This window comes from Xanthomonas sp. XNM01 (genome assembly GCF_014851915.1).
Classification (GTDB): Bacteria; Pseudomonadota; Gammaproteobacteria; order Xanthomonadales; family Xanthomonadaceae; genus Pseudoxanthomonas.
In genome coordinates, this window is the sequence record NZ_JACVAP010000002.1 from 113,604 (window position 1) to 170,523 (window position 56,920).

The 56,920-nt window shown below is 69.9% G+C and carries 48 protein-coding genes, 5 tRNA genes, 2 pseudogenes and 1 riboswitch (2 of these 56 only partly in view); of the genes and pseudogenes, 23 read left to right on the plus strand and 32 right to left on the minus strand.

The genetic code is table 11. The features are described from left to right. From IB242_RS08055 to IB242_RS08070, 4 genes are all read left to right on the plus strand, one after another. Positions 1 to 2,868: the 3' portion of an error-prone DNA polymerase gene (locus IB242_RS08055; protein WP_225540341.1), read on the plus strand. 840 nt of this gene lie to the left of the window's left edge; the window shows 2,868 of its 3,708 coding nt (coding positions 841-3,708); the start codon falls outside the window, past its left edge; it ends in the stop codon at positions 2,866 to 2,868. A 621-nt stretch (positions 2,869 to 3,489) separates the two neighbouring features. After that, entirely contained in the window at positions 3,490 to 4,149 is a 660-nt protein-coding gene (locus tag IB242_RS08060; protein WP_192277985.1) for an alpha-ketoglutarate-dependent dioxygenase AlkB, read from the plus strand. Between the two features lie 408 nt (positions 4,150 to 4,557). After that, positions 4,558 to 5,988: an MFS transporter gene (locus IB242_RS08065; protein WP_225540343.1), complete on the plus strand. Its 1,431-nt coding sequence runs from the start codon at positions 4,558 to 4,560 to the stop codon at positions 5,986 to 5,988. Positions 5,989 to 6,778: 790 nt separating this feature from the next. After that, positions 6,779 to 8,146, plus strand: coding sequence for an amino acid permease (locus IB242_RS08070; protein WP_192277989.1), 1,368 nt, complete (start codon positions 6,779 to 6,781; stop codon positions 8,144 to 8,146). A gap of 906 nt (positions 8,147 to 9,052) precedes the next feature. Here the strand turns inward: IB242_RS08070 and IB242_RS08075 are convergent. Further along, complete coding sequence (locus tag IB242_RS08075) at positions 9,053 to 9,910, minus strand: DUF4261 domain-containing protein (protein ID WP_192277991.1); 858 nt, start codon at positions 9,908 to 9,910, stop codon at positions 9,053 to 9,055. Positions 9,911 to 10,060: 150 nt separating this feature from the next. Then, positions 10,061 to 12,925, minus strand: coding sequence for an aminomethyl-transferring glycine dehydrogenase (gene gcvP, locus IB242_RS08080; RefSeq protein ID WP_192277993.1), 2,865 nt, complete (start codon positions 12,923 to 12,925; stop codon positions 10,061 to 10,063). A gap of 49 nt (positions 12,926 to 12,974) precedes the next feature. Then, positions 12,975 to 13,095: riboswitch (glycine riboswitch) on the minus strand. Positions 13,096 to 13,340: 245 nt separating this feature from the next. On the opposite strand from gcvP, the gene IB242_RS08085 reads away from it, so the two are divergent. Genes IB242_RS08085 through IB242_RS08100 form a run of 4 tightly spaced genes read left to right on the plus strand, consistent with a single transcriptional unit; the run spans position 13,341 to position 16,289 of the window. Then, complete coding sequence (locus IB242_RS08085; RefSeq protein WP_192277995.1) at positions 13,341 to 14,075, plus strand: hypothetical protein; 735 nt, start codon at positions 13,341 to 13,343, stop codon at positions 14,073 to 14,075. Continuing rightward, the gene (locus tag IB242_RS08090) at positions 14,075 to 15,334 is read left to right on the plus strand and encodes a multidrug effflux MFS transporter (protein WP_192277997.1); all 1,260 of its coding nucleotides are present in this window, start codon (positions 14,075 to 14,077) and stop codon (positions 15,332 to 15,334) included. Before IB242_RS08085 ends, IB242_RS08090 begins: the two co-directional genes overlap by 1 nt. 23 nt (positions 15,335 to 15,357) lie before the next feature. Then, a complete protein-coding gene (locus tag IB242_RS08095) occupies positions 15,358 to 15,828 on the plus strand; it encodes a hypothetical protein (RefSeq protein ID WP_192277999.1) in 471 nt (156 codons plus the stop codon). Further along, positions 15,825 to 16,289, plus strand: a complete 465-nt coding sequence (locus IB242_RS08100; RefSeq protein ID WP_192278001.1) for an energy transducer TonB — start codon at positions 15,825 to 15,827, stop codon at positions 16,287 to 16,289. Before IB242_RS08095 ends, IB242_RS08100 begins: the two co-directional genes overlap by 4 nt. 95 nt (positions 16,290 to 16,384) lie before the next feature. Here IB242_RS08100 and IB242_RS08105 read toward each other — a convergent pair whose 3' ends face one another. From IB242_RS08105 to IB242_RS08140, 8 genes are all read right to left on the minus strand, one after another. Next, the gene (locus tag IB242_RS08105) at positions 16,385 to 18,373 is read right to left on the minus strand and encodes a M2 family metallopeptidase (protein ID WP_192278002.1); all 1,989 of its coding nucleotides are present in this window, start codon (positions 18,371 to 18,373) and stop codon (positions 16,385 to 16,387) included. Positions 18,374 to 18,452: 79 nt separating this feature from the next. Next, a complete protein-coding gene (locus IB242_RS08110; RefSeq protein ID WP_192278004.1) occupies positions 18,453 to 20,120 on the minus strand; it encodes a phosphoethanolamine--lipid A transferase in 1,668 nt (555 codons plus the stop codon). After that, complete coding sequence (locus tag IB242_RS08115; RefSeq protein ID WP_192278006.1) at positions 20,117 to 20,881, minus strand: phosphatase PAP2 family protein; 765 nt, start codon at positions 20,879 to 20,881, stop codon at positions 20,117 to 20,119. The genes IB242_RS08110 and IB242_RS08115 overlap by 4 nt, the downstream gene beginning before the upstream one ends. Before the next feature lie 765 nt (positions 20,882 to 21,646). Further along, positions 21,647 to 22,132 carry a hypothetical protein gene (locus IB242_RS08120; RefSeq protein ID WP_192278008.1) on the minus strand — a complete coding sequence of 162 codons (486 nt, stop codon included), beginning with the start codon at positions 22,130 to 22,132 and terminating at the stop codon, positions 21,647 to 21,649. A gap of 39 nt (positions 22,133 to 22,171) precedes the next feature. Next, entirely contained in the window at positions 22,172 to 22,432 is a 261-nt protein-coding gene (gene minE / locus IB242_RS08125; protein ID WP_192278010.1) for a cell division topological specificity factor MinE, read from the minus strand. A gap of 2 nt (positions 22,433 to 22,434) precedes the next feature. Continuing rightward, positions 22,435 to 23,247, minus strand: coding sequence for a septum site-determining protein MinD (minD, locus tag IB242_RS08130; RefSeq protein ID WP_192278012.1), 813 nt, complete (start codon positions 23,245 to 23,247; stop codon positions 22,435 to 22,437). A 62-nt stretch (positions 23,248 to 23,309) separates the two neighbouring features. Beyond that, positions 23,310 to 24,077, minus strand: coding sequence for a septum site-determining protein MinC (minC, locus tag IB242_RS08135; RefSeq protein WP_225540421.1), 768 nt, complete (start codon positions 24,075 to 24,077; stop codon positions 23,310 to 23,312). 7 nt (positions 24,078 to 24,084) lie between these two features. Beyond that, positions 24,085 to 24,681, minus strand: a complete 597-nt coding sequence (locus IB242_RS08140; RefSeq protein ID WP_192278016.1) for a GNAT family N-acetyltransferase — start codon at positions 24,679 to 24,681, stop codon at positions 24,085 to 24,087. Positions 24,682 to 24,849: 168 nt separating this feature from the next. Here IB242_RS08140 and IB242_RS08145 point away from each other — a divergent pair, with 168 nt between their 5' ends. The 7 genes and pseudogenes from IB242_RS08145 to IB242_RS08175 all read left to right on the plus strand — a co-directional run bounded on the left by IB242_RS08145 (position 24,850) and on the right by IB242_RS08175 (position 29,887). Further along, positions 24,850 to 26,049 carry a sensor histidine kinase gene (locus IB242_RS08145; protein ID WP_192278018.1) on the plus strand — a complete coding sequence of 400 codons (1,200 nt, stop codon included), beginning with the start codon at positions 24,850 to 24,852 and terminating at the stop codon, positions 26,047 to 26,049. Beyond that, positions 26,046 to 26,687, plus strand: coding sequence for a response regulator transcription factor (locus IB242_RS08150; RefSeq protein WP_192278020.1), 642 nt, complete (start codon positions 26,046 to 26,048; stop codon positions 26,685 to 26,687). The genes IB242_RS08145 and IB242_RS08150 overlap by 4 nt, the downstream gene beginning before the upstream one ends. Positions 26,688 to 26,840: 153 nt before the next feature. After that, positions 26,841 to 26,909: pseudogene (locus IB242_RS20435) on the plus strand (DNA-binding response regulator); the annotation flags it as partial. Positions 26,910 to 27,062: 153 nt separating this feature from the next. After that, positions 27,063 to 27,131: pseudogene (locus IB242_RS20440) on the plus strand (DNA-binding response regulator); the annotation flags it as partial. Positions 27,132 to 27,552: 421 nt separating this feature from the next. After that, complete coding sequence (locus IB242_RS08165) at positions 27,553 to 28,722, plus strand: polyketide cyclase (protein WP_192278026.1); 1,170 nt, start codon at positions 27,553 to 27,555, stop codon at positions 28,720 to 28,722. A gap of 394 nt (positions 28,723 to 29,116) precedes the next feature. After that, positions 29,117 to 29,485 (plus strand): DUF423 domain-containing protein, encoded by a 369-nt coding sequence (locus IB242_RS08170; protein ID WP_192278028.1) that lies wholly within the window; start codon positions 29,117 to 29,119, stop codon positions 29,483 to 29,485. Between the two features lie 12 nt (positions 29,486 to 29,497). Further along, positions 29,498 to 29,887, plus strand: a complete 390-nt coding sequence (locus IB242_RS08175) for a hypothetical protein (RefSeq protein WP_192278030.1) — start codon at positions 29,498 to 29,500, stop codon at positions 29,885 to 29,887. Here IB242_RS08175 and IB242_RS08180 read toward each other — a convergent pair. The 10 genes from IB242_RS08180 to IB242_RS08225 form a co-directional block, all read right to left on the minus strand. Then, the gene (locus IB242_RS08180) at positions 29,879 to 30,151 is read right to left on the minus strand and encodes a hypothetical protein (protein ID WP_192278032.1); all 273 of its coding nucleotides are present in this window, start codon (positions 30,149 to 30,151) and stop codon (positions 29,879 to 29,881) included. The genes IB242_RS08175 and IB242_RS08180 overlap by 9 nt on opposite strands. Before the next feature lie 55 nt (positions 30,152 to 30,206). Then, positions 30,207 to 30,995: a M15 family metallopeptidase gene (locus IB242_RS08185; RefSeq protein ID WP_225540345.1), complete on the minus strand. Its 789-nt coding sequence runs from the start codon at positions 30,993 to 30,995 to the stop codon at positions 30,207 to 30,209. Positions 30,996 to 31,037: 42 nt separating this feature from the next. Further along, positions 31,038 to 31,631: a hypothetical protein gene (locus IB242_RS08190; RefSeq protein ID WP_192278035.1), complete on the minus strand. Its 594-nt coding sequence runs from the start codon at positions 31,629 to 31,631 to the stop codon at positions 31,038 to 31,040. 48 nt (positions 31,632 to 31,679) lie between these two features. Next, positions 31,680 to 32,249 (minus strand): hypothetical protein, encoded by a 570-nt coding sequence (locus IB242_RS08195; protein ID WP_192278037.1) that lies wholly within the window; start codon positions 32,247 to 32,249, stop codon positions 31,680 to 31,682. Then, complete coding sequence (locus IB242_RS20835; protein WP_192278039.1) at positions 32,246 to 32,983, minus strand: CPBP family glutamic-type intramembrane protease; 738 nt, start codon at positions 32,981 to 32,983, stop codon at positions 32,246 to 32,248. Before IB242_RS20835 ends, IB242_RS08195 begins: the two co-directional genes overlap by 4 nt. Positions 32,984 to 33,179: 196 nt before the next feature. Beyond that, positions 33,180 to 33,359: a DUF4177 domain-containing protein gene (locus tag IB242_RS08205; RefSeq protein ID WP_192278041.1), complete on the minus strand. Its 180-nt coding sequence runs from the start codon at positions 33,357 to 33,359 to the stop codon at positions 33,180 to 33,182. After that, positions 33,356 to 34,153, minus strand: coding sequence for an alpha/beta hydrolase (locus IB242_RS08210; protein WP_192278043.1), 798 nt, complete (start codon positions 34,151 to 34,153; stop codon positions 33,356 to 33,358). Before IB242_RS08210 ends, IB242_RS08205 begins: the two co-directional genes overlap by 4 nt. Next, positions 34,153 to 34,344, minus strand: coding sequence for an Arc family DNA binding domain-containing protein (locus IB242_RS08215; protein ID WP_192278045.1), 192 nt, complete (start codon positions 34,342 to 34,344; stop codon positions 34,153 to 34,155). Before IB242_RS08215 ends, IB242_RS08210 begins: the two co-directional genes overlap by 1 nt. Next, positions 34,341 to 34,625 (minus strand): hypothetical protein, encoded by a 285-nt coding sequence (locus IB242_RS08220; protein ID WP_192278047.1) that lies wholly within the window; start codon positions 34,623 to 34,625, stop codon positions 34,341 to 34,343. Before IB242_RS08220 ends, IB242_RS08215 begins: the two co-directional genes overlap by 4 nt. Positions 34,626 to 34,637: 12 nt before the next feature. Beyond that, entirely contained in the window at positions 34,638 to 35,522 is an 885-nt protein-coding gene (locus tag IB242_RS08225; protein ID WP_192278049.1) for an SPFH domain-containing protein, read from the minus strand. A gap of 337 nt (positions 35,523 to 35,859) precedes the next feature. Here IB242_RS08225 and purT point away from each other — a divergent pair, with 337 nt between their 5' ends. Next, positions 35,860 to 37,047, plus strand: a complete 1,188-nt coding sequence (purT, locus tag IB242_RS08230; RefSeq protein WP_192278051.1) for a formate-dependent phosphoribosylglycinamide formyltransferase — start codon at positions 35,860 to 35,862, stop codon at positions 37,045 to 37,047. A 958-nt stretch (positions 37,048 to 38,005) separates the two neighbouring features. On the opposite strand, the gene IB242_RS08235 is transcribed toward purT, so the two are convergent. The 6 genes from IB242_RS08235 to IB242_RS08260 all read right to left on the minus strand — a co-directional run bounded on the left by IB242_RS08235 (position 38,006) and on the right by IB242_RS08260 (position 48,034). Then, a complete protein-coding gene (locus tag IB242_RS08235; RefSeq protein ID WP_192278053.1) occupies positions 38,006 to 39,718 on the minus strand; it encodes a VWA domain-containing protein in 1,713 nt (570 codons plus the stop codon). A gap of 261 nt (positions 39,719 to 39,979) precedes the next feature. Then, positions 39,980 to 41,506, minus strand: a complete 1,527-nt coding sequence (gene ppx, locus IB242_RS08240; RefSeq protein WP_192278055.1) for an exopolyphosphatase — start codon at positions 41,504 to 41,506, stop codon at positions 39,980 to 39,982. Between the two features lie 54 nt (positions 41,507 to 41,560). Then, positions 41,561 to 43,681, minus strand: coding sequence for a polyphosphate kinase 1 (gene ppk1 / locus IB242_RS08245; protein ID WP_192278057.1), 2,121 nt, complete (start codon positions 43,679 to 43,681; stop codon positions 41,561 to 41,563). A 74-nt stretch (positions 43,682 to 43,755) separates the two neighbouring features. Then, positions 43,756 to 45,087, minus strand: a complete 1,332-nt coding sequence (phoR, locus tag IB242_RS08250) for a phosphate regulon sensor histidine kinase PhoR (RefSeq protein ID WP_192279217.1) — start codon at positions 45,085 to 45,087, stop codon at positions 43,756 to 43,758. Between the two features lie 100 nt (positions 45,088 to 45,187). Beyond that, positions 45,188 to 45,877: a phosphate regulon transcriptional regulator PhoB gene (gene phoB, locus IB242_RS08255; protein ID WP_192278059.1), complete on the minus strand. Its 690-nt coding sequence runs from the start codon at positions 45,875 to 45,877 to the stop codon at positions 45,188 to 45,190. A 510-nt stretch (positions 45,878 to 46,387) separates the two neighbouring features. Beyond that, complete coding sequence (locus tag IB242_RS08260; RefSeq protein ID WP_225540353.1) at positions 46,388 to 48,034, minus strand: M48 family metalloprotease; 1,647 nt, start codon at positions 48,032 to 48,034, stop codon at positions 46,388 to 46,390. Between the two features lie 118 nt (positions 48,035 to 48,152). Between IB242_RS08260 and grxC the strand changes: the two genes are divergently transcribed. From grxC to IB242_RS08275, 3 genes are all read left to right on the plus strand, one after another. Then, positions 48,153 to 48,473, plus strand: coding sequence for a glutaredoxin 3 (gene grxC, locus IB242_RS08265; RefSeq protein ID WP_225540432.1), 321 nt, complete (start codon positions 48,153 to 48,155; stop codon positions 48,471 to 48,473). Next, entirely contained in the window at positions 48,470 to 48,871 is a 402-nt protein-coding gene (locus IB242_RS08270; protein ID WP_192278063.1) for a carboxymuconolactone decarboxylase family protein, read from the plus strand. Before grxC ends, IB242_RS08270 begins: the two co-directional genes overlap by 4 nt. Before the next feature lie 212 nt (positions 48,872 to 49,083). After that, positions 49,084 to 50,088: an isocitrate dehydrogenase gene (locus tag IB242_RS08275; protein WP_192278065.1), complete on the plus strand. Its 1,005-nt coding sequence runs from the start codon at positions 49,084 to 49,086 to the stop codon at positions 50,086 to 50,088. Positions 50,089 to 50,445: 357 nt separating this feature from the next. On the opposite strand, the gene IB242_RS08280 is transcribed toward IB242_RS08275, so the two are convergent. From IB242_RS08280 to IB242_RS08305, 6 genes are all read right to left on the minus strand, one after another. Then, positions 50,446 to 51,210 (minus strand): Bax inhibitor-1/YccA family protein, encoded by a 765-nt coding sequence (locus IB242_RS08280; RefSeq protein ID WP_192278067.1) that lies wholly within the window; start codon positions 51,208 to 51,210, stop codon positions 50,446 to 50,448. A 211-nt stretch (positions 51,211 to 51,421) separates the two neighbouring features. Further along, a tRNA-Leu gene (locus tag IB242_RS08285) sits at positions 51,422 to 51,507 on the minus strand. A gap of 131 nt (positions 51,508 to 51,638) precedes the next feature. Next, positions 51,639 to 51,714, minus strand: a tRNA-Lys gene (locus IB242_RS08290). Positions 51,715 to 51,793: 79 nt separating this feature from the next. After that, positions 51,794 to 51,870: transfer RNA gene (locus IB242_RS08295), tRNA-His, on the minus strand. A 40-nt stretch (positions 51,871 to 51,910) separates the two neighbouring features. Beyond that, positions 51,911 to 51,987: transfer RNA gene (locus IB242_RS08300), tRNA-Arg, on the minus strand. A 37-nt stretch (positions 51,988 to 52,024) separates the two neighbouring features. Continuing rightward, positions 52,025 to 52,101 (minus strand) — tRNA-Pro (locus IB242_RS08305). A 254-nt stretch (positions 52,102 to 52,355) separates the two neighbouring features. Here IB242_RS08305 and tig point away from each other — a divergent pair. The 4 genes from tig to lon form a co-directional block, all read left to right on the plus strand. Continuing rightward, positions 52,356 to 53,651 (plus strand): trigger factor, encoded by a 1,296-nt coding sequence (gene tig, locus IB242_RS08310; RefSeq protein WP_192278069.1) that lies wholly within the window; start codon positions 52,356 to 52,358, stop codon positions 53,649 to 53,651. 109 nt (positions 53,652 to 53,760) lie between these two features. Continuing rightward, a complete protein-coding gene (gene clpP / locus IB242_RS08315) occupies positions 53,761 to 54,390 on the plus strand; it encodes an ATP-dependent Clp endopeptidase proteolytic subunit ClpP (RefSeq protein ID WP_192278071.1) in 630 nt (209 codons plus the stop codon). A gap of 153 nt (positions 54,391 to 54,543) precedes the next feature. Continuing rightward, entirely contained in the window at positions 54,544 to 55,833 is a 1,290-nt protein-coding gene (clpX, locus tag IB242_RS08320; protein ID WP_192278073.1) for an ATP-dependent Clp protease ATP-binding subunit ClpX, read from the plus strand. A gap of 198 nt (positions 55,834 to 56,031) precedes the next feature. Then, positions 56,032 to 56,920 carry the start of an endopeptidase La gene (gene lon / locus IB242_RS08325; protein WP_192278075.1) on the plus strand. The gene runs 1,589 nt beyond the window's last position, so only the first 889 of its 2,478 coding nucleotides appear in the window; its start codon is at positions 56,032 to 56,034; its stop codon lies off the right edge, out of view.

Consider the following 56,920-nt stretch of genomic DNA (forward strand, 5'->3'; position numbering starts at 1 on the left):
GGCGAAGCATCGCGGAAGTGGCGGAATCAAGGTGGCAGCCGAAGCGGAGACGCGCCCCGGAGCGGAGGGGCAGGCGCGCGACGGCATGCGCCGACGTCGATGGGCCAGGACTGCGGCCTGTTCGCGCTGTGGCTGCCCGGTGCCGAGCCGGATCCGGAGCAGGGCCGCTGGCTGCGTCGCGTGTTCGGCGAGCGTGCGTATCTGGCGGTGGAACTGCACCGCGAGACCGACGACGCGGCGCGGCTCGCGCAGCTGCTGGCACTCGCCGAGACCGTGCAGCTGACGCCGCTGGCCAGCGGCGACGTGCACATGGCGCAGCGCCGCGACCGCGCGCTGCAGGACACGCTGACCGCGATCCGCCACTGCACCACGCTGGCCGAAGCCGGCGCGCTGCTGTTCCGCAATGGCGAGCGCCATCTGCGCAGCCGTCGCGCGCTGGGCAACATCCATCCGCATCACCTGCTGCAGGCCACGGTCGATCTCGCTACGCGCTGCCGCTTCGGCATGCGCGAGGTGAAGTACGACTATCCGAAGGAACTGGTGCCGGACGGCCATACCCCGACCAGCTGGCTGCGCTGCCTGACCGAGGCCGGGATGAAGGAACGCTGGCCGGATGGCGTGCCCGACAAGGTGCGGGTGCAGATCGATGAAGAGCTGGACCTGATCGCCAGGTTGAAATACGAAGCCTTCTTCCTGACGGTCGAGGACATCGTCCGCTTCGCCAGGGGCCGCAACATCCTCTGCCAGGGCCGTGGCTCGTCGGCCAATTCCGCCGTGTGCTTCGCGCTCGGCGTCACCGTGGTGAACCCGGCCGAGACCCGGCTGCTGATCTCGCGCTTCCTGTCCGAGGAGCGCAAGGAGCCGCCGGACATCGACGTCGATTTCGAGCACGAGCGGCGCGAGGAGGTGATGCAGTACGTCTACACCAAGTACGGCAGGCAGCGGGCCGCGCTCGCCGCCACGGTGATCAGCTACCGCGGCAAGAGCGCGGTGCGCGACGTGGCCAAGGCCTTCGGTCTGCCGCCGGACCAGATCGGCCTGCTGGCCGACTGTTTCGGCTGGGGCAATGGCGACACGCCGATGCGGCAGCGCCTGGAGGAAGCCGGCTTCGATCCGGACAACCCGCTGATCGCGAAGGTGCTGGGGCTGGCGGGGATGATCAACGGCCATCCGCGGCACCTGTCGCAGCATGTCGGCGGCTTCGTGATCTCCGATGCGTCGCTGTCGGCGCTGGTGCCGGTGGAGAACGCGGCGATGGCCGACCGCACCATCATCCAGTGGGACAAGGACGACCTGGAGACGCTGGGCCTGCTCAAGGTCGACTGCCTGGCGCTGGGCATGCTGACCTGCATCCGCAAGGCGCTGGAGCTGGTCGAGCGGCATCGCGGCTTCCGTCCCGACATCGCGCGGTTGCCGAAGGAAGACGAGGCTTCCACCTACGCGATGATGCAGATCGCCGATACCGTCGGCGTGTTCCAGATCGAGTCGCGCGCGCAGATGAGCATGCTGCCGCGGCTGAAGCCGAGGGTGTTCTACGACCTGGTGGTGCAGGTGGCCATCGTCCGGCCCGGTCCGATCCAGGGCGGCATGGTGCATCCGTACCTGCGCCGGCGCATGGGCAAGGAGCCGGTGACCTATCCCTCCGACGGGGTGCGGGAGATCCTCGGTGCGACCCTGGGCATCCCGCTGTTCCAGGAGCAGGTGATGGAACTGGTGATCCATGCCGGCTACACGCCGGATCAGGCCGATGGCCTGCGTCGCTCGATGGCGGCATGGAAGCGCGGCGGCGACATGGAACCGCACCGGGTCCGCATCCGCGAGCTGATGGAGGGCAAGGGCTATTCCGCCGAGTTCATCGACCAGATCTTCGAGCAGATCAAGGGCTTCGGTTCCTATGGATTTCCGCAGAGCCACGCGGCCTCGTTCGCCAAGCTGGTCTACATCAGCTGCTGGCTGAAGCGGCACGAGCCGGCGGCGTTCGCCTGCGCGCTGCTCAACGCGCAGCCGATGGGCTTCTACTCGGCCAGCCAGATCGTGCAGGACGCGCGCCGCGGACGCGGCGGCCGGGTCGGCATCGAGGTGCGGCCGGTGGACGTGCAGCACAGCGACTGGGACAACACGCTGGAAGGCGGGCACCACCGCGCCCACCAGGACGATGGCGGCCAGGCCGCGCTGCGGCTGGGCCTGCGCCAGGTGGCCGGGCTGTCGCAGGCCGTGGCCGAACGGATCATGGACGCCCGCGCGCGCCACGCATTCCGCGATGTCGCCGACCTGTGCCGGCGTGCCGATCTGGATGCGAAGGCGCGCGAGGCGCTGGCCGAGGCCGGCGCACTGCAGGCGCTGGCCGGCAACCGCAATGCCGCGCGCTGGGCGGTGGCCGGGATCGAGCGCCGCCTGCCGCTGCTGCCGGGCAGCCCTGACGAGACGCCGATCGACCTGCCGGCGCCGCGGATCGGCGAGGAGATCCTGTCCGACTACCGCAGCACCGGGTTGAGCCTGGAGCGGCATCCGATGGCGCTGCTGCGGCCGCGCATGGTCGAGCGCCGCATCATCGGCTCGCGCGACCTGCAGCAGCGCCGGCACGGCAGCGGCGTGCATGTGGCCGGCCTGGTCACCCAGCGCCAGCGCCCGGCCACGGCCAAGGGCACGATCTTCGTGACGCTGGAGGATGAGCACGGCATGGTCAACGTGATCGTCTGGCCGCACCTGGCGATGCGCCGGCGGCTGGCCCTGCTGCAGTCGCGGCTGCTGGCCGTGCGCGGGCGCTGGGAGCGCGTGGACGGCGTCTCCCACCTGATCGCAGGCGACCTGCACGACCTCAGCGACCTGCTGGGCTCGCTGCAGATCGATTCGCGGGATTTCCATTGATGCGGCGTCCCGCACAACCGCTGCCTCCCGCGTTTCTGCCTGTATCGGTCGGCATGCAGTGGCCGGTCGGCAGCGTGCCGGCGGACTCCCGCGTGCGATCGCCCGATGTCGAGCGCACGGATGGTCGCGATCGGATGCCTGCGCCGCGCTGCGCGAGGCAGATGCGCCGGGCTGCGCTGCCTGGGTGCAGGCAGGTTCATGTGGGCGTGGGCACTTCTGCGGCACGGGCCGTCTCTGCGGGGCGCCGGCAGGCAACGCATGCGCCCACCGGCGTGCAAGCCGGATGGATGTCCCGATGCATTCCTCTGGCATGGACCATCGCGGCCGGGCGTTCCGGCATCGTCCGGCGGCTGCCACCGCATGTCCTTCTGGTGGACGGAGGGAACGGACGTGGCGTCATGCGTCTTCCGCGGATGCCTGTCCACACGTCGCGTCATCGTACCCGGGCCGCAACAGGTGGCCCCGGATGCAGCGATTGGCGGAATGAGGGCGGGGCGTGCGTCCGGGATCACGGTTTGCCGCAGAGACGCGCCCATGCCACCACGCCATCCCGCCGCGTTCTTCCCGCTTTTCTGGATCGCGTTGCCCACGTGATCGCCATCTTTCGTACCGGATGATTCCATGGATCTGTTCTCCGCGTGTCCCCAGCAGCTCGTCGACGATGCCGAGGGCGGCATCCGCTACTGGCCGGAGGTGATCGGGCCGGCGCAGGCCGATGCCTGGTTCGCCGCGCTGGCAGCCGGTTGCGCCTGGCAGCACCAGCGCCGGCCGATGTACGAACGCGTGGTCGACGTGCCGCGGCTGCAGGCCTGGTACACGCTGGATGCGTTGCCGGGCGAGCTGCCGTTCGCCGCGATCCATGCACTGGTCCAGCAGCACGTGCCGGGCGGCTACACCGATGTCGGCCTGAACCTGTATCGCGACGGCCACGACAGCGTGGCGATGCATCACGACACGCTGGACGCGCTGGCCGACGGCGAGCCGATCGCGCTGCTGTCGCTGGGGGCGCCGCGGCGGATGAACATCCGCGCCAACGCCGGTGGCCGCGCGCTGGGCATCGACCTGCAGCCGGGCAGCCTGCTGGCGATGAGCCACGCCAGCCAGCTCACCCACCTGCATGGCATCCCCAAGACCACACGCCCGGTCGCGCCACGGATGAGCGTGGTGTTCCGCGCACGCCCGGCGCGGACGCTGCGCCGGTGGCGGAGCGAACGCGACGCCGGCATGCAGCCGGCAGCGTGGAATGGAATGCCGACCCCCGATGGCCGCGCGGGGCGGTAGGGACGGGTTCAATCACATCGATCCGTTCCCGGCCGGCGCGGCCAGGGCGATGTTCAACGGCCCGCACCTGCGTCGCGGCAACTGCGCCATCTCCGTCGCGGCCAATGCGCGATGGCGCATGGCGGTCGCCGCTGCGGCGGCTCCTACAGGCGGAAGGCGTTCCGGGCAGGCGAACAGCGCTCATCCACTGGAGCGGGCTCCGCCTGCATCCCTCTCGGGGGAGCACGGCCGCCATCGCTCGGTTGCGGCCAATGCGCCACACGCCATTACACCATCGCGCATGGCGGTCGCCGCTGGGGCGGCTCCTGCGTGGGGACGATGCTCCGTGCACACGACCGGCACATCCATCCTGTCGCGTTCACGCGGGGCGGGCGACAATGCCGCCCCGCACTGTCCCTCGGGCTCGAGTTGAAGCCGGAACGCCTGCTGCCGCTGATCGTCGCCACCGCGCTGTTCATCGAGAACATGGACTCGACCGCGATCGCGACCTCGCTGCCGGTGATGGCCGAGGAACTGGGCGTGGAGGCGGTGGTGCTGAAGCTGGCGATGACCAGCTACATGATCGCGCTGGCGGTGTTCATCCCGGTCAGCGGCTGGGTCGCCGACCGCTTCGGCGCGCGGCCGACTTTCATGAGCGCGATCGCGGTGTTCCTGCTCGGCTCGGTCGGCTGCGCGGTGTCGGTCAACATGGAGACGCTGGTCGCCGCGCGCTTCCTGCAGGGCGTGGGCGGGGCGATGATGGTGCCGGTCGGACGCCTGGTGCTGCTGCGCAGCGTGGCCAAGGCCGACCTGGTGCGCGCGTTGAGCTGGCTGACCATTCCCGCGCTGCTCGGCCCGATCCTCGGCCCCATGCTGGGCGGCCTGATCACCACCTACGGGCACTGGCGCGGCATCTTCCTGATCAACATCCCGATCGGCCTGCTCGGCATCTGGCTGGCGTGGAAGCACATCCCGCTGCTGCGCGAGCCGGTGGAGACGCTGGACTGGCGCGGTTTCGCCCTGTCGGCCACCGGCCTGGCGCTGACGATGTTCGGCCTGGCCACGCTGGGCCGGCACATGATCGGCACCGGGCTGGCACTGGGCTGCGTGGCGCTGGGCGCAACCGCGCTGCTGCTGTACGTGCGGCATGCGCGGCATCATCCGCATCCGCTGATCGATCTGGAACTGTTCCGGGTGCCGACCTTCCGCGTCGGCGTGCTCGGCGGCTCGCTGTTCCGCATCGGCATCGGCGCGATCCCGTTCCTGCTGCCGCTGATGCTGCAGCTCTCGTTCGGGCTCGATCCGTTCCAGTCCGGCCTGGTGACGTTCACCTCAGCGGTCGGCGCGATGTTCATGAAGACGCTGGCGGCGACCATCATCCGCCGCTTCGGCTTCCGCCGGGTGCTGGTGGCCAATGCGGCGCTGGCCTCGCTGATGCTGTGCGGCTACGGCCTGTTCCGGGCCGACACGCCGTACGCGCTGATGGTCGGCGTGCTGCTGCTGGGCGGCTGCTTCCGCTCGCTACAGTTCACCGCGCTCAACGCGGTGGTCTATGCCGACATCGAAACCTCGCGGATGTCGCGCGCCACCAGCCTGGCCGCGGTCGCCCAGCAGGTCTCGCTCACCCTGGGCATCACCCTGGGCGGCTACGTGCTGACCGTGGCCAGCGTGGCGACCGGCACCGAGACCGAGGCGCCGGCCAACTTCACCATCGCCTTCCTGGTGATCGGCCTGGTCTCGCTGTGCTCGGTGCTGTCGATGCGCCGGCTGGCGCCCGATGCCGGCGCCGAGATGGCCGGCCGCGCCCAGCCGGGCGGGGAAGTGCACGATCCCAAGCCGATGGCGCGGCCGCAGACCTGAGACGGGGCCCACAGGCGATCCCGGTACGACGCTGCGCTGCGCGTGAGGGAGTGACGATGACGCCGAGGGCGATCGCACGGCGTGCGATGTTCCGGCATGTCCGGGGGATGGGCGGATGCTGCCTGGGGGCGGCGGACCGGCCAGTCCGGACCGGCCCTGATCCGCTGCCACCGCCCTGCATCGGGCCGGCGCCGCGAGCGGCGCGGACGCCTCGACATCCGTGCACGATCCCAAGCCGATGGCGCGGCTGCAGACCTGAGACGGGCGCCCACCGGCGATCCCGGTACGACGCTGTGCTGCGCGTGAGGGAGTGACGATGACGCCGAGGGCGATCGCACGGCGTGCGATGTTCCGGCATGTCCAAGGGGGGGATGGTGGGGGCGGCGGTCCGGCCCGTCCGGACCGGCCCTGATCCGCTGCCACCGCCCTGCATCGGGCCGGCGCCGCGAGCGGCGCGGACGCCTCGACGTCGGCGCATCGGGTCGTGCCGGAGTCATCGCGGTCGCCGCCGGATGCATCTGGCTGTCCGGGGAACACCCACGCCCGGCTGGTCGCGACGATATCGTCGCCACGGGACCGCGGCGTCCTCGCCCTGTTCCTGGCCGGGCGCACGCCGTGGTGATCGTCCGGCGGCCTGCGGTCTGGCGCGGTGTCCGGAGGCTGGGCGGTCGTGCACAGGCCAGGGCAGGCCGACCCCGTCGTGTCGTGCTCCGGGGGCGACCGATGGCACCTCCAGCCGTGGCCGTCTGCCTGTATCGTGTCGTGCTTTCGCCCCGTGGATTCCAGCCCGATGTCCGTCGACCGCGCCCCAACGCCCGCGAACAGCCAGACCGCCGCACATACCCTCAAACCCCGCCAGCTGATCATGATGGGCCTGGGCAGCGCGATCGGCGCCGGCCTGTTCCTCGGCTCCGGCGTGGGCGTGCAGGTGGCCGGTCCGGCGGTGCTGCTCTCGTACCTGGTCGCCGGCGCGCTGGTGATCATCGTGATGAACGCGCTGGGCGAGATGGCCGCGGCGCGGCCGACCCGCGGCGCGTTCTCGGTCTACGCGGCCGACGCGCTCGGCGCCACCGCCGGTGCCACCGTCGGCTGGCTGTGGTGGGTGCAGCTGGTCATCGTGATCGCGGCCGAGGCGGTCGGTGCGGCCGGCCTGCTGGCCACGCTGTGGCCCGGGCTGTCGGTCCCGGCGATGGCGCTGCTGTTCATGGCGGTGTTCACCGCGATCAACCTGCTGGGCGTGCGCAACTTCGGCGAGTTCGAGTTCTGGTTCGCGATCCTCAAGGTCGTGGCCATCGTCGCCTTCATCCTGATCGGTGCCGCGCTGCTGCTGGGCTGGCTGCCGGACGTGCCGTCGCCGGGCCTGGCCAACTTCACCGAGCATGGTGGTTTTGCCCCGCATGGCCTGGCTGGCGTCGGCGCGGCGCTGCTGGTGGTGGTGTTCGCGTTCGGCGGCACCGAGATCGTCGCGGTGGCCGCGGCCGAGACCGAGAATCCCGAACGCAGCGTGGCCCGTGCGATCCGCACCGTGGCCTGGCGCATCCTGGTGTTCTACATCGGCTCGCTGAGCGTGATCATCGCGGTGGTGCCGTGGACCAGCCCGGCGCTGAAGTCGCCGTTCGCCGCAGTGCTGCAGGCGGCCAACATCCCCGGTGCGGCCGCGGCGATCACCCTGGTCGCGGTGATCGCGCTGCTGTCGGCGCTCAATGCCAACCTCTACGGCGCTTCGCGGATGATCCAGTCGCTGGCGCAGCGGCGCGAAGCCCCGGCGCTGCTCGGCCGCTCGGATGCGCGGCTGGTACCGGTGGCCGCGGTGCTGGCCAGCGTGCTGTTCGGCTTCACCGCCGCCGGCCTGGAGCTGCTGTTCCCCGAGCGCGTGCTGCCGACCCTGCTCAACATCGTCGGCTCGACCTGCCTGCTGGTCTGGACCATCGCGCTGCTGTCGCAGCTGGTGCTGCGCCGCCGTGCCGACAAGGCCGGCACGCCGCTGCCGTTCCGTATGGCCGGCTTCCCGTTCCTGACCGTGTTCGCGCTGGGCATCCTCGCGCTGATCTTCGCGCTGCTGCTGAGCGGCGAGCAGACGCGGGTGCAGTTCCTGTCGATGGCGGCATTGACCGCGCTGATCGCGGCGGGCAGCGCGCTGGCGCGGCGGGCGCGGTAAGCCTTCGTCCGCCTGCTGCGCAGGGTTTGAGCGGGCGAGGGCAGGCTCCCGTTCCGGCCCTCGCCCGGGGACACGCCCGCCCGTTCACCAGTGCCGGCGTTGCCGTTGGCGCAACGCTCGGCGACGCAGGCGCTTACGCTCCTGCGTTCGCCGTTCGCCGTTCGCCGTTCGCTCGGGTTTTGCTCCTGCTCCACGGCTCTTGACCTTCCAATGCCGTGAAGCGAGCCGAGCATCGCAGCAGGCGCGGGGACGAAGAGGCCCACGTGTCCGAACGCAGCGGGTTGTGGGCCGTCCCGAAAAGGGGACAAGGCCCCACGCCTGCGAGAAACGCAGGGCACCGGCGTGGCGCAGCCGCGTCGGCTCGCGGACCGGCTGTGCTTTCTTTTGGTTGCTTTTCTTTGCACAGGCAAAGAAAAGCGACTCGCTCCCGCCCGCGACAGCGGGTAGAGCGAAAGCTCTGCTGCTGCTTCAGCTTCTGCCTTGGCTGTGACTGGCTGAAAGGCGACGGCAACGGCCGAAGCCATGGCTTCAAAGCAACGGCAATGGCGGAAGCCAGGGCTTCAGGGCAACGGCTTCCGCGCTGTTGCGCGGCTTACTTTTGTCTTGTCAAAAGTAAGCAAAACCGCCGTCGCCGGACGCGATCCGGCGCTACGCGCCGGTGCCCTGTGCTTCTCGGATGACAGGGCTCGCTGCCCAAACTCGCTTCGCTCAGACAAGGGCAGCTCTTCGGCTCTGCCACCCTGCGATGCTCGGCTCGCTCTACGGCTCGAGTGGATCAAAAGCCGAAACCAAGGCAACGGCCCAAAGCCAAAGGCAAAGGCAAAGGCAAAGCCGAGCAAGATCACGGCAACGGCAACGGCAACGGCAACGGCAGACCTTCGGCCTGCCCCGGCGGAGCGGGCAGGCTCAGTGCAGCAGCTTCTTCCACCAGGACTTGGCTGCAGGCGGCTCCGGCTCGATCGCTTCGTGCTGCAGCGACATCACCTGGCGGTCGTCGCCCAGTGCGGACGGGCCGTAGACCACCTTGATGCGCTCTTCGTCGCTGCTGCCGAGCGTGTCGCCGTCGCCGATCACCAGACCGTTCTCGATCAGGTAATGGCAGATGCCGGTCAGGCGGCCGAACACGTCCTCGGCGCTCTCGTCGGTGGACGGGATCTCGATGTCCATCAGGCCGAGCATGTCCATGCCGCGGGTATGGCCGGTCATCACCCCGTCCGGGCGCTGGCCGACGTTGATCGCCACCCATGCCAGCGGCATCGGTTCGGGCAGCATGTCCCTGGCCAGTTCGCGGAACAGCGCCGGCAGGACGACGTGGTTGGCGCTGCCGAAATACACGGCCTGGATGCTGTCGGACAGCGCGATCGCGGAGGCCAGCACCCTGCTCAGCAGGGCCGCCTGGGCGATGGCGCCGGGAGCATCGGCGTCTTCCCCGCCGAAGTGCATCACCGTGACGATGGTATGCGCGGCATAGCCCTCGGGCGCCGGCGTGGCGTTGGGCCAGAGCCGGCTGTGGGCGCAGAGGGCGGCGATGTCGTCGCCGATGGGCGCCGGGATCGGCATGAGTGCGATCAGGTAGCCGTCGTAGTCGATGCCCAGCACCTGGCTGTCGCCGTTCCCGTCGGCCTGCAGTTCCTCGCGTGGCGTCGGCCGCAGCAGGTCCGGATCCAGGTCGGGCCAGTCGCTGCGCAGCTGCGCGATCAGGGCGGGGGCATCGAGCTGCGGATCGATCTGCGACTGCAGCAGCATGGCGAGGCTGACGGCCATCCGTGATTCTCGTCGAGGAAGCGGGGGAGCATTGGACGCAGCGGCGCGCCGCGATTCAAGCCCGAGGCGGCCGCAGTGTGACCGGGCCTCCGGAAACGACACGGCCCGCCATGGAGGCGGGCCGTGAGGTGAAACGCGCAGGGACTGCGGTCAGGCGACCACGTCGTCCTTGTAGGCGTCGACCGGGATGCAGGAGCACATCACGTTCTTGTCGCCGTGCACGTTGTCCACGCGCGCCACCGGCGGCCAGTACTTGGCCTGTTTCAGCGAGGCCAGCGGGAAGGCCGCCAGCTCGCGCGGGTAGGCGTGGGTCCACTCGCTGGCGGTGACCTGCATCGCGGTGTGCGGGGCGTGCTTGAGCGGGTTGTCCTCGCGGTCCAGGCGGCCGTCCTCGACCGCGGCGATCTCCTCGCGGATCTGGATCATCGCGTCGATGAAGCGGTCCAGTTCGTGCTGCGATTCGCTCTCGGTCGGCTCGACCATCAGCGTGCCGGCGACCGGGAAGCTCAGGGTCGGGGCGTGGAAGCCGAAGTCGATCAGACGCTTGGCCACGTCCTCGGCGCCGATGCCGGTGGCCTTCTCCAGCGGACGCACGTCGAGGATGCACTCGTGCGCGACCAGCCCGTTGCGGCCGGTGTAGAGCGTCTTGAAGTGTGGGGCCAGACGCTTTGCGATGTAGTTGGCGTTGAGCAGGGCGACCTGGGTCGCCTTGCGCAGGCCGGCCGCGCCCATCAGGGTGATGTACATCCAGCTGATCGGCAGGATCGAAGCCGAGCCGAAGCTGGCTGCCGAGACCATGCCGACTTCGCCCTCGCCACCGAGCGTGCGCGGCAGGAACGGGGCCAGGTGCGACTTGACCGCACACGGGCCGACGCCCGGGCCGCCGCCGCCATGCGGGATGCAGAAGGTCTTGTGCAGGTTCAGGTGCGACACGTCCGAGCCCCACTTGCCGGGCTTGGCCACGCCGACCAGCGCGTTCATGTTGGCGCCGTCGGTGTACACCTGGCCGCCGTGCTTGTGGACGATCTCGCAGATCTCGACCACTTCCTCCTCGAACACGCCGTGCGTGGACGGGTAGGTGATCATGATCGCGGCCAGGCGGTCGCTGTACTTCTCGGCGTTGACACGGATGTCTTCGAGGTCGACGTTGCCGTTGGCGTCGGTCTTGGTGACCACCACCTTCATGCCGCACATCTGCGCCGAGGCCGGGTTGGTGCCGTGCGCCGAGTCCGGGATCAGGCAGATGTCGCGATGGCCCTCACCGCGCGCGCGGTGGTAGGCGCGGATCGCCAGCAGGCCGGCGTATTCGCCCTGAGCGCCGGAGTTGGGCTGCAGGCTGACCGCGTCGTAGCCGGTGCATTCGACCAGCATCGCTTCCAGGCCGTCGATCAGCTCCCTGTAGCCCAGCGCCTGTTCGGCCGGGACCAGCGGATGGATGTTGCCGAACTCCGGCCAGGTCACCGGGATCATCTCGGCGGTGGCGTTGAGCTTCATCGTGCACGAGCCCAGCGGGATCATCGTGCGGTCCATCGCCAGGTCCTTGTCGGCCAGCGCACGCAGGTAGCGCAGCAGTTCGTGCTCGCTGTGGTGGGTGTTGAACACCGGGTGGGTCAGGAACGCGCTGCCGCGCTTCAGGCCTTCCGGCAGCGCGTCGGCGGTGGCCGCATCCAGCGCATCCACGTCGAGGGTGGCACCAAACAGCTGGCCGATCGCGACGATGTCGCTGCGGGTGGTGGTCTCGTCCAGGCTGATGCCCAGCGAGGCGCTGTCGATCGCGCGCAGGTTGATGCCGACGCCGCGCGCGCGTGCGTGGATCGCTTCGGCATCGACGCCGGTGACGTGCAGGGTGTCGAAGAAGCGCTCGCCGACGCTGACGCCGGCGCTACGCAGCGCGGCGGCCAGGATCGCGGCCAGGCGGTGGGTGCGTTTGGCAATCCGGGTCAGGCCCTCGGGGCCGTGGTAGACCGCGTACATCGAGGCCATCACCGCCAGCAGCACCTGTGCGGTGCAGATGTTGGAGGTCGCCTTCTCGCGGCGGATGTGCTGCTCGCGGGTCTGCAGGGTCAGGCGGTAGGCGGGGTTGCCGGCGGCGTCGATCGACACGCCGATCAGGCGGCCCGGCATCGAGCGCTTGTAGGCGTCGCGGCAGGCCATGAAGGCCGCATGCGGGCCGCCGAAACCGAACGGAACGCCGAAACGCTGCGAGTTGCCGACCACGATGTCCGCGCCCCATTCGCCGGGCGCGGCGATCAGGGTCAGGGCGAGCAGGTCGGTGGCCACGGCGACCAGGCCGCCGCGCGCGTGCACCGCATCGGCCAGCGCCTTGTGGTCACCGATGTGGCCGAAGGTGTCGGGATACTGCAGCAGCACGCCGAACGCGTCGGCCTCCAGCGCCTGCTCCGGCGTGCCCAGTTCCAGCACGATGCCCAGCGGCTCGGCGCGGGTGCGCAGCAGCTCCAGGGTCTGCGGGTGCACCGCGTCGTGGACGAAGAACACGTCCGACTTCGACTTGGCCGATCGCTTGGCCAGGGTCATCGCCTCGGCCGCGGCGGTGGCCTCGTCCAGCAGCGAGGCGTTGGCGATCTCCATGCCGGTCAGGTCGGCGCACATGGTCTGGAAGTTGATCAGCGCTTCCATGCGGCCCTGCGAGATTTCCGCCTGGTACGGGGTATAGGCGGTGTACCAGGCCGGGTTCTCGAGGATGTTGCGCAGGATGACGTTCGGCGTGTGGGTGCCGTAGTAGCCCTGGCCGATGAAGCTGCGGAACACCTGGTTCTTCAGCGCGACGCCGCGGATCTTGGCCAGCGCCTCGACCTCGGTGACGCCGTCGGGCAGCGCCAGCGGGGCGGGGGACTTGATCGAACCGGGGACGATGGCGTCGGTGAGGGCGTCCAGCGAGGCGTGGCCGACCACGTCCAGCATGGTGGCGATCTCGGCGTCGTTCGGGCCGATGTGGCGCTCGACGAAGGCCGAATGGAATTCCAGGTCGCGCAGCGAGGGAGTGTTCTGAGACATGGCAGGACGTCCGGCAGGGGCATGGTGGACACGCGCGGGTCCGCGCGTGTGGTGCCCCTCTGTCCTTTTGCCTGAGAGTTTGGAAGCTGCGCGGACGAGGTCGCGGCTTCGTGCCCCTTCGGCGCCGGCGCTGGCCCCGTGGGGCGGCCGGTCTCTCCAGAGTGTTGGATGGCGGTGGTATCGGGCCTGAGCGATTACGGGCGTTTGCGCCTTCGGCAGCGGGTCGCCCCGCTTCTCCCACCTGTACTGCGGGGGCGATTATAGCGGGCCGCGGGCCGGGCAACGCACACGCCGCGCGGCCGGCCGGGGAGGCATGGCTTACCATGCTCGCCTGTCCCGCCTGCGTCGGACCATGCACACGTCCACCGATACACCTTCCGAAGCGGAGGCCTCCACGGCCAGGGCGCCGGCCGCCATGCAGACGCTCCCGGAGCCGTCCGTGGTCGGCCGGTTGATGGCGGTGCTGCGGCGCGAGCCGGTGCTGTTCGTCACCCTGGCCTACGTGCTGGTCTCGTTCATGGGCATCTGGTCGAGCTACTGGTTCTACCGCGGCCTGGGCCTGCCGATCCTCGACTACCTGCAGGGCAGCGACCTGTTCATCGCCGGCCTGCGCCGGCCCGATTACGCCCTGCTGCTCGCGCTCCCGCTGGCCATCCTCTGGGTCTCGGCTTTGCCGCTGGCCTGGGCCGAGCGCAACCCGGTGCGGACCGAGGAACTGCGGGCCCGGCGCTGGTGGGGGCGCTGGCTGTTTCCCGAGCGGCGCAGCTGGCTGGGCCTGTGGGGAATCCGGACCGACACGCTGCTGGCGATCAGCATGCTCGGCATGTCGATGTACATGCTCTATTCGCGCAACGACGCACTGGCCGAGCGCATCGTCGCCGGTGCGCCGCACGGCCAGCCGGTCCGACTGACCCTGGCCGGCGCCAGCGCGCCGCTGCCCGGCGACGCGCAGCTGCTGGGCACCACCAGCGCCTTCGTGCTGGTGTGGTGGGCGCAGCCTGGCCGGATCGAGGCGCTGCCGACCGCCAACATCGCCCGGATCGAGTCGGCTCCGGCCGACGCGCCTGCCGCTGCGCCCGGCGTGGCGCCTGTGCCGCCAGCCGCCGCCGCGCCGGCCGGTGAGCCTCCATCTGGCGAGGCGACACCGTGATGGGCGCGCCCGTGTCCACCCGCGCGGCCATCTCCACCCGCCGTCTGGCTCTGCTGCTGGGCGGCCTGGCGATGTTCGGGCCGTTCTCGATCGACACCATCTTCCCGGCCTTCCCGCAGATGGCCGGGCAGTTCGCCGCCGACAAGGTGGCGATGCAGCAGACGATCAGCGTCTATCTGCTGGCCTACGCGCTGATGAGCATCGTGCACGGCCCGCTGTCGGATGCGATCGGCCGGCGCAAGGTGATCCTGGCCGGACTGGTGGTCTTCATCCTCGCCTCGGTCGGCTGTGCGCTCGCCACCGACCTGCCGACCCTGCTGGCGATGCGTGCGGTGCAGGGGCTGTCGGCCGGCGTCGGCCTGATCGTCGGCCGCGCGGTGATCCGCGACGTGCTGCAGGGCAGCGACGCGCAGCGGCTGATGAGCCAGGTCTCGATGATCTTCGGCATCGCCCCGGCGATCGCGCCGATCATCGGCGGCTGGATGCTGGGCCTGGGCCGCTGGCCGCTGATCTTCTGGTTCCTGGCCGGGTTCTCGCTGCTGCTGCTGGCCGCGACCTGGCGCTGGCTGCCCGAGACGCATCCGGTGGACGTGCGGATGCCGTTCAAGGTGAAGCGCCTGGCCCGCGACTACGTGGCCATCGGCACCAATCCGCGCTTCCTGCGGCTGGCTGCCGCCGGTGCGCTCGGCTTTGCCGGCCTGTTCCTCTACATCGCCTCGGCACCGGCCTTCGTGATGGAACTGCTGGGCCTGGGCGAGCGCGAGTTCGCCTGGCTGTTCATTCCCACCATCGGCGGCATGACCATCGGCGCGTTCGTGTCCGGCCGCGTCGCCGGGCGCTGGGCGCCGGCGCGCCAGGTCGGCGTGGGCTACGCCTGCATGGGCGTGGCGGCGCTCTGCAATGTCGCCTACACCGGGCTGGCACCCACGCTGTCGGTGCCGTGGGCGGTGCTGCCGATGAGCCTTGCGGCGTTCGGCGTGGCCCTGGTGTTCCCGGTGCTGACCCTGGCGATCCTGGACATGTATCCGCGCCAGCGCGGCTCGTCGTCCTCGCTGCAGGCCTTCCTGCAGCTGGTGCTCAACTCGGCCATCGCCGGCCTGCTGTCGCCGCTGCTGAGCCACCACGGCCTGCATCTGGCCTTGGCCATGCTCGGCTTCGTGCTGGCCGGCTGGCTGGTGTGGCGCTGGGAAGCCCGCCTGGCGCGCCGCTTCCCGCCGCCGCCATCCTCGCCCACGCTGGAACCCGGCGAACAGCTCTGACTTTTTCTGGAGAAGACCCCCGCATGTCGATCAATTCCAAGGCCCGCCGCGACGCGCGCAAGCGCCAGGCCCTCCGCGAGCGCAACAAGGTGCACGGTGGCAATCCGTCGCCGATCGAGCCGCATGCCGAACTGCGCGATACCGAGGGCAACCTGCTGGCCGGCGTGGTGCGCCAGTCCGGTGTCTGGGTGCTGGGCATGGACGGCCGCATCGCCGGCAGTTCCGACAGTGCGGCGCAGATGCTGATGCTGATGCGGCGTGCGCAGCGCCTGCACGACGACAAGGGCATCCCGGTGAAGCTGGTGTTCTCGGATGCGCTGCGCGACGACGCGGAGATGGAAGCGGCCGCGCTGGGCCTGTCGCTGGAGGCCTACGAGCAGCAGCTGGAAGCGGAGATGGCCGCGGCCCGCCCGGCAGCGGCAGCCGAGGCAACCGACGAAGGCACCGACGAGGGCCAGGACGAGGACGACGGCAAGCCGGGCGCGGTGCATTGAACCGTCGGCCGCGTGCTGCCACGGGCCGCTGCGGCGGCGCCTGGCTCGGCCCTGGCCTGGTCGTGCTGCTGGGCGCCTGGCCACTGGCGGCGACGCCATCGCCTGTGCCTGCCGCGCAGGTCGACACCGGCGCGGCACCCGCACCGCACGCGCCGCTGGCGGATGCCGAGGCCCGGGTCGACCCGGCCTCCGGCCATGGCAGGCCGCTGCCGCCGCCGTCTGGGCTGCCGGCGAGCGTGCCGACCCGGGCCAGCGTGATCCTCCTCGTCGGCCTGGATCCCTACGGCGACGTGGTCAACGTGATGATCGAGCGCTCCAGCCGCATCCGCCAGTACGACCGGGCGGCGATCGAGTACGCGCAGACCCTGCGTTACCAGCCGCAGGTGCTGAACGGCATGCCGGTGGCCTCGCGGCTGCGGGTGCAGGTGGAGTTCTCCGGCGACGCGCACAGCGCGGACTGACACGGCATGGCGTCCTGGGCGCGCGGCGCCTGGGCACCGTCGACACGCACGAGGCCGGCGGATGCCGGCCTCGTGGATGACGCGAGCGTGGTGGATCAGCCCTGGGCGGGGCTGGCCGGCGGGGCGGCCGGCGCGGTGGCGGTGGCCTGCCAGCCGCACTGCTTGCCCTGGTTCTGCTGCTTGAGCCACTCCTGCAGCGGCGCGAAGTACTCGAGCACGGCGCCGCCATCGATCTGCTCGCTGCCGGTCAGCTCCTTCAGCGTGGCCTGCCAGGGCTGGCTGGCGCCGCGGGCGAGCATGGCCTGGAACTTCTCGCCGGCCTCCTTGTTGCCGTAGAAGCTGCATTCGTACAACGGGCCGGTGTGGCCGGAGGCCTCGCACAGCGACTTGTAGAACTGGAACTGCAGCACGTGCGACAGGAAGTAGCGCGTGTACGGGGTGTTGCCCGGCACGTGGTACTTGGCGCCGGCGTCGAAGAACTCCTCGCCGCGCGCGCTCACCGGCGCCACGCCCTGGTAGCGCGCCTTCAGCTCCCACCAGGCCTGGTTGTAGCGGTCCGGCTTGATCGACCCGTCGAACACGCCCCAGCGCCAGCGGTCGATCATCAGGCCGAACGGCATGAACGCGACCTTGGCCAGGGCCATGCGCATCTGGTTGTTGATCACCGCCTCGTGGCTTTCGGTCGGGGTGTCGACCAGGCCGATCGAACTCAGGTACTTCGGCGTCATCGCCAGCACGATGGTATCGCCGATGGCCTCGTGGAAGCCGTCGTTGGCGCCGCCCTGGAAGATCGGCGGCTGCACGTTGTAGGCCAGGTCGTAATAGATGTGGCCCAGCTCGTGGTAGATGGTGGTGAAGTCTTCCTCGTTGGGCTTGATGCACATCTTGGTGCGCACGTCGCCGGCCATGTTCATGTCCCAGGCACTGGCGTGGCAGACCACGTCGCGGTCCAGCGGCTTGATGAACTGGCTGTTGGTCCAGTAGCTGTCGGGCAGCTTGGGCATGCCCAGCGAGGTGTAGAAGTCCTGGGCGCGTTCGGTCATCTGCCTGGCGATCAGCAGCTGGGCCTCGCGCTCGGCCTCGAACTTCGCCTGCACGGTCGCGCCGGCGCCGCGCTTGGCCAGCGCCGCGGTCAGGTCCTGCTGGTACTGCTTCTCCAGCGCGCCGCTGATGTCCAGGCTGCCAGCGTTCTGGTAGGGCTGCAGGATGTCCCACAGGTTGCCCCAGTCCTGCTGCCACATGTTGCCGAGCAGGTGCGCCGGCAGCAGGCCGCCGCTGACCTGGCCGCGCTCGACGCCATAGGTCTGCTCGAGCTTGTCGCGGGTGTAGCAGTGCAGCTGCTCGTACAGCGGCTTGACCTGGTCCCACAGCCGGTCGGTTTCGGCCGCGATCTGCTCTGGCGGCATGTCGTAGCCGCTGCGCCACATCACGCCGGTATCGGCGTAGCCCAGTTCCTTCGCGCCTTCGTTGACCAGTTCCGCAAAGCGCACGTAGTCCTGGCGGATCGGCTGGGCGATGGTGTGCCAGCCCTGCCAGGCGTCCAGCTGCGCGTCGTAATCGCGGCTGCTGCGCAGCACGTCTTCGAGCTGGCCGAGCTGGCGGCAGTTCCTGGCCTCGCCTTCGCCGGTGCAGTAGCTGCCGGCGCCGTAGGTGCCTTCCATCTTCGCGGCCAGGGTGGTCAGTTCGCTCAGCTTGGCCGGGTCCTTCGGTGCCGGCATCGCGGTCATCAGCTTGAGCATGGCGATGGCGCGCGCGCTGTCGGCGCTCATCGGCTGGCCTTCGAACTTCCTGGCTTCCTCGATCCAGGCGTTGAGCTGGGTCAGGGCGCGTTCGTTGCTCTTGGCCGCCACGCGCTGGCTGTCGTCGTTGATGTAGGTCGAGGACAGCCACTGCGCCGAGGTCATCTCGGGGAAGGAGGCGCGGAACTCCTCGTTGATCCGGGCGACGAACTGGTCGGCGGTCTCGCCGGTGGCGGCGGCCCCGGCCGCCGGCGCCGTTTCCGGCGTGGGTTCCTTCTTGCAGGCGGACAGCGACAGCAGGCCCGCACCGATGGCGAGCGACAGCAGCAGGTGGCGATGGTTCACGAGACGTCCCCGGTGGAATGCAGTGCGGGCAGGCTAGTGGGGCCGCCGCTGGCCTGCAAGTGGAGCGGGGCAGGGCGTCTCAGGCGGCCGGTGCGCACCCCGCGAACAGGTCCCGGTCGCGCTGGTAGAGGCCGGTGTGGATGCGCAGCAGGCCCAGTACCGAGGAGAACAGGTCGTCGTGATCGGCGCGCCGGGTGGCCCGCTCGCGCAGGCAGGCCAGGTCGAGCCCGCGGTCGGCGGCGAACCCGGCCGAGAACCACATCACCATCGGGACCTGGGTTTGTTCGCGCGGCGCGATCGCATACGGGATGCCGTGCAGGTAGAGGCCGTTCTCGCCCAGCGACTCGCCGTGGTCGGACACGTACAGCAGCGCGGTGTCGTAGTCGTCCATCGCGGCGAGGGTGCGGATCGCGGACGCCAGCAGATGGTCGGTGTAGAGCAGCGCATCGTCGTAGCTGTTGACGATCCGGCTGCGGTCGCAGCGGCCGAGGTCGTCGCTGTCGCAGGTCGGCACGAAGCGGCGGAACGCCGCCGGGTAGCGTTCGTGATACCCCGGGCCGTGGTTGCCCAGCTGGTGCAGGACCACGACCCGGTCGCCCGGACGCGCGCGCGCACGCGCCGGCAGATCCTGCAGCAGGATTCCGTCCAGGCAGCGTCCACCGGCGCACAGGGCCGGATCACGGGCCTCGTCCAGGCGCTCGATCGCCAGTCCGTCGCAGACGCCCTTGCAGCCGGACTGGTTGTCGCGCCACAGCGTCGACAGGCCGGCATGCTCGATCACGTGCAGCAGCGACTGGTGGCCGCGGATCCTGGCCTCGTCGTAGGCATGCCGCCCCCATGGAGAGAACATGCAGGGCAGCGACACCTCGGTGGCGGTGCCGCAGGCGTGCATGTCGCTGAAGTTGATCACGCCGGCCGCGGCCAGTTCCGGCGTCGTCTGGCGGCGATAGCCGTTCAACCCCCAGTTCGCCGCCCGCGCGGTTTCGCCGACCACGATGACCAGCAGGCGCGGCCGCGCCGTCGCCGCACGTGGCGCGGCGATGGCGTCCTCGCCGATCGGCAGCCTGGCCTGGTGGGCGACGCTGCCGCTGCGCAGCGCACGCGGCAGGCCGACCAGCACGTTGGCCGGCGTGACCAGGTAGCGGATCCCGCGCTGGTTGCGCAACAGCGATGCCAGGTCCTGCGACGCCAGCAGGGCGCCGCAGGCCAGCGCTGCGAGCGCGACCACCAGCAGTGCGCCGCGCCGCAGCAGCGCCCGCCGCCAGCCGATCCTGCGCAGTCGCACCCGCCACAGCAGCACGCCCGGCACCAGCGCCAGCACCAGCAGTGGCGGCAGCAATGCCGCCGACAGCAGTTCGCTCGACTCCTTGCGGTCGGTGGCCAGTACGTTGCGCAGCATGTCCGCGTCCAGGTACAGGTGGTAGCGGCCCATGTAGTGGCTGGCCAGCGCCGCGATCACCAGCAGCGCGCCGATCAGCGGCTTGGCATTCCAGCGCCACGCCAGCAGGCCGAGCAGCAGGACGTGCACGCCGGGCACGATCAGCGCCAGGCCGACGGCCAGGCGCAGATTGCCCGGGTGCGCGACCATCGCACTGCGCCAGAACAGGCCATTGCAGGCGACAGTGAAGAACAGCGCGGCCACCAGGATCAGGCCTTCGGTGGACAGCTGCGGCTGCCATCGTCCGGCGACCGACAGCCACCGCCGCAGGGACGGAACGGAGGGGCCGGCGAACGGCCAGGTGCTCATGCCTGCGTCTCCGCCGTGTGGCCGCTGGCGGACGCGTGCCCGGACGTGGCCCCGCGCATGCCCAGGTACAGCGCCAGCGAGACCAGCCAGCAGATCGCCAGCGACCAGACGTCGTGCGAGAGAAAGTGCGCGCCACGCAGCTGCTGCGCCAGTCCGAATGCCAGGCCCGCGATCAGGCCGATGCCCATCCCCCACCAGCGCCAATGCGGCCGGTACAGCAGCGCGGCGAAGTACAGGGCCACCCAGGCATAGCCGGCGCCGGCGTGGCCGGCGGGGAAACAGGCGCCGGGTGCCGCAGCGGCATCCGCCAGCCGGGCCGTCGCGTACGCACCGCCGTAGCGGGCGATGTCCCACGGGCAGTGCACGCCGCTGGCGTGCTTGAGCAACGCGATCGTCGTGCTGGACAGCGCGACGGCCAGCAGCAGACAGGCCAGTGCGCGGCGAAGCGGCGCCGCGACGGGGTGCAGCCAGGTGCGCAGGAGGGCGAGCGCCACCAGCAGCCAGGCCAGCGTGCTCAGCAGCCGGCCGCCGCGGTGCAGCACCTGCTCGGTGATCCACGCATGGCGCAGCATCCAGTGACCGCCCTCCAGTCGGAACAGCGCGTCGGCCAGCCACTGGTCCAGTTGCAGGCCGATCAGGAGCGCGCTGGCCAGTGCCAGTCCCGCCAGCGGCAGTCCGGCATGCAGGACGAGGAAGCGACGTTGCAGACGGCCCTGGGGACGGGCGGTCAGGGGACGCAGGGCGGGCGGCGGCGGGAGCATATCGGTCGGCAGGGCGGGCGGCGTGGCGCGATGCTCGACGTGGCGCTGTCGGAAGCCGGTCGGAGCGCCGTTGCCGATGCGTTAGTCCGCGGGCGCGGTTCAGTCCCGTCGCCGTTGGACGCTGTCCGGACCGCGACGGGTTGGCCCGGATATCGGCGTTGCCGTGGCGAGCCGGTCGGCGTACGGGCGGCCGGGGTGGCCGGAGATTCGTGCGCGGCGTGGCGCACCGGCCGTGGCGGTGTCGCCGGACGAGGCGACGGCAGCATGCGGCTGCGTCACCCGATGGAGGTTGTTCTGAGGCACGGCCATGCACATGCATGCGCCGGCCGATGGTCCAGCTGGAGATCGTGCATGGATGCGCGCCGGGCGTGCGCGGGATGGCGCGTCACCGGCGCTGGTGACGCGCAACGGCCGGTCCGAGCGGTCGCTGCCGGCGCCCGCATCCGCCAGCGTGGACGATCAGGGCAGGGCGCGTGTCCGGCCGGATGCGCACGCCGCGAGCCCGCCGGCCAACGGTGCGCGATGCGATCGACGCGCCTCACCTCACTCCGCGGATCAGGCCCGCAGGGATGGATGTGCATGTATCCCCGCGTCGCCACGGGCCCTGTACCATCGCGCGGGCGGCCTTGTGCCACGGGCAACCCGCGTTCGCACAGCCAGGCACGCGCATCGTCCGCGTCCTGCTCGAACCGCGCCTATCTGGTTTGCGGGTGCCATGATGCTTGACGCGTCGCCACGCGCCCGTGCAATGCCACGCACTCGGCTTTACGCGACAGGCAACCCGCGTTCGATGAGCCAGGCACGCGCGTCATCGGCGTCCTGCTCGAACCACGCTCTCGTCGACCCCAGCCGGTACGTGTAGCCCCAGGCATCCATGTCGGCCATCAGCCGCACGCTGCCGACGCCGGGCAGGCGCCCGGCCAGCACGATCTGCAGGTAGCAGGTCGCATCCTCTTCGGGCACCGAGTCGGTGGCATCGGTATGCACCAGCGCACGCCGCTCCGGCGGCAGCACGATCAGGTGGCAGGCTTCGTGCAGCAGCGAATGCACCGGCGTATCGCCGCGCGCATAGACGGTGCTGGCGATGATCCCGGCCTCGGGCTCGCCCCAGTAGCTGCCGGGAATCGCGGCACCGTCCTCGACCATCACCAGCTGCAGGCCATGAGCGGCCAGCAGCGCGGCGGCGTCGCCCACGGCGATGTCCTGCAGGCGGGTGACGGCCGGTGCGGATGCGGGCGCAGAGGTATCCATGCAGGACGACCGGGCCGCGTGCGCGGCCCGGAGCGGGCATCAGTCGCTGCCCGGGCCGTCCGGCAGCGCGACCGAGATGTCGAGCACGTCGTGCTCGCCGTCCTTGACCAGGTCGACCTTGACCGCGTCGGCGTCGATGTTGACGTACTTCTTGATCACTTCGAGCAGCTCGCGCTGCAGCAGCGGCAGGTAATCCGGGCCGCCACGCTGGTTGCGCTCCTGCGCGATGATGATCTGCAGCCGGTTCTTGGCGGTCTCGGCCGTGGTCTTCTTCGCCTTGAGGAAGTCGAACAGTCCCATGCTCAACCTCCGAACAGCTTGCTGAAGAAGCCCTTCTTCTCAAGGGTGGTGAAACGCAGCGGACGCTCCTCGCCGAGCAGGCGCGCGACCGCATCCTCGTAGGCCTGGCCGGCCTCCGAGTCGGCGTCCAGGATCACCGGCTCGCCCTTGTTGGAGGCGTTGAGCACGGCGCCCGATTCGGGGATCACGCCGACCGCCTTCAGCCCCAGCACTTCCTCGACATCGCCGATCGACAGCATCTCGCCGCCTTCGACGCGGGCCGGGCTGTAGCGGGTGAGCAGCAGGAACGCCGGCACGCCGCCCTGGTCGCCCTCGGCCTTCTGGGTCTTGGAGTCGAGCAGGCCGATGATGCGGTCCGAGTCGCGCACCGAGGACACTTCCGGATTGACCACGACCACCGCCTTGTCGGCGAAGTACATGGCCAGGAACGCGCCCTTCTCGATGCCGGCCGGGGAGTCGCAGATGATGTAGTCGAACCCGTCGGCGGCCAGGTCCTTCAGGACCTTCTCCACGCCTTCCCGGGTCAGCGCGTCCTTGTCGCGGGTCTGCGAGGCGGCCAGCACGTACAGGCTGTCGAAGCGCTTGTCCTTGATCAGCGCCTGCTTGAGGGTCGCCTCGCCGTGGACCACGTTGACGAAGTCGTACACCACGCGGCGTTCGCAGCCCATGATCAGGTCGAGGTTGCGCAGGCCGACGTCGAAGTCGATGACCGCGACCTTCTTGCCGCGTTTGGCCAGGCCGCAGGCGATGCTGGCGCTGGACGTGGTCTTGCCCACGCCGCCCTTGCCGGAAGTGACTACGATGATTTCAGCCAATGGAACTCTCCTCGCGCTGCATGCAGTGGGGCGCGCGCCTGGCGGGGGCCGGCGCGCGGGGATCAATCGAGTGCGGCCAGTTTGAGCTGGTCGTTTTCAAGCCAGACCTGCACGGCCTTGCCGCGCAGGTTTTCCGGGATATCGTCCAGCACCTTGTAGTGGCCGGCAATGGCCACCAGTTCGGCCTGGAAATCGCGGCAGAAGATGCGGGCGTTCTGGTTGCCGTTGGCGCCCGCCAGGGCGCGCCCGCGCAGGCTGCCGTAGATGTGGATCGAGCCGTCCGCGATGACCTCGGCGCCGGCGCCGACCGTGGACAGGGCGGTCAGGTCGCAGTCCTGCGCGTACAGCTGCTGGCCGGAGCGGACCGCGGTCTTCTGCATCCGGCCCGGCTGGCGCGGCGCCTCGGCCGGGCGTGGGGCGGCGGCGCGGGGCGCCGGTGCAGGCTCGGGCGCACGCGGCGCGGGGGCGGCGGCCGGGGGCGCGTCGCTGCGCTCGTACTGGGCGCGGAACTTGGCCAGCACCGGCAGGCCGAGCTGCTCGGCCAGGGCGTCGTTGTCGCGGGTGCCGTAGGCCAGCGCGATCGGCAGCACCCCGGCGGCGCGCAGGCCCTCGATCAGCGCCTGGGCGGTGGCCAGGTCCGGCGTCTGCGACAGACCGCCGAAATCGACGATCACCGCCGCACGCCCGAACAGCTTGGGCGCGCGCTCGACCCGCTCGCGCATCTCGCGGGTCAGCTGCCCGACATCCAGGGTGCGGATCCGCAGGTTGGCGATGCCGACCTGGCCGATCTTCAGTTCGCCTGCCTGCTCGTAGTCGTTCGTCGTCGCCAGCGCCACGTCAGCTCCCGGTGACACGGGCGGTGCCGGCGGACTGACGGCGGGGACGGCCGACCCAGGGCAGGTCGGGCAGGGCATCGCCGTAGGTCTCGCGGACCCAGGCGTAGCTGCAGAGTTCCTTCATCATCATGCTGGCGCGGACATCGACATCGGGCATCACGTTCTGGCCCACCTCGTGGAAGCCGAAGCTGCCATGGAACAGCAGCGCCGGGTCGGCGCCATGGTCGAGGAAGACCTCGCAGCACAGGTGGGGATAACGCAGTTCGGCATAGCTCTGGACATCGGCATAGAAGGCGCGACCGACGCCGCCGCCGCGACGGCGGCTGGCGATCACGATACGGTCGATATAGAAGAAGTCGGGATAGCGCTGGCTGAACCAGTCGAAATTGCTGGACTGGTGGCCGCTGCCGCTGCCGAATCCGACCAGGAAGCCGGTCAGGTTGCCGTCGCGCTCGGCGATGCGGAAGTACTCGGCTTCCTCGAAGAAGCCGTGCAGCTTGTCCTGGTCCAGCGGCAGGATCGCGTCGCCGGCGTTGTTGTTCAGGGCCAGGACCGCGTCCAGTTCGTGTTCGCGCACGTCGCGGATGACGATGGACATGGTTCTGTGGCCTCCGTGGGTGGCGAATCGGCGGTCGTGGGCGACCGGCCGCGGATTATCGCATAGAGCGTGCGCCGGGCCGGACGCCGGTCTTCCGGTTCGGTGACGGCGGTCAGGCATGACTTCCGTCCCGCGACGCGACCGCCCGGCGCGGCCGTAAGATGCCGCATGTTCGGACGCTTCAGCCATACCCGCCTGCTCCGCTACGCCGGCCTGTTCACCTGGGCGATGGTGGGCGTGCCGCTGGTCTATTCCCAGTACGTGCCGGCCTACGGCATCGAGGATCTCGAGCTGGCCGCCGAAGGGCTGCGCCCGGCCTGGCTGTTCTCCTGCTACCTGGGCTTCGGCCTGTGCTACTGGTGGCTGACCCGCGGCCTCGGCCACGGCCGGGCCAGCTGGCACGACCGCGGCCTGCTGCTGGTGCTGACCCTGTTTGCGCTGTCGGTGAGCTATTTCAACGGCTCCGGGCTGGGCAGCATCCTGCTGATGGTCGCCGCCGGGGTGATCCCGTGGCTGCTGCCGGCCGCCTCGGGCGTGCTGCTGCTGCTGCTGAGCCAGCTGGCGGTGCTGCCGATCTACTACGGCGTGTTCCGGATGCCGTTGTTCGAGGCGCTGATGCAGTCGCTGCTGTACGGCGGCTTCTCGATGTTCATCTACGTGACCAGTCTGGTCGCCAAACAGCAGGCCCAGGCCCGCGACGAGCAGCGCCGGCTCAACGCCGAGCTGCGCGCCACCCGCGCGCTGCTGGCCGAGAGCGCCCGGGTCAACGAACGCACCCGCATCTCGCGCGAACTGCACGACCTGCTCGGCCACCACCTGACCGCGCTCAGCCTGAACCTGGAAGTGGCCGGCCACATGACCGAGGGCCGCGCCCAGGAGCACGTGCGCCAGGCCCATACCCTGGCCAAGCTGCTGCTGACCGACGTGCGCGAGGCCGTCAGCCAGCTGCGCGACAGCGGCGGCATCGACCTGGAGGCCGCGCTGCGCCCGCTGGCCGACCACGTGCCGGCGCTGGACATCGACCTGCAGGTCGAATCGCCGCTGGCGATCGACGACCCCGAGCGTGCCCACGTGGTCCTGCGCTGCACCCAGGAAATCATCACCAACGCGGTCCGCCATGCCGGTGCGCGCCGGCTGTGGATCCGCGTCCACCGTGCCGAAGGCGCCATCGTGCTCGACGCCCGCGACGACGGGCAGGGCGCCGACGGGGTGGTGCCCGGAAACGGCCTGCGCGGCATGCGCGAGCGCGTCCAGCAGTGCGGTGGCACGCTGGACATCCAGACCCGGAGCGGCGCGGGCTTCCAGCTGCGCCTGTCCATTCCCGTCATCAGCCCGGCCCGGATGGCCGTCGAAGGAGTACACGCATGATCCGAGTCTGCCTGGTCGACGATCAGACCCTGGTGCGCCAGGGCATCCGCTCGCTGCTGGCGCTCGATGGTGGCATCGAGGTGGTGGCCGAAGCCGCCGACGGCCGCCAGGCCGTCGACATGATTCCCGAGGTGAAGCCTGACGTGGTCCTGATGGACATGCGGATGCCGGCGATGTCGGGGCTGGAGGCGCTGCAGGTGCTCTCCCGGCAGAACCAGCTGCCGCCGACGATCATCCTGACCACTTTCGACGACGACCAGCTGGTGCTGGCCGGACTGAAGGCCGGTGCCAAGGGCTACCTGCTCAAGGACGTGTCGCTGGAGCAGCTGGTCGGCGCGATCCGCACCGTGGCCGATGGGGGCTCGCTGGTCCAGCCGGCGGTGACCCAGCGCCTGCTGTCGGGGCTGGAGCACATGCGCAACGAGTTCGTCAGCCTCGATCGCCCCGATCCGCTGACCGACCGCGAGACCGAGATCCTGCGGTTGATGGCATCGGGCTTCTCCAACAAGGAGATCGCCAATTCGCTGGGCGTGGCCGAGGGCACGATCAAGAACCACGTGTCCAACATCCTGTCCAAGCTCGGCGTCCGCGACCGCACCCGCGCCGTGCTCAAGGCCTTCGAGTTGCAGCTGGTCTGAAGGGACAGGATGGTCCGGGCCGGTGCAGCGCACCGGCCGTTCGATGACGCGCGCGGCATGCCGCGCAGTCCGCGCCCTCTCACCCAGCCGCCGCAGCGCGGCGGGCGTTCGCGACCGCGCGAGGCGGTGCCTCGCATGCAGCGGCCGCTCACCCTGTCCAGGCCCGGTGTCCGCGACCGCACCCGCGCCGTGCTCAAGGCCTTCGAGTTGCAGCTGGTCTGAAGGGACAGGATGGTCCGGGCCGGTGCAGCGCACCGGCCGTTCGATGACGCGCGCGGCATGCCGCGCAGTCCGCGCCCTCTCACCCAGCCGCCGCAGCGCGGCGGGCGTTCGCGACCGCGCGAGGCGGTGCCTCGCATGCAGCGGCCGCTCACCCTGTCCAAGCCCGGTGTTCGCGACCGCACCCGCGCGGTGCTCAAGGCCTTCGAGCTGCAGCTGGTCTGAAGGGACAGGATGGTCCGGGCCGGTGCAGCGCACCGGCCGTGCAGCACACCGCCCGTTTGACGGTCTTCATGCATGCGCCGACGCGCAACCGCGCTGCGCAAGCCGGCGCGGCGCAATGCGCTGGCGTGTGGCCCGTCCAACAATGGGCACGTCACGCCGTCGATGCGATGGGGCCGCGGTATCCCGTGCTTTCACTGGCGGGCCGCCTGCCGCCATGATGCGGCGGTGCGCGGCATCACCAGGCGTGGGTCCAGGGCGGCGATGCGCCTGTCCCGGGACAGCCAACCCACGGATTTTTGTAAGAATTCCGTTTGTTCAAAGCCATGCAGGGATGAACGGTGCCCCAATCCCGCGAAGCCTGCTAGGATTCGCGTTTCGCATTGCCCAACCTTGCCGTGGAATCGGCCCCGGAGACTCCTGAATGACCCGCATTATCGAGTTCCTGATCGCCTTGGGGATCGTGGCTGTCCTGTTCCTGGTCGTCGGCATCGTGCTGCCGTCCAAGCGCCATATCTCCGAAAGCGTCGAGACCAACCGCCGCATGACCATCGTGTACGACACGGTGAACAACCTGCGCCGCTTCAAGGACTGGAACCCGCTGGTGCTGCGTGATCCGAAGGTCCAGCTCAACGTCTCGGGCGCCGAGTCCGGCGTCGGTGCGCGTCTGGACTACAGCTCCGAGCTCGGCCAGATCGGCAAGGGCAGCTGGGAGATCACCGAGAGCGTTCCGAACGAAAAGGTCGTGATCAAGATCGACGACGAGAGCAAGGGCGACAACAAGGTCACCCAGTTCCTGCTCGAGGCGACCGGCAAGAACAACCGCAACGTCAAGATCACCCAGACCTACGACGTCGAGTACGGCTTCAACCTGTTCGGCCGTTATGCCGGCCTGTACGTCAACCGCCACATCGGCGACGACCTGAAGCTGGGCCTGGCGCGCATGACCACCATGCTGGCCAGCGTGCCGAACTTCGACTACCGCAATCCGGACGTGCCGCTGGTCGACCTGAAGATCGTCGACGTGCCGGCCGAGGACCTGCTGGTCGTCAACGCGGGCAACATCGACCGCACCAACGACGCGATCAAGCAGTCGATCCAGAACAACCAGGAATGGATCAAGCGCACGCTCGAGGCCAGCAACCTGGAAGCCGCTGGTCCGGTGCGCATCATCACCACCGATTTCGGCGCCGAGAAGTACGCGTTCGACGTGGCCCTGCCGGTCCGCCGCAAGGGCACCGGTCCGGCTGCCGAGCCGACCCCGGCTGCTGCCGAGGGCGATGCCGCCGAAGGCGAGCAGAAGCCGGCCGCGTCGATCAACGCGCCGCTGGTCGCCGCCGAAGGCGAGCCGCTGAACGTGACCATCCCGGCCGGTGCCCCGGTCGAGTACGTGCGTACCCAGCCGCGCCGCGCCGCGTTCGCGTCCTACACCGGCTTCATGGCCGAGCTGGATGCCGTGCGCAACGCCGTCCGTGCCTGGGCGACCACCAACGGCTACGAAGTCGCCGACCGTCCGTACGAAGCCTGGAAGGGCGGCGTGGACAACGCCTTCACCGCCGAAGGCCAGTACGACATTTACTGGGCCGTCAAGTAAGTCGCCGCAGGCGTGGGCCCTGGCCCACGCGCGCGGAACACCCGGACAGCGCCGCGCAAGCGGCGCTGTTCGTTTGTGGCGTCCTCCATTTTCCGGGTCCGACGCTGGCGGGGGATGTCGTCCGGCCGGGGCTGGAATCACCGGTGCGCTGGAGCCCATGCGGTGGGTGGACCATGGCATGCCGCCGCCCGCGCACGATCGCCCCCGGGCCGGGAAGCGGGGTCACCGGCGATTGCCGGTTTTTCATCGCGTCGGGGACTTCCGGCGCAGGTCCGCGCGGCGGATGGTGGCGGCATCGCCGCTCCGTTCCGACCGCTCCGTTCCGCCATCGACCGGCATCAGTGCGTGATGCAGGTCCTACACTCGCGCATCGGGATCGATGAGGAGAGCAGGCATGCAGGAGATCAGGACTGGGGCGGCGTCGCGCTCGCTCGCCGCGACCGGGGCGGTGCTGGCCGCGCTGGCGATCGGTCTGTCCGCCTATGCGGCCCATGGCGTCGATGACGGGCAGGCGCGCGTGAACCTGCAGACCGCCAGCCTGTACGCCTTCGGCCACGGTGTGGTGCTGGCGATGCTGGCGCCGCGCACGCCGGCCGGTCTGGCCCGCTGGGCGCTGGTCGGGCTGCTGCTGGGCACGCTGCTGTTCGCCGGCAGCGTGACCGGCGGGGCGCTGCTGGGGTGGCCGACCCGGCTGGCGCCGACCGGCGGCATGCTGCTGATGGCCAGCTGGCTGACCTATGCCGTGGCGATGCTGAGGCGTTGAGCTGGCCGTGCCATGGCCGCGGGTTCGATGTCGACGCCGATGCGCCACGTCGAGCGGAGGCCGCGGATCCGGATGCGCTGGCGGCGGCTCGCGGCTGGTCGGGGGCCGGGCGAGCGGACCTTTCGACCGGTGGGCGCGGCGGAGCCGATGCCGCTCCGGCCGGGTGCCTGCTCGCGCGTCGGTCAGGCCTGGGGCGGGTCCTGTCGGGGCGGCGACCGGATCTTCGCGCAGCCGCTTTCGCACTGCTCGACCGGCCTGTCCGCGCATGAATCGGAACGGGCGGGACGGTGCCAGCATGCTTCTGCCCATTTGACGCGCATGCCGCCGATGATGACCGCGCCATTGCGTGGCGTGGTGGCATCCGGTGCGATCAGGGTGATCCTGCTGGGTCGGTCAGGCTGAAGGCACCGCCGCGCCGACGCGGCGGCGGCGCTGGATGCCGTCGCCAAGGCCAGGGAACAGCGCCGCATCGAACACCAGACCGGCACTCACGAACGTCAGTCCGGCACCGGCGTCGTCAGGCCCGATCAGCACGCGTGGAACGAATACCCGCCGGATCGCGCCGAGGGCGGCGGCCAGGCTCCAGCGCTGGCGGATCGGCGCATCGATCCCGATGAGCCTGTGATCCCATCGCCGGCCCGGCGATGGTGGCGCCCGGGGCGGCATGATGCGGTGGCAGCGGGTGTCCGTGTCCGCGGCGTGGGGCCTGTCCTTGTCCCGCTCAGCTGGCGTGGGGCGATGCGGGATGCCAGCGCCAGTGCCAGGGCTCGTAGACGATGCCGTGCGGATTGTCGCGTGGGTAGCTCAGCGCGAAGCCGAAGCGGGCCGCCTGCGCCTGCAGCCAGGCGAACGCCGGCGTGCGTTCGAAGCTTTCCTCCGCCGGTGGTTCGCCGGGCGTGCCGATGTCGAGGGCGTCTCCGGCATGGTGTTCGCTATAGCCCGGTGCGGCGTTGACGGTGAGGATCTGCTCCAGCGTCTGCCCGCGCGCGAGTTTGCGGGCGACGATGCCCAGCTGGTAGTCGTGGCTGCGGTAACCGGAGATCGCGTCCAGCACCAGGCCATCGGCCGCGGCGGCACGACGCATCTCCTGCCAGGCGCGGCCGGCCGACGGCAGCAGCCAGAGCGGTCGGCCGAAGCGGTCGATGTCGGCCAGCAGCAGCCAGGCCGGTTCGGCCACCAGGGCCAGGCCGCTGCGCGCCGCATAGGCGTCCGCATGCAGACCGAGCGCGTGCAGGCGTTCGTGCAGTCGGTGCAGCGGCAACGGCGGCGGCATGCGCCCGTGTGGCGGCGTGTGGCCGTCGATCAGGTCCAGCGCCGCATCCAGGCCGGGCTCACGCGCGAGCCGGGGCACCAGCGCCTGCAGTCCGTCGCGGCGCACGGCGGCCAGGTAGCGGCCATCGCGTTTGCGGCGCAGCACGGTCTCGGCGCGTGCCAGCGCGCGGGCATCGTCGTTGCCGCGTGCGCGCAGCAGGGCGGCCGGCCACAGTTCGATCTCGGCCGTGTTGGACATGCGGGTGCGGAGCAGGACGGGCGGGGTGCGCATCGTGCCAGCTTAGGCGGGGCGCGATGCGGCTGCCAGCGTGCGCAGCTGCGCAAGCAGCGTGCGCGGGTCGCGGACTTCCAGCAGCAGGTCGTGGTCGCCGTCGCAGGGCAGCCACAGGACCTGGCGGCCTTCGCCGGTTGCGACGAACGCCCTGCGCCTGTTGCGCAGCTGGTACCAGCCGCTGCGGAAGCCGCCCGGCACCGAGAACGCTTTGCGCTTGAAGCGCGGGAGCAGCTCGACGTGTTCGTCCAGGTCGATCAGGCGCGCCTTGTCCAGGTGCATCGCGGCCAGCGCCATGCGGGTCCGGTGGAAACCTGCATCGACCTCCAGCGCGGTGTGGTCGAGGCGCAGCGCCTGGCGGTCCATCGCCGCCGCCAGCACCCGCCAGGCCACACCCATGAAGATGCCCACGACCAGCACGGTGGCGGCGATGGTGAGTGGCAGGCTGCCGGCCACCAGCGTCATCGGGCGAGCGGCCAGCAGGCCCATGGCGAAATGCGCGGCGACCATCGCCAGTGGCAGGACCATGGTCAGCAGGAACAGCATGCGCCGCGGTTCGGGTCCGGCGGGAACCAGGCTGGGCGAGGTGTCGCGTGCGCGCATGGGGAGCGGCTCCGGTGTCGATGGTGGCGAACGTGGCCGGGAGCGTCGTCAGGCCGCCGAGGCGCGCAGGCGATCGAGCAGGGCGCGCGGGTCGCGCGGTTCGATCAGCAGATCGTGGCCGCCGCTGCTCGGGATCCACAGCGTGCGGCGGCCATCGGCCAGCGCGACGAAGGTGCGCCGGCCGTTGCTGCGGAACCAGCCGCTGCGCAGCCCGGGCACCGAGAACCCGTTGCTCTTGCGTGGACGCAGTTGCGGATGTTCGTCCAGATCGATCACGCGTGCGCGCTCCAGCTGTAGCTGCCGCAATGGCACATCGCAGCGGTAGAAGGTGGACTGCAGCTGCAGTGAAACGTCGGTGAGCAGCAGCTGCTGGCGCTGCATGGCACGGGCGAGTGGATACCAGACCGCCAGGCTGATCAGAGCCACGCCCGCCAGCGTCACCGCGACGGTCAGCGGCAGGCTGTCGCCGATCAGGACCTGCGCGCTGTCGCCTGGGACCGTCAGCAACGCGGCGGCGGTGATGGCGACCGGCAGCGGCACGCACAGCAGGAACAGCCAGGTCGATGCGCGTTCCGGTGGCGGTGCCAGCTGCAGGCGTGGATCGTCGGTGTGGGTCATGGCGCGGCTCCAGGGGCGATCAGGGGAATGAGGACGTGCAGCACCAGATCCGCGCAGACGTGCGCGAGCATGGCCATCTCCAGGCCGCGCCGCCAGTACAGCCAGCCGAACGCCAGGCCGCCGACCGCATTGAGCAGCAGGGTGCGTACCACCACCGCCGGTTCCAGCCCCCAGATCGCGGCGGCGGCCGGCAGATGCCCAAGGCCGAACAGCAGCGCGGCCAGGCCGATCGCGCTCCACAGCCGCCAGGTGCCCGGCCGCTGCCGGCCGAAGCGGCTCAGCAGCCAGACCAGCAGGGTCATCAGGAACAGGCGCAGCAGCAGCTCTTCGGCGATGCCGCCGTAGAACGCCGCCAGGAAGCCTGCCAGCGGCGAGGGCCTGGTGCCGGCCGCCACATCCGGCAGCATCGGATCCAGCAGCGAGGCCAGCAGCACGATCAACGCCGCCGTGCCGGCCCCCAGCAGCGCGGCGTGCCAGGGGCGTTGCCGGCGCCAGCCCGGATGCGGGCGGGCGTTGATCCAGGCCTGCAGCAACGGGCTGCCCAGTCCGACCCGATGGCCCAGGCGCAGCCCCAGCCAGGCCAGGGCGGTGACCAGCAGCGCGGTCTGCACGCCCTGTGCCGCGGCGAGCAGGCCCAGCGGCACCGGCAGCACGGCGAATCGCGCGGGCATCGCCTGCACCGCATACGGCACCACCGCGACGGCCGACACCCCGGCGAGTACGCCCCAGGCCACGGCGACCTTCAGATCGCCACGTGCGGATGGAAGCGTGGCTGAGTGCGCGGTGGATGGCACGGTGTCGTGGCGTCAGCGCGTGGCCAGCGCCAGTCCGGCCGCCAGCGCCAGCGCGACCACGACCAGGATCACGCGTGGCGCGCAGGCGCCGGAACGCCGTTCGATCATGTGGACGATGTGCAGCATGGCGCGCGCCTCATTCGGGTTGCTTGAACACCATCATCATCGGCACCAGCGGCCCGTTGGCGACCACCTGGACCAGCTCCCAGCCGAGCCTGCCCTGGCGGCTGAGCTCCTCCTGCACGGTGTCGGCGCGGAAGCCGCCCATGATTCCGGGTTTGATCTCGATCACCTGATACTTCCAGCGTTGCGTCATTGGATGGATCCTCCGGTGCATGCCGGTCCGGTGCCGGCGTGGTCGAGCAGGGCGCGGGCCTCGCGCTGGATCAGCGCGGCCTGCTGCTGCCGTGGCAGTGTCGCGAAGCGGTCGCCCGGCTGGAAGCCGTAGGCGCCGAACTGGGAATGGTTGCCGCCCTCCAGCGTGACCCAATGGGTGGAGGCGGGCAGGCGCCGCCGGTTGCGCGCGTTGCGTTCCGGCGAGGCCAGTCCGTCGTTGGATGCCACCAGCTTGGTCACCGGCAGGTGCAGGCCGGACAGGTCGATGTCGCGCGGGTGCGAGGTACCCGCGAGGAACAGGCCCGCGACCGGAGGCAGACCACGCGCGGCCATGCGCGAGGCCACCTCGCCGCCGCGCGAGTGCCCGCCGACGACCCAGCAGCGGACACCGGCAAAGCCACGCATCACCTGGTCGGCGCGGGCGAGCACTTCGCCGCCTTCGGCGCCACCGAAGGCGCCGCGTCGCGGCAGGGCGATCACCGCGACCGGCGTCCCTGTCTGGGCCAGGTGCCTGGCCAATGGTGCATAGGCGCGCGTATCGACCAGCGCGCCGCTGAAGAACAGCAGGCCGACCGGCTGCGGGGCCTGCGCGCGCGGGATGAAGTTCCAGCCGGTGGCGGTGCGTTCGACGGCGACGGTCGCATCGGCGACCGCGGCGGCGCGGCCATCGGCCGACGCGCGGTAGGCGATCAGGCACCAGGCGGTGAACACCACGAACGCCAGCAGCCCGCAGCGCCACCAGATGGCATGGAGCCGACGCAGGAACGTGCGCATCACGCCTCCCGTGAATCGTCCTCGCTGCCGGGCTTCGGCAGCCGGCCGGCCTTGCGCAGGGCGTCGCGCAGCACGTATTCGATCTGCGCGTTGAGGCTGCGCAGCTCGTCGTCGGCCCAGCGCTGGGCCGCGTTGATCACCTCGGCGCTGATCCGCAGCGGATAGGCCTTCTTGTCCGGCTTGCCGGTCACCGGCGCGGTCCCGGCCTGCCGCCGCGGCGCAGGAACAGCAGCATCGAGATCGCCAGAGCGTTGACCGCGACCACCAGCACGCCGATCACCCAGTTGACCGCGGTGCGGTCGGCGCCGGCCCAGTACAGAGCGATGGCGCCGATCAGGATGGACAGGCCGATCAGGGCCCAGCGCAGGGCGAGGCCGCGTGAGCGGGCGTCGTCGTTGCGCAGGGTCCAGCCGGCGACGCCGAGCGCGGGCAGGCCGGAGAGGGCGAGCAGCAGGGGAACGAGTGCATCCATCGTGCGTGCCCGTCAGTACAGCGAGCCGGCGTTGACGATCGGCTGGGTGCCGCGGTCGCCGCACAGCACCACCAGCAGGTTGCTGACCATCTGCGCCTTGCGCTCCTCGTCGAGCTGCACGACATCGTTCTTCTGCAGCTCGGCCAGCGCCATCTCGACCATGCCGACCGCGCCGGCGACGATCCGCGTGCGCGCGGCGATCACGGCATTGGCCTGCTGCCGCTGCAGCATCGCCTGGGCGATCTCCGGGGCGTAGGCGAGGTGGCTGATGCGCGCCTCGATCACCTGCACGCCGGCGGTGCCCAGGCGCTCGGCGATCTGCGCCTGCAGGTGTTCGGAGATTTCCTGCGGGTGGCTGCGCAGCGCGATCTGGCCCTCGTCGTGCTGATCGTAGGGATAGCTGGAGGCCATCGCGCGCAGCGCCGCTTCGGACTGGATGTGGACGAAGCTCTCGTAGTCGTCGACGTTGAACACCGCTTCCGATGCATCGACCACCTGCCAGACGATCACCGCGGCGATCTCGATCGGGCTGCCGTCCAGCTCGTTGACCTTGAGCTTGCCGCTCTCGAAGTTGCGCACGCGCTGGCTGACCTTGCGCTTGGAATAGAAGGGGTTGTTCCAGCGCAGGCCGCTCTCCTTGACCGTGCCGGTGTACTTGCCGAACAGGCTCAGCACCGCGGCCTGGTTGGGCTGGATCGTGTACAGGCCGGTCAGCGCCGCCAGCGGCAGGATGCCGATGATCAGGCTGGCGACGACCAGGGCCGTGGCGGTCGCGCCGCCGCCCTGGGCCATGCTCACCACCCCGCTGCGGAACAGCCAGACGCCGACGGCCGCTGCGACGACCGTCGCGCCGATCAGGGGAATGCCGGGCAGGGAACCGATGGGCTGCTCTTTCATGGCGCGTCTCCGTGAGTTGGATTGAAAGATATCAATTTGATATCATGCGTCAAGTGCCGCCGGTCGGCTGCCGGCGCGGGAACGAGCGGGCTGGATGACCGGACCGGCGGATGTCGGGCGGCGCGCAGGCGCGTACAGGAATCTGCGAAGGCTGCGGGCGGAAAGACATGCGAGCCGCTTGCCATGCGCCGACGAGGGCGGGCGCATCGCGCGCGCCGGCCGCTGGCCGGCCCAGGCGTGTGGTGCCGGTCGCCGGTCTCGCCGGAACGCCGCCTGATTGCACGCCGTGAACGGAAGCCAGGCCCTAGAATGACGGCCTTTCGCCAGGATCCCCGCCATGACCCAGCTCGGTACGCCGCTCTCGCCCCATGCCACCCGCGTCCTGCTGCTCGGTTCTGGCGAACTGGGCAAGGAAGTGGCGCTGGAACTGCAGCGCTTCGGTGTCGAGGTCATCGCCGCCGACCGTTATGCCGATGCGCCGGCGATGCAGGTCGCGCATCGCAGCCATGTGCTGGACATGCTCGACACCTTCGCCCTGCGCGCGCTGATCGCGAAGGAGAAGCCGCACCTGATCGTGCCGGAGATCGAGGCGATCCATACCGAGACGCTGGTCCAGCTGGAGCAGGAGCACGGGCAGAAGGTGATCCCGACCGCGCGTGCCGCGCGGCTGACGATGGACCGCGAGGGCATCCGCCGCCTGGCCGCCGAGACTCTGGGCCTGCCGACCTCGCCGTACCGCTTCGTCGACACCGTCGAGGAGTACCGCGCGGCGATCGCCGCGGTCGGCCTGCCGTGCGTGGTCAAGCCGGTGATGTCGTCCTCGGGCAAGGGCCAGAGCACGGTGCGCGAGGCCGGGCAGGTCGACGCGGCCTGGGAGTACGCGCAGACCGGCGGCCGCGCCGGCGCCGGCCGCTGCATCGTCGAGGGCTTCATCGACTTCGATTACGAGATCACCCTGCTGACCGTGCGGCATGCGGCCGGCACGGCGTTCTGCGAGCCGATCGGCCACCTGCAGCGCGATGGCGACTACCGCGAGAGCTGGCAGCCGCAGCCGATGTCGCCGAAGGCGCTGGAGCGCGCACAGGCCATCGCCCGCGCGATCACCGACGACCTCGGCGGCTGGGGCGTGTTCGGTGTCGAGCTGTTCGTGAAGGGCGACGAGGTCTGGTTCTCGGAAGTCTCGCCACGCCCGCACGACACCGGCCTGGTCACCCTGGTCTCGCAGGAACTGCCGCAGTTCGCCCTGCATGCGCGCGCGATCCTGGGCCTGCCGATCCCGACCATCCGCCAGAACGGCCCGTCCGCCTCCTGCGCGCTGCTGGCGCATGGCCACGGCGTGCCGGTGTTCTCCAACGTGGCCGCCGCGCTGCAGGTGCCGGACACCGCGCTGCGTCTGTTCGGCAAGCCGCGCGTCGAAGGCCATCGCCGTGTCGGCGTGACCCTGGCGCGGGCCGGCGACATCGATGCGGCGCGCGCGGTGGCGCGCGAGGCGGCCGAGGCGATCGGGATCACGCTGGCCGAGTGAGGGCTGCGCCTGCGCCGGGATGGCGCGGGCGATGCCCGCTGTCCGGTGAAGGGCGATGCTGCGATCTTCGCCTTCGCCTTCGCCTTCGCCTTCGCCTTTGCTTTTGCTTTTGCTTTTAAGCTTTTAGCCGTGGCTGTTGCTGTTGCTGTTGCTCGGCTTTCGACTTTCCGGTGCCGTGAAGCGAGCCGAGCATCGCAGCAGGAGCGGGGCGAAGAGGCCCACGTGTCTGAGCGAAGCGAGTTGTGGGCCGTCCCGAAAAGGGGACAAGGCCCCGCTCCTGCGAGAAGCGCAGGGCACCGGCGTGGCGCAGCTGCGGCAGCTCGCGTCCCGGCTGTGCTTTCTTTTGGTTGGTTCTCTTTGCACAAGCAAAGAAAAGTGACTCGCTCCCGCCCGCGCAGCGGGGAGAGCGAAAGCTCCGCTGTTGCTTCTGCTTCGGCTTGCTGTCAGGCGGAGCAGCACACGCTGAAGCCAACGCCAAGCTTCAAGGCAACGGCTTCGGCGCTGTTGCGCGGCTTACTTGTGTCTTGGCAAAAGCAAGCAGAACCGTTTTCGCCGCCCCGAAGAGGGGGCCGTAGAGGACGCAAACCAACCGGCTGCGCCGGTTGGTTCCTGCGCTTCTCGCTTCGATGGGGACGGCCCACAACTGGCTTCGCTCAGACACGTGGGCCTCTTCGCCCCCATCGCCGCTGCGATGCTCGGCTCGCTTTACGGCTCGGGTGGATCAAGATCGAAAGCCAAGCCAAGCCAAGCCAAGCCAAGCCAAGCCAAGCCAAAGCCAGAGCCAGAGCCAGAGCCAGAGCCAGAGCCAAAGCCAGAGCCAAAGCCAGAGCCAAAGCCAAAGCCAAAGCCAAAGCCAGATGCAACTGCAGTCGGCAGGCGTGCCTGCCGGTTGGAGGACATGACCACATGCGGACCGGCGAGCGATCCGCCCGCCGGTCCACGCGGATGTGTCCGCCGATCACTCCACCGCGATGGCCGCACCGGGCGCGTCGCTGGCGGTGGTCAGCCGCTGCGCTTCGCCGACCAGCTGCACGAACTCCTGGCGCAGCCCCCAGCGATCGTCGCCGGTGCTGGCACGTGCGGTGGCGGCGACGTCGTCCCAGCTCCAGCCTTCGACGTTGTGGCCGCCGCGGAGCAGGTCGGCATAGGCCGCCACCGCGGTGGCGAACCGCAGGGACTGGCTGGGTTCGCGCCTCAGTGCGCTACGCAGGATCGGGGTGTCGATCAGGCGGCTGCGCGCCTCGCCGGGGCGCTTGTAGCGCAGGCGCAGGTGCGCGATCTCGCCGCTGCTCGACGCACTGGACTGGACGGGGGTAGCGCCGTAGCGACGCGCCGGCAGGCGCTCGCCACCGGAACCGACCAGGGCGATCTCGTACAGCGCGGTGACCTGGTGGCCGGCGCCGATGTCGCCGGCGTCGACCGCGTCGTTGGCGAAATCCTCCTCGCGCAGCATGCGGTTCTCGTAGCCGATCAGGCGGTACTCGGCGACCTGGGCCGGATCGAACTCGATCTGGATCTTGACGTCGTTGGCGATCGTCAGCAGGGTCGCCTGCATCTGCTCGACCAGCACCTTGCGCGCCTCCAGGTCGGTGTCGATGTAGGCATGCACGCCGTCGCCGGCGTCGGCCAGGCGCTCGGCCATCGCGTCGTTGTAGTTGCCCTGGCCGAAGCCGAGCGTGGACAGCGCGATGCCGGAGCGGCGCTGGTCGGCGACCAGGGTTTCCAGCGTGCCGCGTTCGACCGTGCCGACGTTGAAGTCGCCATCGGTGGCCAGCAGGATCCGGTTGCTGCCGCCTTCGATGAAGGCCTCGCGTGCGACCGAATAGGCCAGGCGGATGCCGTCGCCGCCATTGGTGCTGCCGCCGGCCTGCAGCCGATCGAGCGCGGCCAGGATCTCGGCGTGGCGGTCGCCCGGTGTCGGCGCCAGCACCAGCCCGGCCGAGCCGGCGTAGACCACGATCGACACCCGGTCCTGCGCGCGCAGCTGCGGCACCAGCTGCGCGAAGGCGCGCTTGAGCAGCGGCAGCTTGTCCTCGCTGTCCATCGAGCCGGAGGTGTCGATCAGCAGAACCAGGTTCGATGCCGGCATCGTCGCCTTCGGCACGTCGTAGCCCTTGATGCCGACCATCAGCAGCTGGCGGTTGGCGTTCCATGGCGACGGTGCCAGTTCGGTGCCGACCCGGAACGGCACGCTGCGGTCGGCCGGCGCCGGATGGCCGTAATCGAAGTAGTTGAGGAATTCCTCGACCCGCACCGCGTCTGCCGGCGGGCGCACGCCCTGGCGCAGCATGCGCCGCACGTTGGCGTAGCTGCCGGTATCGACGTCGATCGAGAACGTGGACACCGGTGTTTCGCTGGCGCGCTGGACCGGGTTGTCATCGGGGCGGTCGTAGCGTTCGGTGTTCACCGGCGGACGCGGGGGCGCGGCGAGCTGCGGCATGTAGGCGCTGCGCATGAGCTGTCCGGCGGCCGGCGCCGAGGCGCGGACCGCGACCGCCATCGGTGCCGGCGGCGGAGGCGGAGGCGGGGCGGCATGCAGTTTGTAGGCGGCGTCGGACGCGGCCTCCGCCTCCATGGCAGCCTGCGTTCTCGGCTCGCCGGCCGGCGTCTGGCAGGCGGCGAGCAGGGTGATGCAGGCGGCGGCGAGCAGCGTCAGGATCGGGTGGCGCATGGGATGGCTCCGGGAAGGGACGCACGGAAGAACGCGCCACCGGAGCGGATGGGGTTGAAGGAACTTCGCGTGGCTGGCGGTCCGCAGGATCTGCGCGGCGGGCCGCGCCGCCGCACGTCGAGCGTCAGCGGCGGCAGCCGATGCCGCCATGCTGCCGGACCAGCACCGGAGCGCAGCGCCGGCCCTTCGCAGGTACGCCGGCAACACGTTCCTGCCCGGCCCAAGGCCGGCCCCGGGGCCGGGGCCGGGAGCATTCTCCGGTTACAGCACCAGCGGCTGGAAGTGCATGCCCAGGCCGGGCATGCCCTCCTTCTCGCCGATCAGGTCGGCACGCAGCAGCGGCCGCGCTTCGGCCCAGTCGCGGTCCAGCACCAGGTCGAGCCGGTTGCCGTCCACGGTCAGGTCCAGGCGCGGGATCGGGTCGTTGTCGTGCGAGCGGTGCAACAGCACCGCCAGCCGCAGCAGCGCGGCCTTGCGCCGGGCCGACAGCAGCAGGCGGTCGGGCAGGGCGTCGAAGGCGGTCTTGGGCACGTTGCGGCGGTGCGTGCGCACCAGCGCCGCCAGCACCTGCTGTTCCTGGCGCGAGAAGCCGGCGATGTCCGAGTGCTCCACGATGTAGGCGCCGTGCACGTGGTACTGGCTGTGGGCGATGGTCAGGCCCAGCTCGTGCAGGCGCGCGGCCCAGCCGAGCATGTGCGCATCGTCGTCGTCCATCGCCCAGGCCTCGGCGACCTGCTCGAACAGGCGCAGCAAGGTGGCCTCCACGCGCGCGGCCTGCGCCTCGTCGATGCCGTAGCGGCGGATCAGCGACTGCACCGAGGCATCGCGCGGATCGTTGCCGCCGCCGCGGCCGAGCATGTCGTAGAGGATGCCCTCGCGCATCGCGGCCTTGCTGACGATCAGCTTCTGCAGGCCCAGCGCCTGGAAGGCGGCCTCCAGCACCAGCACGCCACCGGCGATGATCGGCCGGCGCTCGCTGGACAGGCCGGGCAGGTCGATCTGGTCGATGCTGCGCGCCTGCAGCAGGCGGTCGCGCAACTGCGGCAGCGCCTCGGCGGTGATCGCGCCCTTGGTCAGCTTCATCGCCGCGCAGATCTCGCCGATGGCCTTGTGGGTGCCGGAGGAGCCGACCGCCTCGTGCCAGCCCAGCGCGCGGTACAGGCCGGCGAACTGCTGGAACTCGGCGCTGATCTCGGTCAGCGCATCCTTCCACTTCTTGCGCGACAGCTTGCCGTTGGGGAAGAAGCGCTGAGTGCTGGCGATGCAGCCGGCTTGCAGGCTCTCGCGCTCGATCGGCTCGAAACCGCGGCCGATGATGAACTCGGTCGAGCCGCCGCCGATGTCGATCACCAGGCGCAGCTGGCCGGGCTTGGGCGGTTGCGCATGGGCGACGCCCAGATAGATCAGGCGCGCCTCTTCGCGGCCGGAGACCACTTCGATCGGATAACCCAGCTCGGTTTCGGCCGCACGCAGGAACGCCTGAGGATCGCGCAGACGGCGTACGGTGTTGGTCGCCAGCGCGCGCACGCGCAGCGGCGGCACGCCGCGCAGGCGCTGGCCGAAGCGGGCCAGGCATTCGAGCGCGCGTTGCCGGGCCGGTGCGGACAGGCCACCGCGGGTATCCAGGCCGTCGGCCATGCGCACGGTTTCGCGCAGCCGGTCGACCACCCGCAGCTGGCCCATCGAATGCTGGGCCAGGACCATGTGGAAGCTGTTGGAGCCCAGATCGATGGCGGCCAGCAGCTCGCCGTCCTGGACCGGTGGGTGATGCGGTGAGGAATAAGGCATGGCGCGAATCTTAGCGGAAGCGCCCGCCCGTCCGTTCCGTCTGCGTGAAGGGCGTCAGGGGCGCAGCGTGCCGAGCAGCTGCAGCTGCGCCGCATGCGGCGCCTGGCCGTCCACCGGCGCCAGCTTGCGGTAGCGCCCGTCGCCGCCCAGCTCCCAGGCGTTGAGGTTGTCGTCGAGGTAGTTCTGCAGGCCTTCGCGGAAGATGCGCTCGGCCAGCGCCGGGTCGAGCACCGGGAAGCAGGTTTCCACGCGCCGCAGCAGGTTGCGCTCGAGCCAGTCGGCGCTGGCGCAGTACAGCTCGGGTGCGCCGTCGTTGCCGAACCAGTAGATGCGGCTGTGCTCGAGGAAGCGGCCGACGATCGAGCGCACGCGGATGTTGTCCGACACGCCGGGCACGCCGGGGCGCAGCGTGCAGGCGCCGCGCACGATCAGGTCGATCGATACGCCGGCCTGCGAGGCGCGGTACAGCGCGCGGATCACCTGCGGCTCGTTGAGCGCGTTCATCTTGGCCACGATCCGCGCCGGGCGCCCAGCCTCGGCCAGGCGGGTCTCGCGTTCGATCCGCTGCAGGATCCCGCTGTGCAGGGTGAACGGCGACTGCAGCAGGCGCTTGAGGCGGGTCGACGGCGCCAGCCCGGACAGCTGCTGGAACAGCATGTGCACGTCGTTGCCGATGTCGGCGTCGGCGGTGATCAGGCTCAGGTCGGTGTAGGCGCGCGCGGTGCCGCTGTGGTAGTTGCCGGTGCCCAGGTGCACGTAGCGGCGCAGGCGACGGCCCTCGCGGCGCACGATCAGCAGCATCTTGGCGTGGGTCTTGTAGCCGACCACGCCGTAGACGACCTGCACGCCGGCTTCCTGCAGGCGGTCGGCGACGCCGAGGTTGGCGTCCTCGTCGAAGCGCGCGCGCAGCTCGACCACCACGGTCACGTCCTTGCCGTTGCGCGCGGCCTGCACCAGCGCCTCGACGATCGCCGAGTCCTTGCCGGTGCGGTACAGGGTCTGCTTGATCGCCAGCACGTCGGGATCGGACGCGGCCTGGGAGAGCAGCGCGAGCACGCCGCTGAAGCTGTCGAACGGGTGGTGCAACAGCACGTCGCCACGGGCGACGCGCTGGAAGATCGCCTCGTCCTCCAGCCCGTTGCGCGGCGTGAACGGCGGGTACTTCAATTCCGGCCGCGCGACCAGGTCGTTGACCTGGATCACCCGGTTGAGGTTCACCGGGCCATCGATGTAGTAGACCGCGTTCTCGCCCAGTTCGAAGTTCTGCAGCAGGCTCTGCACGATCGGCTTGGGGCAGTCGTGCGCGATCTCCAGCCGCACCGCCGGCCGGTAGCCGCGGCCGACCAGTTCGCTGCGCAGCGCCGAGGCCAGGTTTTCGACCTCGTCCTCGTCCACCACCAGCTCGGAATTGCGGGTCACCCGGAACTGGTAGGCGCCGCGGACGGTCATGCCCGGGAACAGCTCGTCGACGAAGGCCGACAGCATCGAGGACAGCAGCACGAACTCCTGCCGGTCCTTGCCCGACACGCTGCGCGGCAGCTCGACGATGCGGCTGAGCGAGCGTGGCGCGCGCACGATCGCCAGGTGGCCGGCGCGGCCGAACGCATCGCGTCCTTCCAGCACCACCACCACGTTCAGCGACTTGTTGAGGATGCGCGGGAACGGGTGCGACGGGTCCAGGCCCAGCGGCGAGAGCACCGGCATGACCTTGTTGCGGAAGTAGGCGCGCAGCCAGCGGCGCTGGCGTGCGTTCCAGCTGCGCCGGCTGAGGATGCCGATGCCGGCCTCGTCCAGGGCCGGGCGCAGGACCTCGTTCCAGCAGCGGTACTGCGCGTCGACCAGCGTGGCGGCGCGGTCGTGGATCGCATCCAGCAGCTGCGCCGGGGCGATGCCGTCCGGCGCGGCCGGCAGGCCGAAGTCGAGCGCGTGGCGCACGGTGGCCGCACGGATCTCGAAGAACTCGTCGAGGTTGGTGCAGGAGATGCACAGGAAGCGCAGCCGCTCCAGCAGCGGCACCTGCGGATCCTGCGCCTGCGCCAGCACGCGGAAGTTGAAATCCAGCTGCCCCAGTTCGCGGTTCAGATACAGCGCCGGATCGCGCAGCGAGGGTCCTTCGCCGGCGCCGGCCGGAGGAGCGCCGGTGTCGGCGGCGGGAAGAACGCTGTCGTGTTCCATGGCGGAGGCATCCGTCTGGGAGGGCGGGGTGGGCTGCGCGCGGCCGGTGGCCCGCGTGTGGCGTCGTGTCGGCGTCATGGCAGGCTCTCGGCAAGGTCTTCTTCGTGGCGCGGGCGGATCCGCTCGGCACCGAAGTGGCAGGCGAAGGTGCTGCCCTGGCCGACCTGGCTCTCGATCCGCAGCCGCGCCTGGTGCAGGCCCAGCACGTGCTTGACGATCGACAGGCCCAGGCCGGTACCGCCGCTCTCGCGCGAGCGGCTGCTGGAAACGCGGTAGAAGCGTTCGGTCAGGCGCGGGATGTGCGCCTCGGGAATGCCGTAGCCGGTGTCGCGCACCGACAGCACCGCACCCCCGTCGGGCTCGCGGGCGAAGGTGACCGTCACCGTGCCGCCGGCCGGGGTGTAGCGGACCGCGTTGGTGACCAGGTTGGAGAACGCGCTGTGCAGTTCCTTGATCGAGCCGGTGAGGTCGCAGCCGGCTTCGTCGCGGACCTCGATGGTGTGACGGTTCTGGCTGAAGGCCTCGGCCTCGCGGCGCAGCGTGGCCAGCATCGGCGCCATCGCCACGGTCTCGTCGGGCAGGCTGTCGCGCGACTCCAGCCGTGACAGCGCCAGCAGGTCCTCGACCAGCTGGGTCATGCGCTGCGACTGCTTGCGCATCTCGGCCAGCATCGGCTCCCACTCCGGCACGTCCTCCGGGTCGAGCATGTCCAGGTAGCCGTGGACGACGGTCAGCGGCGTGCGCAGTTCATGCGAGACGTTGGCGACGAAGTCGCGGCGCATCTGCTCCAGCCGCAGCAGCTTGCTGACGTCGCGCGCCACCAGCAGCCAGTAGTCCTCGGAGTAGGGGATCAGGCGCAGGTTCAGGCGCAGCCGGTCGTCGCTGGGCGAGGCCGCATCCAGCATCGGCTCGGCATTGCGGCCGGCTGCCAGCCAGCGCGCCAGCGGCAGCGGCTGCAGGCGTTCGACCACCGAGGCGCCCAGGTCGCGCGGATAGGACAGGCCGAGCAGGTCGGTGGCGGCCTTGTTGAACCACAGCACGCGCTGGGTGTTGCGGTCGACCACGACCACCGCATCGGGCAGCGCCGCGGCGGCGGCACGGTAGGCGCGGAGCATGTCCAGCAGGCGCCGCTTGCGCGCGCGCATTTCCGACTGGCTGCGGTGCAGCAGACGGTCCAGTTCGTTCCAGGCGCCGCGGCCGCGGGCCGGCTCCCAGCGCCGGCGCGCGGTCAGGCCGAGCAGGACCCGGCGCAGGCGCCAGTAGTGCCAGGCGAGGATAGCCAGCGCGGTCGCTGCCAGCACCGCGCCGACATGGCCGACGAGGATGCCGGCCAGGGTGGCGCCGGCCAGCAGCAGGAACAGCATGGACAGGGTCTTCCACCAGGCCGACCGCAGGTGCGGTGGCATGTGCTCGGTGCGTCGCTCGTCGCCGAGCAGCGGACGCAGGCCGGCCCGGCCGGAAGGAGGCGAAGGATCCATGCGCGGGCCCGTCCCGTCCGGCCCCGGCTCAGGCCGCCGCCGAGAAGCGGTAGCCGGCGCCGCGCACGGTCTGCACCATGCCGTCCACCGCGAACGGCTCGAGCGTCTTGCGCAGGCGGCGGATGTGGACGTCGATCGTGCGCTCCTCGACGTAGACGCTGCCGCCCCAGACGTGGTCCAGCAGCTGCGCGCGGCTGTAGACGCGGTCGGGGTGGGTCATGAAGAAATGCAGCAGGCGGTATTCGGTCGGCCCGATCGGCACCGGCGCGTCACCGGCGAACACCCGATGCGCGGCGCCATCGATGCGCAGCGCGCCGACCGCCACGCTGCCGTCCTCGTCGTCCTCGCGGGCGCGGCGCATCACCGCGCGGATCCGCGCCAGCAGTTCGCGCGCGGAGAACGGCTTGACCACGTAGTCGTCGACGCCGGCTTCCAGGCCGCCGACGCGGTCGTTCTCCTCGCCGCGCGCGGTGAGCATGATGATCGGCACTTCGCGGGTCAGCGCCTCGCGCCGCCAGCGTCGTGCCAGGTCCAGACCGCTCGTGCCCGGCAGCATCCAGTCGAGCAGGATCAGGTCGGGGACGCGGTCGGCGATGGCCGCCTGCGCCTCGCGTGCGTCGCCGGCGTGGATCGGTGCGAAATCGCCCTTGCGCAACGCGAAGGCCACCATGTCACGGATCGCGGGTTCGTCATCGACGATGAGGATGTGCTTCTGCACGTGTGGGTACCGGCACGGCTTGGGGGGTGCGCTGATTAGACTACCGTTTTGTGACCATTCGGTGACGCGGTCCGGAGCCGTGTCGACACGATCCGCGCAGGCGTTGGCGCCGGCTGGAGCAGCCGGCGGTGCCGGCACTCCTGAGGGTGCGGCGTGGAGCCGCGGCCGCGGTCGGGGAGCATCGGGCGGGCCCATCCTGGCGCCTCTGCGCGGCACGCCCCGCGGAGTATCGAGGCCGGACGCGGTGCGGCGAAGCAGCGCTCCCGTGGCGGGACGGGCCTGCGGCCGGGTGCCGCAGCCGGAAAGTGCGCCGACGGGATGGAGCCGGGGCGCTGGATGGCAGGGCGCTGGCGGAAGGGCGGATCGATGCCGCCAGGTGGTGATGCCGCCCATCGCCGCCCGTGTGGCCCGCGGCTGCGGACCACGCGCCACTCTGGCTGTCGCGGTGCTCATCCCGCCGACGGTCGGCCGCCCGGCCGCCACCTGCGACCCGGGCGACGTCCGTCCGGCTCAGCGACGCTGCATGTCCGGGTCGCGGACGCCTTGACGGCGCAGTTCCAGCACGGTCGGGGTGATGGTGGCGATCCGCGCATCGATGCGGGCCCGGGCCACGTAATCCAGGTTGCCCTGCTTCTTCAGGTTTTCCAGCTGGATCAGGGCCTGCTCCGGCCGCCCGTTGAGGAACGCCGCCTCGGCGAAGGCCTCGCCGGCGCGCACGGTGTCGCCGGCCAGTTCGCAGGCGCGTGCATAGGTCTGCTGGAACACCGGATCGTCGTTGCCGCGGCCGATCAACGGGCGCAGTACCTCCTGCGCCCGGCGTCCGGCCTCGGTGCCGCCCTGTTCGACCAGGCTGCGCGCATAGCTCAGGCCGACCGCGCGGTTGCCGGGCAGGCGGCGCAGCAATGCGTCGAAGCGCTGGTTGGCGTCGCCGGCGCGTCCGGCGCGCGCGCTGGATTCGGCCAGCGCCAGCTCCACCCACAGGTTGCCGGGGTGCTCCTGCAGCAGTCTGGCCAGCTCGGTCGCCGCGGCTGCCGGCTCGCGCTGCATCCGCGCCAGCGCCAGACCGTAACGCTGGCTGTCGCTGAGCGTGCCGCTGCCGCGGCGCAGGTCCTCGTACTCGCGGATGGCCGCGTCGGGCGTGTTGGCGGTCAGCGCGCGCAGGCGTTCCTGGGCCCAGCCGAACCGGTCGTCGTGCTCGTCGGCGAAGGTGACCGGCACGCTGCCCGGGGCCAGGCCGCGTGGCAGCAGCGGGTTGCTGCGGCCGGGCCCCACGTCCACCGGCGGCGTGCGCGGGATGTCCTCCACCCGTGCCGGACCGCCATCGACCGACGTGCTGGCCGCCACCGTGCCGCGCTCGCGCCGGATCTGTTCGGCGCGCTGCTTGGCTTCGCTGACGCGGGTGGTGTTGACCGGGTGGGTGCGCAGGTAGTCGGGCGCGCTGTAGCCGCCCTGGTTGCCGCGCATCGCGAACGACATGCGCTGGAAGAAGCCGGCCATCGCATCGACGTCGTAACCGCTGCGCGACAGCGTGCGGATGCCGATGCGGTCGGCCTCGGACTCGTTGGAGCGGGTGTAGTTGATCTGGTTCTGCTGGATCAGGCCCATGCCGCTGGCGATCGCCGCCTGGGTCGCCTCGCCCGACGAACTGCCGCCGGCCGCCTGCGCGGCGACGATGGCCGCCAGCATGCCGAGCAGGATCGGGACCTGGTCGCGCTGGGCGCGCTCGACCCCGCGCAGCACATGCTGCTGGGTCACGTGGGCGATCTCGTGCGAGAGCACCGCGGCGACCTCGTCCTCGCGCTCGGCGGTCAGCACCAGGCCGGCGTTCATGCCGATGTAGCCGCCCAGGGTGGCGAAGGCGTTGATCTGCCGGTCCTTGAGCATGAAGAATGTGTACTTCTGCTCGGGGCGGTCGCTGTTGGAGCCGAGCCGGTCGCCCATCGTCTGCAGCCAGTCGGCCAGCAGCGGGTCGTCCAGCAGGTAGCCGTAGTTGCGCAGCTCGCGCAGCATCATCGCGCCGTATTCGTCCTGGCGCGCCGGGGTCAGCAGTTCGCCGGCCGAGGAGCCGATGTCGGGCAGGCGCGGTTCGTCCTGTGCCGGCGCCTGCGCTGCCGGGAGGACCAGGGCGATGGCGGCGGCAAGCAGCAGTCGGCGCAACGGGGGAGACTCCATGGAGGGCCGCAGCATGCCGGCGGCCTGTGGCGGGCGGGTGAATCGACGGTTAATCCGCAGTGTTCCGGCAACGACGGTCGATCACAGGCCCGGCCGCTACCATATGCCGATAGACCTCGATTGTCCTGTGGAGTTTCCCGTGACAGACAGCACCGCCCCGACCATCACCATCTACTCGACCGCCATCTGCCCGTACTGCGTGGCGGCCAAGAACTTCCTCAAGAGCCAGGGCCGCGAGTGGACCGAGATCCGCATCGACCTGGATCCGGCCGAGCGCGAGAAGATGCTCGCCAGGGCGCGCCGCACCAGCGTGCCGCAGATCTTCGTCGGCGACACCCACGTCGGCGGCTACGACGACATGATCGCGCTGCACCGCGCTGGCGGGCTGCTGCCGCTGCTGGACGGGCAGGGGAGCCAGGCATGAGCGCTTCGGACCAGGGCGAGCAGGACCGCGTCGCCGCCTTCACCGAGTTCCGCCAGCGGATGAACCAGCGGATCCTGGCCGAGCCCAACCAGGTGGTGCGGCGCTTCTTCGCGCTCGACACCCAGACCTACCAGGCCGGCGCGCTGGACGTGAAGACCAAGGAGCTGCTGGGCCTGGTCGCCTCGCTGGTGCTGCGCTGCGACGACTGCATCAGCTACCACGTGGCCCAGTGCAAGGAGGCCGGGGTGAGCCGCGAGGAATTCTTCGAGACCTTCTCGGTCGGCCTGGTCGTCGGCGGCTCGATCGTGATCCCGCACCTGCGCCGCGCGGTCGATTTCCTGGACCAGCTCGAAACGGGCGGTGCGCCGGTGGCCGCGCCCGGGCACGACCACGGCTGACGTCCCGCGGCTGGACGCCGGTCTGGTGTCTGCGCCGCCGGCGCATGTCCACGGGCGATGGCGCCAGCCGACGGCGCCCATCCGGCCCCCCTCCAAAGGTCGATTTGGGGCCAGTACCGGCGATCGGGCATAATTTCACCACTGCTTTGCTCCCATTCCCCCTGCGCCGCCCCCGTTCCGAGGGTGTGCGCCCGTTCCGGAAAACACATTCCATGACGCAGAAAATCACGGTCATCCGCGGCGATGGCATCGGCCCGGAGATCATGGACGCGACCCTGCACGTGCTGTCCAAGCTCGATACCGGCCTGGAGTACGAGGACGCCGACGCCGGCCTGGCCGCGCTGGAGAAGCACGGCGACCTGATGCCCCCGGTGACCCTGGATTCGATCGCGCGCAACAAGGTGGCGCTGAAGAGCCCGCTGACCACGCCGGTCGGTGGCGGCTTCACCTCGATCAACGTCAGCCTGCGCCGGCACTTCGACCTGTACGCCAACGTCCGCCCGGCGCACACCTTCCCGAACACCAAGGCGCGCTTCGACAACGTCAACCTGATCACGGTGCGCGAGAACACCGAGGGCGCCTACCTGGCCGAAGGCCAGGAAGTGTCGGCCGACGGCGAGACCGCGTTTTCCGGCACCCGCATCACCCGCAAGGGCTCCGAGCGCATCGTGCGCTACGCCTTCGAGCTGGCCCGCAGCACCGGCCGCAAGAAGGTCACCGCGGTGCACAAGGCCAACATCATCAAGTCGACTTCGGGCCTGTTCCTGAACGTCGCCCGTGAAGTGGCGGCCAAGTACCCGGACATTGAGTTCCAGGAAATGATCGTCGACAACACCTGCATGCAGCTGGTGATGCGCCCCGAGCAGTTCGACATCATCGTGACCACCAACCTGTTCGGCGACATCATCTCCGACCTGTGCGCCGGCCTGGTCGGCGGCCTGGGCCTGGCCCCGGGCGCCAACATCGGCGAGAACGCGGCGATCTTCGAAGCCGTGCACGGCACCGCGCCGGACATCGCCGGCCAGGGCAAGGCCAACCCCTGCGCGCTGCTGCTGGCGGCCGCGCAGATGCTGGACCACATCGGCCAGCCGGAAAACGCCGAGCGCCTGCGCAAGGCCATCGTGGCGACCATGGAAGCCAAGGACTCGCTGACCGGCGACCTGGGCGGCACCGGTACCACGATGGCGTTCGCCAACGCGATCGCCAGCCGCCTCTGAGGCCGCTGCCGGACATCGCGGGCTGATCGGAACGGGGCGCTTCGGCGCCCCGTTCTGTTTTCGTGCGCGCGGCGCACCTCGGCATCAGCTGGGCCTGCTGCGGATGCCGTTGGGGGTGTGCTGCGATGCTGCCGGTTCCGACACGATGACGGTCGCCCGCCAGCGTCTTCTCTGGCGGCGAGGCGCTCTTCTCACGTGGGGCCCGGTTGCCGGCGGCCTCCGTGACGGCCGGGGCACGTCTGGCGAGGGCTTCGCTCTGGTCCCGGCCGCATGGACTGGACGGGGAAGGGAGCGCGCAGGCGCAAACGAAAACGGGCGCCCTGGGGCGCCCGCTCCGGATCGATGAGGCGGCGACCGTCAGTCGCGCGACTGCAGCTTGGCCAGCAGGCGCAGGAACTCGATGTACAGCCACACCAGGGTGACCATCAGGCCGAACGCGCCGTACCACTCCATGTACTTCGGTGCGCGCGCCTGCACGCCCGACTCGATGAAGTCGAAATCCAGCACCAGGTTCAGCGCGGCGATGACCACCACGAACAGGCTGAAGCCGATTCCGATCAGGCCCGACTCGTGGATGTAGGGCACGTTCACACCGAACAGGCCCAGCACCAGCGTCGCCAGATAGACCAGGAAGATGCCGCCGGTCGCGGCGACCACGCCCATCTTGAAGTTCTCGGTGGCCTTGATCAGGCCGCTGCGATAGGCGAACAGCATCGCGAACAGCGTGCCGAAGGTCAGCACCACGGCCTGGAACACGATGCCGTCGAAACGCGCGTCGAAGATCGCCGAGATCGCGCCGAGGAAGAAGCCTTCGACCAGCGCGTACAGCGGCGCGGTGACCGGCGCCCAGGTCTTCTTGAAGATCGTGACGAGCGACAGCACCAGGCCGCCGATCAGGCCGCCCCACAGATAGATCGCCGAGCCGGGCGCGATCTCGCCGGTCGGGGTGATCGTCTGGCTCCAGGCGAACGCCGCGGTCAGCACGCACAGCAGCAGCAGGATGCCGGTGCGGTTGACGGTGCCGTTGAGGGTCATGACCTCGGTGTCGCCGCCGGTGACGACGGTCCCGCTGCCGAGATCGAGGAAGGTGGATTCCTTGAGGGCCGGATTGGCGCTGCGCATGGGCGTCCTTTTCGTGTGTGACCTGATGAACGGACAGGATACACGGCCCTGACGGCGGCTTCCGGTGAACCCTGGCCCCGACGTTGCAGGGCGGCTGGCCGGACGAGTCGGCAGGCACGTGGGCAGCAGGAGTGGGCGGGAGCGGCACGCCGGCCGCGGGGCGGACAAGGGCGGCGGCATGCCGTCATCCAGCGGGCGCTTCGAGCGGCGCTGGTGCGAAAGGCGGGACTCGAACCCGCACGGGGGTTACCCGCTGGAACCTAAATCCAGTGCGTCTACCAATTCCGCCACTTTCGCAGGTCGCGCATTCTAACCAACCGGACGGCGCGTGTCGGCTGCCGCGAGGTCGCATGCCGCATCCGTCCTATCCTGGCGACGCGGATGGACACAACGAAAAACGCCCGGCGAACCGGGCGTTTTTCTGTTTCTGGTGGGCCGTCAAGGATTCGAACCTTGGACCTATTGATTAAGAGTCAACTGCTCTACCAACTGAGCTAACGGCCCTGAAACTTAGGCTGCGCATTCTAGCAGGTTCTGCTGTCCTGGCAACCCCTCGATCGAAAAAAGATCGAGTCTGAAAGGGTGGGGTGGCTGAGGGGATTCGAACCCCCGACCACTGGAATCACAATCCAGTACTCTAACCAACTGAGCTACAGCCACCACCGATACTGCAAAACCACCTGTTCCGCCGGAGCCCCACTGGCGCGCCCGGCAGGACTCGAACCTGCAACCGCCGGCTTAGAAGGCCGGTGCTCTATCCGGTTGAGCTACGGGCGCACAACCTTGAAAGTCGCTGCGACCGCCTGGCGGCGGATGGTCGGGGTAGAGGGATTCGAACCCCCGACATCCTGCTCCCAAAGCAGGCGCGCTACCAGACTGCGCTATACCCCGGTGTTGCCGGGCCAGGCTGCCCAGAGACTCGCCTGAGCCCTGCTTCCCGAAGCCTGAGCCCCGGGAAGGCCGGCTATTGTGTGGATCGCCGCAGGGGCTGTCAATGGGATGTTTGCGTCAGGCTGGCGCGGTGGGCGCCGATCGGCCAAACTAGCGCGTTCCGCCGGTGCCCGCGTGGGTTTCCGGCTCGCGTTCCATCACCGTCCAACCGTCACAGGCCGAGGCAGGCGCCCGGCAGCAGGAGCACGTACACCATGCAAGTCTCTGTCGAATCCACCGGCAACCTCGAACGTCGCATGAATTTCAGCCTGCCGGCAGAGCAGCTGGAAGACGGTGTCAGCGGCCGCCTGCGCGAGATCGCGCGCACCGCGCGCATCAAGGGCTTCCGGCCAGGCAAGGTCCCGACCAAGGTGATCGAGCAGCGCTTCGGCGAGCAGGTCAAGGCCGAGGTGCTGAACGGCCTGCTGCGGCAGACCTTCGATTCGGCGGTGCGCGAGAACGCGCTGCAGCTGGCCGGCAACCCGCAGATCGACCGCAGCGGCGAAGGCGAGCTGGACTTCGTGGCGACTTTCGAGGTGGTGCCGGACTTCGGCGACATCGACGTGGCCAAGCTGAGCGTGGTCCGCCACGTGGCCGAGGTCACCGACGCCGACATCGACCAGATGATCGAGAATCTGCGCCTGCAGCGCCGGACCTGGAACAAGGTCGACCGCGCGGCACAGGATGGCGATCTGGTGTCGGGCGAAGCCTGGAGCGAGGCCGATGGCGAGCGCCTGCCGGCCGAAGGCACCGACAAGGTCAACACCGTGATCGGCTCCGGCGGCGTGCTGCCGGCGCTGGAGCAGGCCCTGATCGGCCTGGTTGTCGGCACCGAGAGCGCGGTCGACGTCGAATTCCCGTCCAACTGGCGCCAGACCCAGCTGGCCGGCAAGACCGCCAAGGTGCACGTCACCCTGTCGCAGGTCTCCGAGCCGGTGCTGCCGGAGGTCGATGCGGCCTTCATCAAGAGCTTTGGTGTGAAGGGTGGCAACGTCGAGCAGTTCCGCGCCGACATCCGCACCAACCTGGAGCGCGAGCTCAAGGGGGCGCTGATGGGCCGCCTGCGCCGCGAAGTCGGCGAGCAGCTGGTGTCCACCTACGCCCACGTGGAGCTGCCGCCGCGCCTGGTCGAGAACGAGGCCCGCGGCATGCTGGCCCAGCAGATCGAGCAGATCCGCCGTGGCGGCCGCGACCCCGGCCAGCCCCCGGCCAATGCGCACCAGCAGTTCATCGAGCCGGCGCGCAAGCGCGTCCTGGCCGGCCTGCTGGTGGGCGAGGTCGCCCGTCGCAATGAGCTGCGGCTGGACCCCAAGCGCCTGAACGAGACGCTGCGCCTGATCGCCTCGACCTACGAAGAGCCGGAACAGGTCATTGAGATGTACCGCAACGACCCCCAGCTCATGTCCGGCCTGCAGGGGCGCGTGATGGAAGAGCAGGTGATCGACTGGATCGCCGAGCGCGCCCAGCACACCGAAACCCCGCTGTCGTTCCAGGAAGCGATCCGCGGATGATGGCGGCCGCCGTGGCGCATGACCCTCCGGGGTGGTGCGCCATGGCGCTGCGGGAATCCGGCGCGCCCGCGCCGGGCCCAATCTGAACTTTGCAGAGGCGCAAGCACCGATGAGCATGATTCCGACCCAAGCCCTGAACCTGGTGCCGATGGTGGTCGAGCAGACCAGCCGCGGCGAGCGCGCCTACGACATCTATTCGCGCCTGCTCAAGGAGCGGGTGATCTTCCTCGTCGGCCCGGTCGAAGACCACGTGGCCAACGTGATCATCGCGCAGATGCTGTTCCTCGAGGCCGAGAACCCCGAGAAGGACATCAGCCTGTACATCAACTCGCCCGGTGGCCTGGTCACCGCGGGCATGGCGATCTACGACACCATGCAGTACATCAAGCCGGACGTGAGCACGATCTGCGTCGGCCAGGCGGCCTCGATGGGCGCGGTGCTGCTGTCGGCAGGTGCGGCCGGCAAGCGTTACGCGCTGCCGAACTCGCGGGTGATGATCCACCAGCCGCTGGGCGGCTTCCAGGGCCAGGCCACCGACATCGACATCCACGCGCGCGAGATCCTCAGCATGCGCGCGCGCCTGAACGAGATCCTCGCCCACCACACCGGCCAGAGCATCGAGACCATCGCCCGCGACACCGAGCGCGACAACTTCAAGAGCGCCGCCGAGGCCCAGGCCTACGGTCTGGTCGACCAGGTGCTGGAGCGTCGTCCTGACGAGACCATCCAGGCCGGCTGACATCGCGGCATCCATCTTGCGGACGAGCTGCCGGATGGCGCCCCGTCACGCTGCAAAAGGCAGGCCCGGCGCGCCTCTGGCGTGGTTCCGGCCCTGTGCTATTCTCGAACCGAAGTCCCGTCAGCGCGGGCAGCACCACTGGACAAGCGAAGCATGAGCGAAGACCGCCAGGGCCGTTCCGGCGACAGCACCAAGATCCTTTACTGCTCTTTCTGCGGGAAGAGCCAGCACGAGGTGCGCAAGCTGATCGCCGGCCCGAGCGTGTTCATCTGCGATGAATGCGTCGAACTGTGCAACGACATCATCCGCGAGGAACTCGAGGAGAAGGCGCAGTCGGCGCGTAGCTCGCTGCCCAAGCCGCGCGAGATCCTCGAGGTCCTCGACCAGTACGTGATCGGTCAGCAGCGGGCGAAGAAGACGCTCGCCGTGGCCGTGTACAACCATTACAAGCGGATCGAGAGCCGGCAGCGCAACGAGGACGTCGAGCTGTCGAAGTCCAACATCCTGCTGGTCGGCCCGACCGGCTCGGGCAAGACGCTGCTGGCCGAGACGCTGGCGCGCCTGCTCAACGTGCCGTTCACGATCGCCGATGCGACCACGCTGACCGAAGCCGGCTACGTCGGCGAGGACGTGGAGAACATCATCCAGAAGCTGCTGCAGAAGTGCGACTACGACGTCGACAAGGCGCAGCAGGGCATCGTCTACATCGACGAGATCGACAAGATCTCACGCAAGAGCGAGAACCCGTCGATCACTCGCGACGTGTCCGGCGAAGGCGTGCAGCAGGCGTTGCTGAAGCTGATCGAGGGCACCGTCGCCAGCGTGCCGCCGCAGGGCGGGCGCAAGCATCCGCAGCAGGAGTTCCTGCAGGTCGACACCAAGAACATCCTGTTCATCGTCGGTGGCGCGTTTGCCGGTCTGGACAAGGTGATCCAGCAGCGCAGCACCGAGGCGGGCGGCATCGGTTTCGGCGCCAAGGTCAAGAGCACCGAGCGCAAGGCCGACACCGGCAAGCTGCTGGCCGAGGTCGAGCCGGAAGACCTGATCAAGTTCGGCCTGATCCCCGAGTTCGTTGGCCGCCTGCCGGTGGTCGCGACCCTGGAGGAGCTGGATGAGCCGGCGCTGATCAAGATCCTGACCGAACCGAAGAACGCCATCACCAAGCAGTTCAAGAAGCTGTTCGAGATGGAGAACGTCGAGCTGGAGTTCCGTCCGGACGCCCTGTCCGCGATCGCGAAGAAGGCGCTCAAGCGCAAGACCGGCGCGCGTGGCCTGCGCACCATCGTCGAGTCGGTGCTGCTCGATACGATGTACGACCTGCCGTCGGCCGAGAACGTCAGCAAGGTCGTGGTCGACGAGTCGGTGATCGAGCACAAGACCGAGCCGTACCTGATCTACCAGACCCCGGCCGCGGCACCGCCGAAGGCCGCCTCTGGCGACTGATCGGGGCGGGCCGTACGCGGCCGACAACCGGGATCGACCTGCCGGGTCCGCGCGCTGCGCGGGCCCGGTCTCGTTTCCGGGGTTTGCTGCAAGTCGTTGAAAAGATTCGATTCATGCCGCGCTGCTTGCAAGCGTTCGTGGCTGCCCCCATAACGGGGCGAGGACGGTCCGACCGTCATCCACGCTTCCGGAGTTCCCATGTCCCGATCCCGTTCCGACGCCCTCGAACTGCCCGTCCTGCCGCTGCGGGATGTGGTGGTGTTTCCGCATATGGTGATCCCGCTGTTCGTCGGCCGGGACAAGTCGATGCGGGCGCTCGAGCAGGCGATGGAGGCCGACAAGCAGATTCTGCTGGTCGCCCAGAAATCCGCCGAGACCGACGATCCGGAGGCTGGCGACCTGTACACGGTCGGCACGCTGGCCACGGTGCTGCAGCTGCTCAAGCTGCCGGACGGCACGATCAAGGTGCTGGTGGAAGGCACGGCGCGCGTGGCGGTCAGCCGGATCGTCGAGCAGGACGGCGCGCTGCACGGCCGCGGCGAGCTGATCGAGCGCGGCACCGAGCGCGAAGAGCGCGAGGTCGAGGCCATCGCGCGGACGCTGATGAGTCTGTTCGAGCAGTACGTCAAGACCAACCGCAAGCTGCCGCCGGAACTGCTGCAGACCCTGGCCGGCATCGACGAGGCCGGTCGCCTGGCCGATACCGTGTCGGCCCATGTCGGCGTGCGCCTGTCGGACAAGCAGCGGCTGCTGGAAAGCGCCGATGTGGGCGAGCGGCTGGAGCTGCTGGTCGGCCTGGTCGAGGGTGAGATCGACGTGCAGCAGATGGAGAAGCGCATCCGCGGCCGGGTCAAGTCGCAGATGGAGAAGAGCCAGCGCGAGTACTACCTCAACGAACAGATGAAGGCCATCCAGAAGGAACTGGGTGACCTGGACGATGCACCGGGCGAGCTGGAGGAACTGGCGCGCAAGGTCGCCGAGGCCGGCATGCCCAAGCCGGTCGAGGCCAAGGCGCGCAACGAGCTGAACAAGCTCAAGCAGATGTCGCCGATGTCGGCCGAGGCCGCGGTGGTGCGCAACTACCTGG

Bases quoted from the DNA above. Each gene is read 5' to 3' on its own strand.
- IB242_RS08060 (WP_192277985.1), top strand. From the start codon at position 3,490: ATGGATCTGTTCTCCGCGTGTCCCCAGCAGCTCGTCGACGATGCCGAG.
- IB242_RS08070 (WP_192277989.1), top strand. From the start codon at position 6,779: ATGTCCGTCGACCGCGCCCCAACGCCCGCGAACAGCCAGACCGCCGCA.
- IB242_RS08075 (WP_192277991.1), bottom strand. From the start codon at position 9,910: ATGGCCGTCAGCCTCGCCATGCTGCTGCAGTCGCAGATCGATCCGCAG.
- gcvP (WP_192277993.1), bottom strand. From the start codon at position 12,925: ATGTCTCAGAACACTCCCTCGCTGCGCGACCTGGAATTCCATTCGGCC.
- IB242_RS08085 (WP_192277995.1), top strand. From the start codon at position 13,341: ATGCAGACGCTCCCGGAGCCGTCCGTGGTCGGCCGGTTGATGGCGGTG.
- IB242_RS08090 (WP_192277997.1), top strand. From the start codon at position 14,075: ATGGGCGCGCCCGTGTCCACCCGCGCGGCCATCTCCACCCGCCGTCTG.
- IB242_RS08095 (WP_192277999.1), top strand. From the start codon at position 15,358: ATGTCGATCAATTCCAAGGCCCGCCGCGACGCGCGCAAGCGCCAGGCC.
- IB242_RS08110 (WP_192278004.1), bottom strand. From the start codon at position 20,120: ATGAGCACCTGGCCGTTCGCCGGCCCCTCCGTTCCGTCCCTGCGGCGG.
- IB242_RS08115 (WP_192278006.1), bottom strand. From the start codon at position 20,881: ATGCTCCCGCCGCCGCCCGCCCTGCGTCCCCTGACCGCCCGTCCCCAG.
- IB242_RS08120 (WP_192278008.1), bottom strand. From the start codon at position 22,132: ATGGATACCTCTGCGCCCGCATCCGCACCGGCCGTCACCCGCCTGCAG.
- minE (WP_192278010.1), bottom strand. From the start codon at position 22,432: ATGGGACTGTTCGACTTCCTCAAGGCGAAGAAGACCACGGCCGAGACC.
- IB242_RS08140 (WP_192278016.1), bottom strand. From the start codon at position 24,681: ATGTCCATCGTCATCCGCGACGTGCGCGAACACGAACTGGACGCGGTC.
- IB242_RS08145 (WP_192278018.1), top strand. From the start codon at position 24,850: ATGTTCGGACGCTTCAGCCATACCCGCCTGCTCCGCTACGCCGGCCTG.
- IB242_RS08150 (WP_192278020.1), top strand. From the start codon at position 26,046: ATGATCCGAGTCTGCCTGGTCGACGATCAGACCCTGGTGCGCCAGGGC.
- IB242_RS08165 (WP_192278026.1), top strand. From the start codon at position 27,553: ATGACCCGCATTATCGAGTTCCTGATCGCCTTGGGGATCGTGGCTGTC.
- IB242_RS08170 (WP_192278028.1), top strand. From the start codon at position 29,117: ATGCAGGAGATCAGGACTGGGGCGGCGTCGCGCTCGCTCGCCGCGACC.
- IB242_RS08175 (WP_192278030.1), top strand. From the start codon at position 29,498: ATGGCCGCGGGTTCGATGTCGACGCCGATGCGCCACGTCGAGCGGAGG.
- IB242_RS08180 (WP_192278032.1), bottom strand. From the start codon at position 30,151: ATGCCGCCCCGGGCGCCACCATCGCCGGGCCGGCGATGGGATCACAGG.
- IB242_RS08185 (WP_225540345.1), bottom strand. From the start codon at position 30,995: ATGTCCAACACGGCCGAGATCGAACTGTGGCCGGCCGCCCTGCTGCGC.
- IB242_RS08190 (WP_192278035.1), bottom strand. From the start codon at position 31,631: ATGCGCGCACGCGACACCTCGCCCAGCCTGGTTCCCGCCGGACCCGAA.
- IB242_RS08195 (WP_192278037.1), bottom strand. From the start codon at position 32,249: ATGACCCACACCGACGATCCACGCCTGCAGCTGGCACCGCCACCGGAA.
- IB242_RS08205 (WP_192278041.1), bottom strand. From the start codon at position 33,359: ATGACGCAACGCTGGAAGTATCAGGTGATCGAGATCAAACCCGGAATC.
- IB242_RS08210 (WP_192278043.1), bottom strand. From the start codon at position 34,153: ATGCGCACGTTCCTGCGTCGGCTCCATGCCATCTGGTGGCGCTGCGGG.
- IB242_RS08220 (WP_192278047.1), bottom strand. From the start codon at position 34,625: ATGGATGCACTCGTTCCCCTGCTGCTCGCCCTCTCCGGCCTGCCCGCG.
- IB242_RS08225 (WP_192278049.1), bottom strand. From the start codon at position 35,522: ATGAAAGAGCAGCCCATCGGTTCCCTGCCCGGCATTCCCCTGATCGGC.
- purT (WP_192278051.1), top strand. From the start codon at position 35,860: ATGACCCAGCTCGGTACGCCGCTCTCGCCCCATGCCACCCGCGTCCTG.
- IB242_RS08235 (WP_192278053.1), bottom strand. From the start codon at position 39,718: ATGCGCCACCCGATCCTGACGCTGCTCGCCGCCGCCTGCATCACCCTG.
- ppx (WP_192278055.1), bottom strand. From the start codon at position 41,506: ATGCCTTATTCCTCACCGCATCACCCACCGGTCCAGGACGGCGAGCTG.
- ppk1 (WP_192278057.1), bottom strand. From the start codon at position 43,681: ATGGAACACGACAGCGTTCTTCCCGCCGCCGACACCGGCGCTCCTCCG.
- phoR (WP_192279217.1), bottom strand. From the start codon at position 45,087: ATGCCACCGCACCTGCGGTCGGCCTGGTGGAAGACCCTGTCCATGCTG.
- grxC (WP_225540432.1), top strand. From the start codon at position 48,153: ATGCCGATAGACCTCGATTGTCCTGTGGAGTTTCCCGTGACAGACAGC.
- IB242_RS08270 (WP_192278063.1), top strand. From the start codon at position 48,470: ATGAGCGCTTCGGACCAGGGCGAGCAGGACCGCGTCGCCGCCTTCACC.
- IB242_RS08275 (WP_192278065.1), top strand. From the start codon at position 49,084: ATGACGCAGAAAATCACGGTCATCCGCGGCGATGGCATCGGCCCGGAG.
- IB242_RS08280 (WP_192278067.1), bottom strand. From the start codon at position 51,210: ATGCGCAGCGCCAATCCGGCCCTCAAGGAATCCACCTTCCTCGATCTC.
- tig (WP_192278069.1), top strand. From the start codon at position 52,356: ATGCAAGTCTCTGTCGAATCCACCGGCAACCTCGAACGTCGCATGAAT.
- clpP (WP_192278071.1), top strand. From the start codon at position 53,761: ATGAGCATGATTCCGACCCAAGCCCTGAACCTGGTGCCGATGGTGGTC.
- clpX (WP_192278073.1), top strand. From the start codon at position 54,544: ATGAGCGAAGACCGCCAGGGCCGTTCCGGCGACAGCACCAAGATCCTT.